The sequence below is a fragment of the Rubrivivax albus genome, from assembly GCF_004016515.1.
Lineage (GTDB): Bacteria > Pseudomonadota > Gammaproteobacteria > Burkholderiales > Burkholderiaceae_C > Rubrivivax > Rubrivivax albus.
In genome coordinates this window covers 339,107-393,950 of sequence record NZ_SACT01000001.1, presented here as the reverse complement: position 1 = coordinate 393,950, position 54,844 = coordinate 339,107, and the positions used below count along the sequence as shown (strand labels likewise).

General features: G+C 70.3%; 54 protein-coding genes and 1 tRNA gene (2 of these 55 cut by a window edge). 21 read left to right on the top strand and 34 right to left on the bottom strand.

Annotated features, from left to right (window positions below):
• From ugpB to ugpQ, 5 genes are all read left to right on the top strand, one after another.
• On the top strand, positions 1 to 983 hold the 3' portion of the coding sequence (gene ugpB / locus ENE75_RS01815) for a sn-glycerol-3-phosphate ABC transporter substrate-binding protein UgpB (protein WP_128195028.1). Its footprint begins 334 nt before the window's first position; the window shows 983 of its 1,317 coding nt (coding positions 335-1,317); the start codon falls outside the window, past its left edge; it ends in the stop codon at positions 981 to 983.
• 65 nt (positions 984 to 1,048) lie between these two features.
• Entirely contained in the window at positions 1,049 to 1,930 is an 882-nt protein-coding gene (gene ugpA, locus ENE75_RS01810) for a sn-glycerol-3-phosphate ABC transporter permease UgpA (RefSeq protein ID WP_128195026.1), read from the top strand.
• 12 nt (positions 1,931 to 1,942) lie between these two features.
• The gene (gene ugpE / locus ENE75_RS01805; protein WP_128195025.1) at positions 1,943 to 2,791 is read left to right on the top strand and encodes a sn-glycerol-3-phosphate ABC transporter permease UgpE; all 849 of its coding nucleotides are present in this window, start codon (positions 1,943 to 1,945) and stop codon (positions 2,789 to 2,791) included.
• An 8-nt stretch (positions 2,792 to 2,799) separates the two neighbouring features.
• Positions 2,800 to 3,861 carry a sn-glycerol-3-phosphate import ATP-binding protein UgpC gene (locus ENE75_RS01800; RefSeq protein ID WP_128195022.1) on the top strand — a complete coding sequence of 354 codons (1,062 nt, stop codon included), beginning with the start codon at positions 2,800 to 2,802 and terminating at the stop codon, positions 3,859 to 3,861.
• Positions 3,862 to 3,941: 80 nt separating this feature from the next.
• Entirely contained in the window at positions 3,942 to 4,790 is an 849-nt protein-coding gene (gene ugpQ / locus ENE75_RS01795; RefSeq protein ID WP_128196702.1) for a glycerophosphodiester phosphodiesterase, read from the top strand.
• Here ugpQ and ENE75_RS01790 read toward each other — a convergent pair.
• Both ENE75_RS01790 and argJ read right to left on the bottom strand, forming a co-directional pair.
• Positions 4,693 to 6,072, bottom strand: coding sequence for an MFS transporter (locus ENE75_RS01790; RefSeq protein WP_233258877.1), 1,380 nt, complete (start codon positions 6,070 to 6,072; stop codon positions 4,693 to 4,695). The two genes, ugpQ and ENE75_RS01790, sit on opposite strands and share 98 nt — an antisense overlap.
• Before the next feature lie 87 nt (positions 6,073 to 6,159).
• Positions 6,160 to 7,389 (bottom strand): bifunctional glutamate N-acetyltransferase/amino-acid acetyltransferase ArgJ, encoded by a 1,230-nt coding sequence (argJ, locus tag ENE75_RS01785; RefSeq protein ID WP_128195020.1) that lies wholly within the window; start codon positions 7,387 to 7,389, stop codon positions 6,160 to 6,162.
• 246 nt (positions 7,390 to 7,635) lie between these two features.
• Between argJ and ENE75_RS25675 the strand changes: the two genes are divergently transcribed.
• Complete coding sequence (locus ENE75_RS25675) at positions 7,636 to 10,239, top strand: S8 family peptidase (protein ID WP_310733585.1); 2,604 nt, start codon at positions 7,636 to 7,638, stop codon at positions 10,237 to 10,239.
• A 121-nt stretch (positions 10,240 to 10,360) separates the two neighbouring features.
• On the opposite strand, the gene ENE75_RS01775 is transcribed toward ENE75_RS25675, so the two are convergent.
• The 3 genes from ENE75_RS01775 to ENE75_RS01765 all read right to left on the bottom strand — a co-directional run bounded on the left by ENE75_RS01775 (position 10,361) and on the right by ENE75_RS01765 (position 15,493).
• Positions 10,361 to 11,437 (bottom strand): S1 family peptidase, encoded by a 1,077-nt coding sequence (locus ENE75_RS01775; protein WP_128195017.1) that lies wholly within the window; start codon positions 11,435 to 11,437, stop codon positions 10,361 to 10,363.
• Positions 11,438 to 11,664: 227 nt separating this feature from the next.
• Positions 11,665 to 14,400 carry a preprotein translocase subunit SecA gene (gene secA / locus ENE75_RS01770; RefSeq protein ID WP_128195015.1) on the bottom strand — a complete coding sequence of 912 codons (2,736 nt, stop codon included), beginning with the start codon at positions 14,398 to 14,400 and terminating at the stop codon, positions 11,665 to 11,667.
• 133 nt (positions 14,401 to 14,533) lie between these two features.
• Entirely contained in the window at positions 14,534 to 15,493 is a 960-nt protein-coding gene (locus tag ENE75_RS01765; RefSeq protein ID WP_128195013.1) for a M23 family metallopeptidase, read from the bottom strand.
• A 17-nt stretch (positions 15,494 to 15,510) separates the two neighbouring features.
• On the opposite strand from ENE75_RS01765, the gene ENE75_RS01760 reads away from it, so the two are divergent.
• The gene (locus ENE75_RS01760) at positions 15,511 to 15,843 is read left to right on the top strand and encodes a hypothetical protein (RefSeq protein WP_233258876.1); all 333 of its coding nucleotides are present in this window, start codon (positions 15,511 to 15,513) and stop codon (positions 15,841 to 15,843) included.
• A 22-nt stretch (positions 15,844 to 15,865) separates the two neighbouring features.
• Here ENE75_RS01760 and ENE75_RS01755 read toward each other — a convergent pair.
• From ENE75_RS01755 to petA, 6 genes are all read right to left on the bottom strand, one after another.
• Positions 15,866 to 15,941 (bottom strand) — tRNA-Thr (locus tag ENE75_RS01755).
• 49 nt (positions 15,942 to 15,990) lie between these two features.
• The gene (locus ENE75_RS01750; protein ID WP_128195012.1) at positions 15,991 to 16,530 is read right to left on the bottom strand and encodes a ClpXP protease specificity-enhancing factor; all 540 of its coding nucleotides are present in this window, start codon (positions 16,528 to 16,530) and stop codon (positions 15,991 to 15,993) included.
• An 11-nt stretch (positions 16,531 to 16,541) separates the two neighbouring features.
• Positions 16,542 to 17,153, bottom strand: coding sequence for a glutathione S-transferase N-terminal domain-containing protein (locus ENE75_RS01745; RefSeq protein ID WP_128195011.1), 612 nt, complete (start codon positions 17,151 to 17,153; stop codon positions 16,542 to 16,544).
• Positions 17,154 to 17,230: 77 nt separating this feature from the next.
• On the bottom strand, positions 17,231 to 18,004 hold the full coding sequence (locus tag ENE75_RS01740) for a cytochrome c1 (protein WP_128195010.1): 774 nt from the start codon (positions 18,002 to 18,004) through the stop codon (positions 17,231 to 17,233).
• 23 nt (positions 18,005 to 18,027) lie between these two features.
• Positions 18,028 to 19,431, bottom strand: a complete 1,404-nt coding sequence (locus ENE75_RS01735; protein ID WP_128195009.1) for a cytochrome b — start codon at positions 19,429 to 19,431, stop codon at positions 18,028 to 18,030.
• 38 nt (positions 19,432 to 19,469) lie between these two features.
• Positions 19,470 to 20,066 carry a ubiquinol-cytochrome c reductase iron-sulfur subunit gene (gene petA / locus ENE75_RS01730; RefSeq protein WP_128195008.1) on the bottom strand — a complete coding sequence of 199 codons (597 nt, stop codon included), beginning with the start codon at positions 20,064 to 20,066 and terminating at the stop codon, positions 19,470 to 19,472.
• A gap of 132 nt (positions 20,067 to 20,198) precedes the next feature.
• On the opposite strand from petA, the gene mscL reads away from it, so the two are divergent.
• Both mscL and ENE75_RS01720 read left to right on the top strand, forming a co-directional pair.
• The gene (mscL, locus tag ENE75_RS01725) at positions 20,199 to 20,624 is read left to right on the top strand and encodes a large conductance mechanosensitive channel protein MscL (RefSeq protein ID WP_128195006.1); all 426 of its coding nucleotides are present in this window, start codon (positions 20,199 to 20,201) and stop codon (positions 20,622 to 20,624) included.
• Positions 20,625 to 20,691: 67 nt separating this feature from the next.
• Positions 20,692 to 23,046 carry a DUF1631 family protein gene (locus tag ENE75_RS01720; protein ID WP_128195004.1) on the top strand — a complete coding sequence of 785 codons (2,355 nt, stop codon included), beginning with the start codon at positions 20,692 to 20,694 and terminating at the stop codon, positions 23,044 to 23,046.
• A gap of 14 nt (positions 23,047 to 23,060) precedes the next feature.
• Here ENE75_RS01720 and pdxA read toward each other — a convergent pair whose 3' ends face one another.
• Positions 23,061 to 24,098, bottom strand: a complete 1,038-nt coding sequence (pdxA, locus tag ENE75_RS01715; RefSeq protein WP_128195002.1) for a 4-hydroxythreonine-4-phosphate dehydrogenase PdxA — start codon at positions 24,096 to 24,098, stop codon at positions 23,061 to 23,063.
• A complete protein-coding gene (locus ENE75_RS01710; protein ID WP_128195000.1) occupies positions 24,095 to 24,841 on the bottom strand; it encodes a Nif3-like dinuclear metal center hexameric protein in 747 nt (248 codons plus the stop codon). Before ENE75_RS01710 ends, pdxA begins: the two co-directional genes overlap by 4 nt.
• A 19-nt stretch (positions 24,842 to 24,860) precedes the next feature.
• Here ENE75_RS01710 and ENE75_RS01705 point away from each other — a divergent pair, with 19 nt between their 5' ends.
• Positions 24,861 to 26,015: a S1C family serine protease gene (locus ENE75_RS01705; protein WP_199232188.1), complete on the top strand. Its 1,155-nt coding sequence runs from the start codon at positions 24,861 to 24,863 to the stop codon at positions 26,013 to 26,015.
• Positions 26,016 to 26,043: 28 nt separating this feature from the next.
• Here the strand turns inward: ENE75_RS01705 and tatC are convergent, their stop codons facing one another.
• From tatC to ENE75_RS01665, 8 genes are all read right to left on the bottom strand, one after another.
• Positions 26,044 to 26,823 carry a twin-arginine translocase subunit TatC gene (gene tatC / locus ENE75_RS01700; RefSeq protein WP_128194998.1) on the bottom strand — a complete coding sequence of 260 codons (780 nt, stop codon included), beginning with the start codon at positions 26,821 to 26,823 and terminating at the stop codon, positions 26,044 to 26,046.
• Positions 26,824 to 26,875: 52 nt separating this feature from the next.
• Entirely contained in the window at positions 26,876 to 27,370 is a 495-nt protein-coding gene (gene tatB / locus ENE75_RS01695; RefSeq protein ID WP_128194996.1) for a Sec-independent protein translocase protein TatB, read from the bottom strand.
• 19 nt (positions 27,371 to 27,389) lie between these two features.
• Complete coding sequence (gene tatA / locus ENE75_RS01690) at positions 27,390 to 27,632, bottom strand: Sec-independent protein translocase subunit TatA (protein WP_128194994.1); 243 nt, start codon at positions 27,630 to 27,632, stop codon at positions 27,390 to 27,392.
• A 64-nt stretch (positions 27,633 to 27,696) separates the two neighbouring features.
• On the bottom strand, positions 27,697 to 28,050 hold the full coding sequence (locus tag ENE75_RS01685) for a histidine triad nucleotide-binding protein (RefSeq protein WP_128194992.1): 354 nt from the start codon (positions 28,048 to 28,050) through the stop codon (positions 27,697 to 27,699).
• Positions 28,047 to 28,406 carry a phosphoribosyl-ATP diphosphatase gene (locus tag ENE75_RS01680; protein WP_128194990.1) on the bottom strand — a complete coding sequence of 120 codons (360 nt, stop codon included), beginning with the start codon at positions 28,404 to 28,406 and terminating at the stop codon, positions 28,047 to 28,049. The genes ENE75_RS01685 and ENE75_RS01680 overlap by 4 nt, the downstream gene beginning before the upstream one ends.
• Entirely contained in the window at positions 28,403 to 28,795 is a 393-nt protein-coding gene (gene hisI / locus ENE75_RS01675) for a phosphoribosyl-AMP cyclohydrolase (protein ID WP_128194988.1), read from the bottom strand. Before hisI ends, ENE75_RS01680 begins: the two co-directional genes overlap by 4 nt.
• Positions 28,796 to 28,816: 21 nt before the next feature.
• Positions 28,817 to 29,236, bottom strand: coding sequence for an NUDIX domain-containing protein (locus ENE75_RS01670; protein WP_128194986.1), 420 nt, complete (start codon positions 29,234 to 29,236; stop codon positions 28,817 to 28,819).
• Positions 29,229 to 30,092, bottom strand: a complete 864-nt coding sequence (locus tag ENE75_RS01665; RefSeq protein ID WP_128194984.1) for an ATP-binding protein — start codon at positions 30,090 to 30,092, stop codon at positions 29,229 to 29,231. Before ENE75_RS01665 ends, ENE75_RS01670 begins: the two co-directional genes overlap by 8 nt.
• A gap of 93 nt (positions 30,093 to 30,185) precedes the next feature.
• Here ENE75_RS01665 and ENE75_RS01660 point away from each other — a divergent pair, with 93 nt between their 5' ends.
• Positions 30,186 to 31,166, top strand: coding sequence for a PEP-CTERM sorting domain-containing protein (locus tag ENE75_RS01660; RefSeq protein ID WP_128194982.1), 981 nt, complete (start codon positions 30,186 to 30,188; stop codon positions 31,164 to 31,166).
• Positions 31,167 to 31,198: 32 nt separating this feature from the next.
• On the opposite strand, the gene ENE75_RS01655 is transcribed toward ENE75_RS01660, so the two are convergent.
• From ENE75_RS01655 to argB, 5 genes are all read right to left on the bottom strand, one after another.
• Positions 31,199 to 34,318: an ATP-binding protein gene (locus tag ENE75_RS01655; protein WP_128194980.1), complete on the bottom strand. Its 3,120-nt coding sequence runs from the start codon at positions 34,316 to 34,318 to the stop codon at positions 31,199 to 31,201.
• Positions 34,315 to 34,989, bottom strand: coding sequence for a ligase-associated DNA damage response endonuclease PdeM (pdeM, locus tag ENE75_RS01650; RefSeq protein WP_128194978.1), 675 nt, complete (start codon positions 34,987 to 34,989; stop codon positions 34,315 to 34,317). Before pdeM ends, ENE75_RS01655 begins: the two co-directional genes overlap by 4 nt.
• Before the next feature lie 37 nt (positions 34,990 to 35,026).
• A complete protein-coding gene (slmA, locus tag ENE75_RS01645) occupies positions 35,027 to 35,695 on the bottom strand; it encodes a nucleoid occlusion factor SlmA (RefSeq protein WP_128194976.1) in 669 nt (222 codons plus the stop codon).
• Between the two features lie 101 nt (positions 35,696 to 35,796).
• The gene (locus tag ENE75_RS01640; RefSeq protein ID WP_128194974.1) at positions 35,797 to 36,486 is read right to left on the bottom strand and encodes a pyrimidine 5'-nucleotidase; all 690 of its coding nucleotides are present in this window, start codon (positions 36,484 to 36,486) and stop codon (positions 35,797 to 35,799) included.
• Positions 36,486 to 37,391 (bottom strand): acetylglutamate kinase, encoded by a 906-nt coding sequence (gene argB, locus ENE75_RS01635; protein WP_128194971.1) that lies wholly within the window; start codon positions 37,389 to 37,391, stop codon positions 36,486 to 36,488. The genes ENE75_RS01640 and argB overlap by 1 nt, the downstream gene beginning before the upstream one ends.
• A gap of 120 nt (positions 37,392 to 37,511) precedes the next feature.
• Between argB and ENE75_RS01630 the strand changes: the two genes are divergently transcribed.
• Entirely contained in the window at positions 37,512 to 37,784 is a 273-nt protein-coding gene (locus tag ENE75_RS01630; protein WP_128194969.1) for a copper-binding protein, read from the top strand.
• Positions 37,785 to 37,833: 49 nt separating this feature from the next.
• Here the strand turns inward: ENE75_RS01630 and ENE75_RS01625 are convergent, their stop codons facing one another.
• On the bottom strand, positions 37,834 to 39,831 hold the full coding sequence (locus tag ENE75_RS01625) for an SDR family oxidoreductase (RefSeq protein ID WP_128194967.1): 1,998 nt from the start codon (positions 39,829 to 39,831) through the stop codon (positions 37,834 to 37,836).
• Between the two features lie 163 nt (positions 39,832 to 39,994).
• Between ENE75_RS01625 and ENE75_RS01620 the strand changes: the two genes are divergently transcribed.
• The 3 genes from ENE75_RS01620 to ENE75_RS01610 all read left to right on the top strand — a co-directional run bounded on the left by ENE75_RS01620 (position 39,995) and on the right by ENE75_RS01610 (position 42,368).
• Positions 39,995 to 40,549 carry a phasin family protein gene (locus ENE75_RS01620; RefSeq protein WP_128194965.1) on the top strand — a complete coding sequence of 185 codons (555 nt, stop codon included), beginning with the start codon at positions 39,995 to 39,997 and terminating at the stop codon, positions 40,547 to 40,549.
• Between the two features lie 7 nt (positions 40,550 to 40,556).
• Positions 40,557 to 41,795, top strand: a complete 1,239-nt coding sequence (locus ENE75_RS01615; RefSeq protein WP_128194963.1) for a patatin-like phospholipase family protein — start codon at positions 40,557 to 40,559, stop codon at positions 41,793 to 41,795.
• A 201-nt stretch (positions 41,796 to 41,996) separates the two neighbouring features.
• Positions 41,997 to 42,368, top strand: a complete 372-nt coding sequence (locus ENE75_RS01610; protein ID WP_128194961.1) for a hypothetical protein — start codon at positions 41,997 to 41,999, stop codon at positions 42,366 to 42,368.
• A gap of 1 nt (position 42,369) precedes the next feature.
• Here the strand turns inward: ENE75_RS01610 and ENE75_RS01605 are convergent, their stop codons facing one another.
• Together ENE75_RS01605 and ENE75_RS01600 are read right to left on the bottom strand one after the other, a co-directional pair.
• A complete protein-coding gene (locus ENE75_RS01605) occupies positions 42,370 to 43,869 on the bottom strand; it encodes a carboxypeptidase M32 (protein ID WP_128194959.1) in 1,500 nt (499 codons plus the stop codon).
• Positions 43,870 to 43,886: 17 nt separating this feature from the next.
• A complete protein-coding gene (locus tag ENE75_RS01600) occupies positions 43,887 to 44,372 on the bottom strand; it encodes a YqaA family protein (RefSeq protein ID WP_128194957.1) in 486 nt (161 codons plus the stop codon).
• 71 nt (positions 44,373 to 44,443) lie between these two features.
• On the opposite strand from ENE75_RS01600, the gene dusB reads away from it, so the two are divergent.
• From dusB to purH, 3 genes are read left to right on the top strand one after another with little or no spacing between them, the layout of a single operon-like run.
• Positions 44,444 to 45,478, top strand: a complete 1,035-nt coding sequence (gene dusB / locus ENE75_RS01595; RefSeq protein ID WP_128194954.1) for a tRNA dihydrouridine synthase DusB — start codon at positions 44,444 to 44,446, stop codon at positions 45,476 to 45,478.
• Complete coding sequence (locus ENE75_RS01590) at positions 45,475 to 45,702, top strand: helix-turn-helix domain-containing protein (protein ID WP_128194952.1); 228 nt, start codon at positions 45,475 to 45,477, stop codon at positions 45,700 to 45,702. The genes dusB and ENE75_RS01590 overlap by 4 nt, the downstream gene beginning before the upstream one ends.
• A 16-nt stretch (positions 45,703 to 45,718) precedes the next feature.
• Positions 45,719 to 47,293: a bifunctional phosphoribosylaminoimidazolecarboxamide formyltransferase/IMP cyclohydrolase gene (gene purH, locus ENE75_RS01585; protein WP_128194950.1), complete on the top strand. Its 1,575-nt coding sequence runs from the start codon at positions 45,719 to 45,721 to the stop codon at positions 47,291 to 47,293.
• A gap of 45 nt (positions 47,294 to 47,338) precedes the next feature.
• Here purH and ENE75_RS01580 read toward each other — a convergent pair whose 3' ends face one another.
• Together ENE75_RS01580 and ENE75_RS01575 are read right to left on the bottom strand one after the other, a co-directional pair.
• The gene (locus ENE75_RS01580) at positions 47,339 to 48,421 is read right to left on the bottom strand and encodes an NAD(P)/FAD-dependent oxidoreductase (RefSeq protein WP_128194948.1); all 1,083 of its coding nucleotides are present in this window, start codon (positions 48,419 to 48,421) and stop codon (positions 47,339 to 47,341) included.
• Between the two features lie 128 nt (positions 48,422 to 48,549).
• Positions 48,550 to 49,395 (bottom strand): DUF547 domain-containing protein, encoded by an 846-nt coding sequence (locus tag ENE75_RS01575; RefSeq protein WP_233258875.1) that lies wholly within the window; start codon positions 49,393 to 49,395, stop codon positions 48,550 to 48,552.
• Positions 49,396 to 49,488: 93 nt separating this feature from the next.
• On the opposite strand from ENE75_RS01575, the gene ENE75_RS01570 reads away from it, so the two are divergent.
• Positions 49,489 to 50,931: a multicopper oxidase family protein gene (locus ENE75_RS01570; RefSeq protein WP_158288827.1), complete on the top strand. Its 1,443-nt coding sequence runs from the start codon at positions 49,489 to 49,491 to the stop codon at positions 50,929 to 50,931.
• A gap of 12 nt (positions 50,932 to 50,943) precedes the next feature.
• On the opposite strand, the gene ENE75_RS01565 is transcribed toward ENE75_RS01570, so the two are convergent.
• The 3 genes from ENE75_RS01565 to ENE75_RS01555 are packed head-to-tail and all read right to left on the bottom strand — an operon-like array spanning position 50,944 to position 53,611.
• Positions 50,944 to 51,570 (bottom strand): GDSL-type esterase/lipase family protein, encoded by a 627-nt coding sequence (locus ENE75_RS01565; RefSeq protein ID WP_158288826.1) that lies wholly within the window; start codon positions 51,568 to 51,570, stop codon positions 50,944 to 50,946.
• Entirely contained in the window at positions 51,567 to 53,009 is a 1,443-nt protein-coding gene (locus tag ENE75_RS01560; RefSeq protein ID WP_128194939.1) for a dihydrolipoyl dehydrogenase, read from the bottom strand. Before ENE75_RS01560 ends, ENE75_RS01565 begins: the two co-directional genes overlap by 4 nt.
• Complete coding sequence (locus tag ENE75_RS01555; RefSeq protein ID WP_128194937.1) at positions 53,006 to 53,611, bottom strand: YHS domain-containing (seleno)protein; 606 nt, start codon at positions 53,609 to 53,611, stop codon at positions 53,006 to 53,008. Before ENE75_RS01555 ends, ENE75_RS01560 begins: the two co-directional genes overlap by 4 nt.
• Positions 53,612 to 53,662: 51 nt before the next feature.
• On the opposite strand from ENE75_RS01555, the gene ENE75_RS01550 reads away from it, so the two are divergent.
• Together ENE75_RS01550 and ENE75_RS01545 are read left to right on the top strand one after the other, a co-directional pair.
• On the top strand, positions 53,663 to 54,289 hold the full coding sequence (locus ENE75_RS01550; protein WP_128194935.1) for a lysophospholipid acyltransferase family protein: 627 nt from the start codon (positions 53,663 to 53,665) through the stop codon (positions 54,287 to 54,289).
• Between the two features lie 3 nt (positions 54,290 to 54,292).
• Positions 54,293 to 54,844: the 5' portion of a phosphatidate cytidylyltransferase gene (locus tag ENE75_RS01545; RefSeq protein ID WP_128194933.1), read on the top strand. 408 nt of this gene lie beyond the right edge of the window; 552 of the gene's 960 nt are visible here — the first part of the coding sequence; its start codon is at positions 54,293 to 54,295; its stop codon lies off the right edge, out of view.

The following is a 54,844-nucleotide window of genomic DNA, read 5'->3' as shown; positions in this document are numbered from 1 at the left end:
AATCCGGCGTCAAGTGGGACCCGAAGGCCTACGTGGGCGCGGTGGCCGGCTACTACACCGACCGCAAGGGCAACATGCTGTCGATGCCCTTCAACTCGTCCACCCCGGTCTTCTACATCAACAAGGACGCGTTCCAGAAGGCCGGCCTGCAGCCGGTGGCGCCGAAGACCTGGAAGGAGTTCGCCATCACCGCGGGCAAGCTGAAGGCCAGCGGCCAGCAGTGCGTCTACACGACCGGCTGGCCGAGCTGGGTGCACGTGGAGAACTTCAGCGCCTGGCACAACCTGCCCATCGGCACGGCCGAGAACGGCATCGCCAGCGTGAACACCGAGTTCAAGATCAACTCGCCGCGTCATGTGGCGCACATCGAGATGCTGGCCGGCTTTGCGAAGAACGGCTGGTTCACCTACGCCGGCCGACGCAACGAGGCCGAGGCCAAGTTCTTCAGCGGTGAATGCGCGATGCTGACCTCCAGCTCCGCCGCGCAGGCCAACATCCGCAAGAACGCCAAGTTCGCCTTCTCGGTGAACATGCTGCCCTACAACGACGACATCCCCGGCGCGCCGCAGAACAGCATCATCGGCGGCGCCAGCCTGTGGGTGCTGGGCGGCAAGAAGGCCGACGAATACAAGGGCGTGGCGCACTTCTTCAACTACCTGTCGGCGCCGGAACTGCAAGCCAAGTGGCACCAGATGACCGGCTACGTGCCGCTGACCAACGCGGCGGCCGACCTGACCAAGCAGAGCGGCTACTACGAGAAGAACCCGGGCACCGACATCGCCGTGCTGCAGCTCAACAACAAGACGCCGACGGCCAACTCCAAGGGCCTGCGCTTCGGCAACTTCGTGCAGGGCCGCACCGTGATCGAGGAGGAGATCGAGGCCGTGCTCGCCGGCAAGAAGGACGCGCAGACCGCGATGAACGACGCCGTCAAGCGCGGCAACGACATCCTCAAGCGTTTCGCGGCGACCACCAAGGAGTGATCGGCTAGCATCCGCGGCCTCGCCGGCCAGGGCGCCCCCCTGGCCGGCTTGTTTTGAGCCCCTGCATGGACAAGCGCGTCACCTTCCGTTCGCCCTGGCTGCCTTACCTGCTGGTGGCGCCGCAGATCGCGATCACGCTGATCTTCTTCTTCTGGCCGGCGGGCCAGGCGCTGTGGTTCGCCTTCCTGCGCCAGGACGCCTTCGGGGTCAGCAGCGAGTTCGCCGGCTTGGAGAACTTCGCCTACCTGTTCGCCGACGAGGCCTACCTGGCATCGTTCAAGGTCACGGCGCTGTTCAGCGTGCTGGTGGCCTCCGGCGGCATCGTGGTGGCGCTGGCGCTGGCGGTGATGGCCGACCGCGTGATCCGCGGTGCGATGACCTACCGCACGCTGCTCATCTGGCCCTATGCCGTGGCGCCGGCGATTGCCGGCGTGCTGTGGGGCTTCCTGTTCGCGCCGTCGATCGGCATCGTGACCTACGTGCTGCGCGGTTTCGGCATCGACTGGAACTGGGTGCTCCAGGGCGACCAGGCCATGCTGCTGGTCGTCATCGCGTCGATCTGGAAGCAGATCTCCTACAACTTCCTGTTCTTCCTGGCCGGGCTGCAGTCCATCCCGCGCAGCCTGATAGAGGCCGCCGCCATCGACGGCGCGCGACCGTTCCGCCGCTTCTGGACCATCGTCTTCCCGCTGCTGTCGCCGACCACCTTCTTCCTGCTGGTGGTCAACATCGTCTACGCCTTCTTCGACACCTTCGGCGTCATCGACGCCACCACGCAGGGCGGGCCGGCCGGTGCCACCGAGATCCTGGTCTACAAGGTCTACAACGACGGCGTGAAGGCGGCCGACCTGGGCGGCTCGTCGGCGCAGTCGGCGATCCTGATGGTGATCGTGATCGCGCTGACGGTGGTGCAGTTCAAGTTCATCGAGCGAAAAGTCAACTACTGACGGAGATCCCTCGTGGTTGAACGCCGCCCCTTCCTCACCGCGATCACGCACATCGGCCTGTGGCTGGGCATCGCCGTGGTCGCCTTCCCGCTGTACGTCACCTTCGTGGCCAGCACGCTGACGATGGAGCAGGTGCTGGAGGTGCCGATGCGCCTGCTGCCCGGCGACCAGTTCTGGGCCAACTACACGCAGGTGCTGGGCGCCGGCTCCACGCGCGGCTCCACCGCGCCGGTGGCGCCGATGATGTTCAACAGCCTGGTGATGGCACTGGTCATCGCCATCGGCAAGATCGCCATCAGCATCGTCAGCGCGTTTGCGATCGTCTACTTCCGCTTTCCGCTGCGGCACTTCTTCTTCTGGATGATCTTCGTCACGCTGATGCTGCCGGTGGAGGTGCGCATCATCCCGACCTTCAAGGTCGTGGCCGACCTGGGCATGCTCGACAGCTACGCCGGCCTGACGCTGCCGCTGATCGCGTCGGCCACCGCCACCTTCCTGTTCCGCCAGTTCTTCATGACCGTGCCCGACGAACTCGCGGAAGCCGCGCGCATCGACGGCGCCGGGCCGATGCGCTTCTTCCTCGACGTGCTGCTGCCGCTGTCGCGCACGTCGATCGCCGCGCTGTTCGTCATCCAGTTCATCTACGGCTGGAACCAGTACCTCTGGCCGCTGCTGATCACCAACGACGAGAGCATGTACACCGCCGTCATCGGGATCAAGCGCATGATCGTCGGCGGCGACGCCCTGACGGAATGGCACCTGGTGATGGCCACCGCCATCCTGGCCATGCTGCCGCCGGCGGTGGTGGTGCTGCTGATGCAGAAGTGGTTCGTCAAGGGCCTGGTCGACACCGAGAAGTAAGCACAACCATGTCCGCCATCTCGCTGAGAAACGTCGTCAAGCGCTACGGGCGCGGCCCCGCGGCCAACCAGGTCATCCACGGTGTCAACGCCGAGATCGACAGCGGCGAGTTCGTCGTCATCGTCGGGCCGTCGGGCTGCGGCAAGAGCACGCTGCTGCGAATGGTCGCCGGCCTGGAGGAGATCTCCGGCGGCGAGATCGCCATCGCCGACCGCGTGGTCAACGACGTGGAACCCGCCGACCGCGACATCGCCATGGTGTTCCAGAACTACGCGCTCTACCCGCACATGAGCGTGTTCGAGAACATGGCCTACGGGCTGAAGATCCGCAAGATCCCGGCCGACGAGATCCAGGCGCGCGTGGACAAGGCGGCCAAGATCCTGGAACTCGGCCCCTACCTGAAGCGCAAGCCACGGGAACTGTCGGGCGGGCAGCGACAGCGCGTGGCCATGGGCCGGGCCATCGTGCGCCAGCCTGCGGTGTTCCTGTTCGACGAGCCGCTGTCAAACCTGGACGCCAAGCTGCGCGCGCAGACGCGCATCGAGATCCAGAAGCTGCACCAGGAACTGGGCATCACCTCGCTCTTCGTCACCCACGACCAGGTGGAGGCGATGACCTTGGCGCAGCGCATGCTGGTGATGAACGGCGGGCGCATCGAGCAGATCGGCACGCCGGAGGAGGTGTACCAGCGGCCGGCCACGACCTTCGTGGCGGGCTTCATCGGCAGCCCGCCAATGAACCTGATCACGGGGCGTGTGGAGGGCAGCACCTTCGTGGCCGGCAACGCCCGGCTGCCGCTGCCCGGTGCGGCGCCGCGCGAGGGCGAGGTCATCCTGGGCCTGCGCCCGGAACACGCTGCGCTGGGTGACACCGGCGGCTGGCCGCTGCGTGTGGAAGTGGTGGAGATGCTGGGCGCCGAACGGCTGGTCTACGGCAAGCTCGGCGATGCCGCGTTCACGCTGCGTCTGGACGGCACGCTGACACCGCCGAAGCCGGGCGACACCGTTCACCTGCAGGCGGACTCGGCGCGGCTGCACTGGTTCGACGCCACGTCGAAGACGCGACTGTGAGCGTGGCGGTTGACGTACCGGCCGAGGCCGTGGCGGCGCTGCTGGCGCAGGCGCGCGCGCTGGTGAAACAGACGCCACCGGTGGTGCCCGACCCCTGGCCCTACCCGCGCTGGATCGCCCACCGCGGTGCCGGCAAGCTGGCGCCGGAGAACACGCTGGCGGCCTTCCGACTCGGCGCGTCGTACGGCTACCGCGCCTTCGAGTGCGACGTGAAGCTCAGCGCCGACGGCGTGCCGTTCCTGCTGCACGACGCCGATCTCCGGCGCACCACCAACGGCCGGGGCAAGGCCGACCTGCGGTCCTGGGCCGAGCTCTCGCAGCTGGATGCCGGCAGCTGGCATTCACGACAGTTCGCCGGCGAGCCGCCGATGACGCTGGCGGCCCTGGCGGCCTTCGTGCACGCCAACGCGGGCGTGCTGAACCTGGAGATCAAGCCGACGCCGGGGTGCGAACACGACACCGGCCGCGTGGTGGCGGCCGCCGCGGCTGCGCTCTGGCAAGGCCAGGCCGTGCCGCCGCTGCTAAGTTCGTTCCAGCCCTTGTCCCTGCTCGGCGCGCTGGAAACGGCGCCTCATCTGCCGCGGGCGCTGCTGCTGGACACGTTGTGGCCCGGCAGCCTGGACGTGGCCTGCGCTCTGGGCTGCGTGGCCGTGGTCACCAACCACCTGATCATGGATGCCGCGCTGCTGCGCGCCGCCCGCCAGCGCGGCCTGCGGACGCTGTGCTACACGGTCAACGAACCGGCCGACGCCCAGCGCCTGCTGGCGCTGGGCATCGACGGCCTGATCACCGACGCGGTGGACCGTTTTGCGCCGGCGGCCGAGGCGCCGGTCAGCCCGCCGCCTGCGGCTGCGACGCCAGCGGCGGCCGCACCGCGGCCTCCGCGCCGATCGACGCTTCGGCGTCGTCCGGGCTCGGCAGCACCCTGAGTTCGCGGATCAGCGCCAGGCGCCACGCGATCACCGCCGCGGTCAGCGCCGTCAGGCCGGCAAAGGCCAGCGACGCGCGCAGGCTCACGTGTTCGCCCAGCCAGCCGCCGAGCAGCGCGCCCGGCCCGGCCGGCAGCACTGTCATCCAGCGCATCGTGCTCGTCATGCGGCCCAGCAGCGGCTGCGGTGTCACCGCCTGGCGCAGCGCCAGGAAGTTGATGAACACCAGCACCGCGCCGAAGCCGAACAGCATCAGCATCGTCGCGAAAGCGGCCACGCCCAGCGCGGACAGCGGCGCCACGGCCAGCAGCAGCCAGCCGGCCGAGCAGATGGCTATCCCCACCGTGAGGCTGGGGCCCGGGCCGAGCCGTGCGCTGATGCGGTGCCCCAGCATGCTGGCCAGCACCGTGCCCACACCCAGGCCCACATAGCTCAGACCCACCGCCTGCTCCGACAGGCCGAGCCGGCGCGTGGCGAACAGGATCTGCACGACCATGGCCGCGTGGTGGCTCATCTGCCACAGGCCCAGCAGACCGGCCAGCACGAGCAGCAGGCGCTGGCTGGCGACGAAGCGCAGGCCCGCCTTCAGGTCACGCCAGAAGTGCGGCTTGGCCAGGCCATCGAAACGCTCGTGCACGCGCACGCCGCGCAGGATCACGGCGCTGAAGAGCAGCAGCAGCGCGTCGGCCAGCAGTGCGACCGGCGCGCCGGCGATCTTGATCAGCAGGCCAGCCACGCCGGGGCCAGCCACCTCGGCACCTGAACTGGCCAGCGCGTTCTTGGCGTGCGCCTCCACCAGCCGGTCGCGCGAGACCACCTGCGTGAGCACGATCTGCGCCGCGCTGCCGGCCACCGTGTAGACGCAGCCGATCAGCAGCCCGACCACATAGAGCCAGGTCATGCTCAGCCAGCCCATCCAGGCCGCCAGCGGCACGCTGGCCACGGCCACGGCGATGGTCAGTTCGCCGACCACGTAGACCGGCAGCTTGCGCACGCGGTCCAGCCACACGCCCGATGGCAGCGACAGCAGTGCAAACGGCAGGATCTCCATTGCCGTGAGCAGCCCCATCTGCGTGGGGGTGGCGTGCAGCAGCACCGCGGCCGTCAGCGGCAGCGCGAGCATGGTGATCTGGCCCCCGAAGGAGCTGATCAGGATCGAGGTCCACAGACGCCGGTAGGTGGCGTCGCGCAGCAGGTCATCGGGGCGCAGCGCCAGACGCTCACGCAGCGCGGCCAGCGCACGCATGGATCGGGAACGCACGCCCTGGCTGGAACGCTCCATGGCGGCCACCCTTGCGTTTATCTTGAGATAAACAAATGTTATCAGGAGCGCTTGATCCGCGGCAAGCGCTGCCGCGCAGACAGGCCGTCAGGACCGGTAGTCGGCGTTGATGCTGACGTAGTCGTGCGACAGGTCGCAGGTCCACACGGTGGTGGACGCGTCGCCGCGGTGCAGGTCCACGCGCACGGTGATCTCCGCCTGCTTCATCACCCGCTGGCCGTCTTCCTCGCGGTAGCCGGGGTGACGGCCACCGCCACGGGCCACGTGCACCTCGTCGAGGAAGAGGTCGATCGTGGTCTGGTCGAGGTCGGTGATGCCGGCGTAGCCCACGGCCGCCAGGATGCGGCCCAGGTTGGGGTCGCTGGCAAAGAAGGCGGTCTTGACCAGCGGCGAGTGCGCGATCGCGTAGGCCACCTGGCGGCATTCGGCTTCGCTGCGACCGCCGTCCACCTGCACGGTGATGAACTTGGTGGCACCTTCGCCGTCGCGCACGATGGCCTGCGCCAGTTGCGTGGCCACCTCGAACACCGCCTGCGCCAGCACGCGGCCGGCCGGTGTTTCCAGGCCGGTGATGGGCGCATGGCCGGCGCGGCCGGTGGCCATCAGCACGAAGGCGTCGTTGGTGGACGTGTCGCCGTCGATGGTGATGCGGTTGAAGCTGCGGTCGGCCGCGGCGCGCACCAGGGCCTGCGCCACGCCCGGGGCGAGCACCGCGTCGGTGCCGACGAACCCCAGCATGGTGGCCATGTTGGGGCGGATCATGCCGGCGCCCTTGGCGATGCCAGTCACGGTGACGGCACGACCGTCAATGTCCACCTGCCGCGAACAGGCCTTGGGCAGCGTGTCCGTGGTCATGATGCCTTCGGCGGCCTGGGCCCAGCGATCGTCGGCCAGGTCGGCCCAGGCCGCGGGCAACCCCGCGACGATGCGCGCCACGGGCAGCGGCTCCATGATCACGCCGGTGGAGAACGGCAGCACCTGCGCCGGCGCGCAGCCGGCCAGGCGGGCCACGGCGTCGCAGGTCTCGCGCGCGGCGGCCAGGCCGGGCGCGCCGGTGCCGGCGTTGGCGTTGCCCGTGTTGATCACCAGGGCACGCACACCCGCGCCGCCGGCCAGATGCTCGCGGCAGACCTGCACCGGCGCTGCACAGAATCGGTTGGTGGTGAAGACGCCGGCCACGGTCGCACCGTCCTCGAGCGCAAAGACGACGAGGTCGCGCCGGTTGGCCTTGCGCACGCCGGCCATCGCCGTCCCGATGCGCAGGCCCGGCACGGGCAGCAGCGTGGAGGCGTCGGGGGCGAGTAGGTTCACAGGCATGGTTGTCGGACCCAAGGCTGGAAAGAGGATGGACGGATTGTCGCAGCACCCCCTTGGATGCGGGGATCGGCACGCGATGTGCATGAGCCCCGGACGGCGCTTCAGGGTTAGTCCTCGAACAAACGGGAACCCTGCTCGGCACCATCCACCGGCTTGCTGGCGGGGTGATCCTACTGCCGCAGGTCCCATGCATGCCGCCGGCTACACCGGCGGCCAATCAACGTTGCAATGTCCCTGGAGGTCTGCATGATTCGAACTCGTACGGCGGTCGCGCTAGCGGCCCTGGCCGTGATGACGTGGGGTGCCCACGCCGCCTCGCCCGCCGCGATGAAGGTGCCTGCCGCGGCGGCCGAAGGTGGCCGGCTGTGGTTCGTCGAGCTCGCCGGTGCGCCGGTCGCCGACGGCCGTACCCGCGCCGCCGTGCTGTCCGAGAAGGCGGCCTTCCGTGCCGCAGCCCGTGCCGCCGGCGTGAAGTTCAAGGAGCGCCGCGCGTTCGACACGCTGTTCAACGGGTTCTCGGTGGAGGTGGACACCGTCAACCGCGCCAAGCTGCTGCGCCTGAAGGGCGTGAAGGCCATGTACCCGGTGCAGCTCATCGAGCGGCCCGCGGTGGCCCAGGCCAATGACAGCGCGCCCGACCTGGCCTTCGCCCTCTCGCTCACCGGCGCCGACATCGCCCAGAACCAGCTCGGCCTCAGCGGCGCCGGGGTCAAGGTCGGCATCATCGACACCGGCATCGACATCGACCACCCCGCCTTCGGCGGCAGCGGCACCCCGGGCACGACGCCGTTCCCGAGTGCGCGCGTCGTGGCGGGCTATGACCTCGTCGGCGACAACTACAACGCCGGCGGCACGCCGGAGCAGCAGATTCCGGTGCCCGACGAGAACCCGGACGATTGCGGTGGCCACGGCACGCACGTGGCCGGCATCGTGGGTGCCGACGGCGGTGGCCTCAAGGGCGTGGCGCCCGGCGTCACGTTCGGCGCCTATCGCGTCTTCGGTTGCGCAGGTTCGTCGTCGTCCGACGTCATCGTCGAGGCGCTGGAGCGCGCCTATGCCGACGGCATGCAGGTCATCAACCAGAGTCTGGGTGCGGCGCGTCAGTGGCCGCAGTACCCGACGGCCCAGGCCTCGAGCCGACTGACCGCCAAGGGCGTGGTCATGGTCGCCTCCACCGGCAACAACGGCCCGCTGGGGTCCTCGCCCGACGGCCTGTGGGCCGCCGGCGCGCCGGGCACGGGCAGCAAGGTCATCGCCACCGCGTCGTTCGACAACGCGCAGCGTTCGTTCCAGGTCAACGGCACGCCCTACGGCTTCAACCCGGCCACCGGCTCTCCGCTGCCGCCCACCGAGGGCAGCCTGCCGATGGCCAGGACCGGCACGACGACGACGACGAACGACGGCTGCAACGCGATCACCGACGACCTGACCGGCAAGGCGGTGCTGATCCGTCGCGGGTCGTGCAGCTTCTACATCAAGGCCAGCAATGCGCAGGCCGCCGGTGCAGCTGCCGTGGTGCTCTACAACAATGCGGCGGGTGCGTTGAACGCCACCGTCGCCGGCACGCCGCCGATCGCGATTCCGGTGGTGGGCATCACGGCAGCCCAGGGCGCCGTGATCGACGCCGCGATCGCCGGCGGCGAGACGATGCTGAACTGGTCGCCCGAGGCCGTGGCCTACCCCTTCGGCACCGGCGGCCTGATCTCCGGCTTCAGTTCCTTCGGCATGGCCGCGGACCTGAGCATCAAGCCGCAGATCGGCGCCCCGGGCGGCGGCATCCTGTCGTCGTACCCGCTGGAGGCGGGCGGCGCGGCGGTGCTGTCTGGCACGTCGATGTCCGCACCGCACGTCGCCGGTGGCGTGGCCCTGCTGCTGCAGGCCAAGCCGAACCTGCGCCCGGCCGCGGTGCAAAGCCGCATCCAGAACACGGCCGATCCGAAGAACTGGTCGGGCAACCCCGACCTGGGCTTCCTGGATCACGCCTTCCGCCAGGGTGCCGGCATGCTGGACGTGGTGGGTGCGGTGACGGCCACGGCCACCGTGTCGCCGAGCCAGATCAGCACCGGCGAGAGCGCCAGCGGCTCGCACCTGCAGAAGCTGACGGTGCGCAACCTGTCGCTGTCACCGGCCACGTACACGATCGGTCATGTGGCCGGCCTCGCGGCGGGCCCGAACCAGATCGGGGCCGGCGCCTCGTACGCGCCCACGGGGTACTTCGACGCGCCGGGCACGGTCACGTTCAGCCAGGACACGCTGACGATCCCGCCGCTGGGCAGCGCCACCGTCGACGTGATCATCACGGCCGACGAGACCCTGCCCGACCGTGCGCTCTACGGCGGCTACGTCACCTTCACGCCGCAGGGTACCGGCACGCCGATGAGCGTGCCCTATGCCGGCTTCAAGGGTGACTACCAGACCACGCAGGTGCTCACGCCCACGGCCAACGGGTTCCCGTGGCTGGCCACGTTGGCCGGTGGCTCGTACACCAACCAGCCGGAGGGCGCGACCTACACGATGGCCGACGGGAACATCCCGTACTTCCTGATGCACCTGGACCACCTGTCGCGGCGCATCACGCTGGAGGCCTTCGATGCGGTCAGCGGCAAGGCCATGGGCAAGGTCAGCCAGGACGAGTACGTCACCCGCAACTCGACCCCGGGCGGCTTCTTCGCCTTCACCTGGGACGGCGTGACCTTCCGCGGCAAGCCCGGCAACCCGGTGGGCGTCAAGGAAGTGCCCAACGGGCAGTACGTGGTCAAGGTGTCGGTGCTCAAGGCGCTGGGTGACGAGAGCAACCCGGCGCACTGGGAGACCTGGACGTCGCCGACGATCACGGTCGCGCGTCCCTGAGTGCAAACGGCTCCGGGCGGCGACGCCCGGGCCGGCGCCAACGAAGAGGGCCCCTGCCTTGCGGCAGGGGCCCTTTTTTTCGTCCTGCGGCGCCGGCAGCCCGGCGCCGTGGGTGTCGCGATCAGGTGCGGCGACGACGGGCGGCGCCAGCCACGGCCAGCAGGCCCATGGCCATCAGGCCGTAGGTGCCCGGTTCCGGCACCGCGACCACCGAATTGATCCAGGCCGCCTGGGCGTAGACCGCGGTGGAGCCCGACAGGTCACCGTAGCTGCTGGACACGGCGCTGTTGACGTCGCAGCTTGGCGTGATGCGCCCCTGGCAGAACTGCCAACCCCAGGAGTGCACACCGGCGACGAGCCACTCGCTGCCGTTCCAGACGAAGTCCGGGCCGCCGGAATCGCCGCCGGCGATCAGGGCCTCGTCGGCACCGAGACCGGTCGAACTGGAGAAGGACGCGCCCGCGCTGTTCGCTAGCCGTTGCAGCGTGTTGTTCCGCACCGTGCCGTTGTCGAAGTCGAACACGTACTCGTCACCGTCATAGGTCCAGCCGTTGCCCGGAGTGTGCGCCTCGTCGAAGGCCACGATGCCCACGTCGGCTTCGTTCCAGCCGTAGTGCGCCCAACCCCACTCGTTCCAGTTCGGGTTGCCCGAGGCATCGCCGGTGCCCGTAGTGCCATAACCCATGATCAACATCTGCGAGCCCACGTTGTTCGTGGTGCTGATGTTGAAGCCCTGGATGTCCGTGACAGGCGCATCGAGTTCGATGATGGCCATGTCGGCGCCGGTGCCCAGGGTGCCGGTCCACGATGCATGCACATGCGCGGTCGCGGCGCCACGCGTGGCCTTGGCCACATCGTTGTAGACGCCGAATTCGACGGTCATGACGTTGAAGTCGTCGGCACAGTGCGCGGCCGTCAGCACGTAGCGCCCCCCCGACAGCAGCGCGCCGGAGCAGACGTAGAACCCGTTACCGAGGTCACCGTCGTTGTCGAACGACAGACGCGCCAGGCCGTCGAAGCTGACGCCGTTGAACTGCATGCCGTCGGTCAGCCGCCACTCGCTGGGCGGCGACGTGTGCGACGTCAGCGGCGTCACGCCGGCCGCCGGCACGAACAGCGGCATCGTCGTCCGCTGCGATGCGGCCAGCGCGCCCCCCGCCGCAGCCATTGCCACGGCCGCGGCAATGGCGCCACGCATGAATTTCCCTCGTTGTGTCACTGTGGTGCTCTCCAGAATGGTGAATGGCGACAGGTTCGCCAGCAATTCACATGCCGAGTCGGCACCGGTTGGCGGCGGCCATGGGCATGCACGCCGATTCTGGTCACGGACGAGAGGTTCGTTTCGGCCCACCCCCTGGACAGGGGGCGGGGGAAGCACGGGCGTAAGCGCCGCAGCGGCAACGCGCCGCGTTCAGTGCGGTCGATTCAGGCCAGGCGGCCGTGGCACTGCTTGTACTTCTTGCCGCTGCCGCAGGGGCAGGGGTCGTTGCGCCCCACACGCGGCACCTCCGACGACGCATCAGCCTCGGTGGAGACGCTGCCGTCCTCGTTCGGGTGCGTGTAGCTCACGTTCTCCACCCGCGAGGCCTGCTGCTCGATGGCCTCGGCCGCCGCGCTGACCTGCTCCTGCGTCTGGATGCGCACGGTCAGCAGCACGCGCGTGACCTCCATCTTCACCACGTCGAGCAGTTGACTGAAGAGCTCGAAGGCCTCGCGCTTGTATTCCTGCTTGGGGTTCTTCTGCGCGTAGCCGCGCAGGTGGATGCCCTGACGCAGGTAGTCCAGTGCGGCCAGATGCTCGCGCCAGTGGCTGTCGATGCTCTGCAGCAGCACCATGCGCATGAAGGGCGTGAACTGGGCCTCGCCGACGATGTCGAGCTTGGCCTGGAACATGGCCTCGCCTGCGGCCACCACCTTCTCGACGATGTCCTCGTCGGTGATGGCGTCGCTGGCCTCGACCTCGGTGCGCAGCGGCACCTCGAGCTGCCATTCGTCCTTCAGCACCGTCTCCAGCGCGGCCAGGTCCCACTGCTCTTCCAGCGTCTCGGGCGGCACATGGGTGCGCACCACGTCGGTCAACGCGCTGCGTCGCAGGCCGGCCACGGTCTCCAGCATCGACGCCGATTCCAGGATCTCGTTGCGCTGCTGGTAGATGACCTTGCGCTGGTCGTTGGAGACGTCGTCGTACTCCAGCAGCTGCTTGCGGATGTCGAAGTTGCGTGCCTCGACCTTGCGCTGCGCGCTTTCGATGCTGCGGTTGACGATGCCGGCCTCGATGGCCTCGCCCTCGGGCATCTTCAGGCGGTCCATGATGGCGCGCACGCGGTCGCCCGCGAAGATGCGCATCAGGGAGTCGTCCAGGCTCAGGTAGAAGCGGCTGGAACCGGGGTCACCCTGGCGGCCGGAACGGCCGCGCAGCTGATTGTCGATGCGCCGGCTCTCGTGGCGCTCGGTGGCCACGATGCGCAGGCCACCGGCGGCCTTGACCTGATCGTGCAGGCCGGCCCACTCGTCCTGCAACTGCTTAGCCTTCGCGGCCTTCTGCTCGTCGCTGAGCGACGCGTCGGCCTGCAGGATCTGGATCTGCTTCTCGACGTTGCCGCCGAGCACGATGTCGGTGCCACGGCCGGCCATGTTGGTGGCGATGGTGATCGCCTTCGGCCGCCCGGCCTCGGCGACGATCTCGGCCTCCTTGGCGTGCTGCTTGGCGTTGAGCACCTGGTGCGGGAGCTTGGCCTTGGTGAGCAACGCGCTGAGGCGTTCGGAGTTCTCGATGCTCGTCGTGCCCACCAGCACCGGCTGCCCGCGCTCGTGGCAGTCGCGGATGTCGGCGGCGACGGCGTCGTACTTCTCCTTCTCCGTCTTGTAGATGAGGTCGTTCTCGTCCTTGCGCACGGTGGGCCGGTTCGGCGGGATCACCACCGTTTCCAGACCGTAGATCTCCTGGAACTCGAAGGCCTCGGTGTCGGCCGTGCCGGTCATGCCGGCGAGCTTGCCGTACATGCGGAAGTAGTTCTGGAAGGTGATCGAGGCCAACGTCTGGTTCTCGCTCTGGATCTGAACGCCTTCCTTGGCCTCGACGGCCTGGTGCAGGCCGTCGCTCCAGCGCCGGCCCGTCATCAGGCGGCCGGTGAACTCATCGACGATGACGACCTCGCCGTTCTGCACCACGTAGTGCTGGTCGCGGTGGTACAGGTGGTTGGCCCGCAGCGCCGCGTAGACATGGTGCATCAGCGCGATGTTGGCCGGGTCGTACAGGCTGGCACCGGCGGGCAGCAGCCCGGCCTCGGCCATCAGGGCCTCGGCCTTCTCGTGGCCGTCTTCCGTGAGATAGACCTGGTGCGTTTTCTCGTCGACCGTGAAGTCGCCGGGTTCGATGACGCCCTCGCCGGTGCGCGGGTCGGCCTCGCCGATCTGCTTCTTGAGCTGCGGCACGACGGCGTTGATGCGCACGTAGAGCTCGGTATGGTCCTCGGCCTGGCCAGAGATGATCAGCGGGGTGCGCGCCTCGTCGATCAGGATCGAGTCCACCTCGTCGACGATGGCGTAGTGCAGGCCGCGCGCGACTCGGTCGCCGGTCTCGTAGACCATGTTGTCGCGCAGGTAATCGAAGCCGAACTCGTTGTTCGTGCCGTAGGTGACGTCGGCACGGAAGGCGTCCTGCTTCTCGGCCCGGCCCATGCCCGGCACGTTGACGCCTACGCTCAGGCCCAAGAAGCCATAGAGCCGGCCCATCCACTCGGCGTCGCGGCGGGCCAGGTAGTCGTTCACCGTGACCACGTGCACGCCCTTGGCCGGCAGCGCATTCAGGTACACCGGCAACGTGGCGGTAAGCGTCTTGCCCTCGCCGGTGCGCATCTCGGCGATCTTGCCCTGGTGCAGCGCGATGCCGCCGACCATCTGCACGTCGAAGTGGCGCATCTTGAGGACGCGCTTGCTGGCCTCGCGCACGACAGCGAAGGCCTCTGGCAGCAGGTCGTCCACCGTGCTCCCGGCGGCCAGGCGCTGGCGGAACTCATCGGTCTTGGCGCGCAGCGCCGCGTCGTCCAGCGCCTCGAACTGCGGCTCCAGTGCATTGATCTGCACGACGGTGCGCCGGTAGGTCTTCAGCAGGCGGTCGTTGCGGCTGCCGAAGATCTGGGTCAGGAATTTGGGGATCATGAATGCGTCACCGCGGAGGGCCGCAGCGCGGGCCGGCACCCCGCGCAGGCGGGACACGGCAGAACGCAAGGCCGGAGCATCGGATGTGGAGGCGCCCGCCGGGTCTTCAAGCCGGCACCCCGAGATCAACGGATCAGTTTATCACCCGGGGTCCAGCCTGCCCGGCCAGGAAGCGCGCCGGATTCTGGGGCACGCCCTGCACCAGCACCTCGAAGTGCAGGTGCGGCCCGGTGGACCGACCGGTGCTGCCGACATCGCCGATGTGCTGCTGGCGGCGCACGATGTCCCCTGGCTGCACGCGCGTACGCGACAGGTGGGCATAGCGGGTGAGCAGGTCATTGCCGTGGTCCAGCGTCAGCAGGTTGCCGTATTCGGGGTGCCGCTCCACGCCGACGACCACGCCGCCCGCGGCCGCGTGAACCGGTGTGCCGTTGGGCGCCGGGAAATCGAGCCCGGTGTGCAGCGCCCGGCGGCCGTTGAAGGGGTCGTAGCGGAAGCCGAAGCGGGAGCCGATGGGGCCCTCCACCGGCGTGCTGCTGGGCACCAGCAGGGCCTGCAGGCGGTGCTCCATCAGGCGCGACTCGGCCAGCGTGAAGATGTCGGCATTCAGGAGCGCCGAGGCGTCGAGCTCGTCGAGCAGTGCGGCCAGCGCCTCGGACGAAGGCCTGGGCAAGGTCGTCGCAGGGCCGCCCTTGCCCGCGTCTTCGGGCGCATCGGGCGTAGGTGCCGACGCTGACGGAGCGGGCTGCAGGTCCTCCGGCTTCACGCCGGCGAGCTGGGAGACGCGGTCGCCCATCATCTGCAAGGTCACCAGACGCGCCTGGAGCTCGCCGACCCGCTGCGCCATCGCGTCCAGGTTCTCCTGCATGTAGCGTTCGCGTTCGGCCAGGTCGTCGCGCACCACCCAGCGCACGAGCTGGCTGACCACCGGCCAGCCCTCGCGCGCCGCCTGCAGGAAGAAGTAGTGGTACACCGCGCCCGAGATCAGCAGCAGCGTCATCACGACGCCCAGGGCGCCCAGCACCAGCTGCCAGCGCCTCAGGTGCACGACCTTCGTTCGCGCGAGCGTGCCGTGTGTGACCAGGATCTGCATCGCTACACTGTGCTGCGATGAAGCCGCTGCCCCGCCGCGCCCCGCTGCCCCGGTTGTCGGTGCCCATGGCCGATGCGCTGGCCGGGCACGAAGGGCTGGGCAGCCTGTTGCAGCGCATCCAGGCCTCCAATGCGCGCCTGGCCGCTGCAGGTGCGGCGCTGCCGGCCGGGCTGGCCGCCCATGTGTCGGCCGGGCCGTTGGACGAGAACGGCTGGACGCTGCTGGCCCGCAGTGGCTCGGCCGCGGCCAAGCTCAGGCAGTGCCTGCCCGGGATCCAGCAGCGGCTGGCCCAGCAGGGCTGGCCCGAGGTGGCAATCCGGGTAAAGGTTCACGTGTCGCGCGAGGTCTGATCGGGGCCTGGCCCGACGGGCATGGTGCCGGCTGTCCGGATCGAACGGACGACCTTCCGCTTACAAGGCGGGTGCTCTACCAGCTGAGCTAAGCCGGCGCGAACGCGGATTCTAGGGGGCATGCCGCCCCGGGCCGGTGTGCGGACGTTACTTGACGCGCTTCAGCGAGGGTCGCCCGCCACCGGCCGGAGGCGGCACTGGCGGCTCGTCGTCACCGTTCCGGCCGGGCTCGACGGCGGGCACCGGCGGCTCGGCCGGTGCCGCGTCGTCGCTGGTGGCCAGCCGGAGACCCCGCCCGGCGCTGACGCTTGCGGTACCAGCCGCCTCGGTGTCGCCCGGCGCCGTGGCACCGGCATCGCTGGGCGCCGGGAAGGCCATGCCCTGCCCGTTCTCACGGGCGTAGATGGCCACGACATGGTCCACAGGCACGATGATCTCGCGCGCCGAGCCGCCAAAGCGGGCGCGGAACTCGATGAACTCGTTGCCCAGCTTCAGCCCCGAGGTGGCCTCGAAGCCGATGTTGAGCACGATCTCGTTGTTCTTGACGTACTCCAGCGGCACCTGCACTCGCGGGTCCACGTGCACCGCGATGTACGGCGTGAAGCCGTTGTCGGTGCACCAGTCGTGCAACGCCCGCAGCAGGTACGGGCGGGTGGAGGTGCCTTGGCTGTCGGAGGCCTGCGTCATGCCCGCCGAGCCTACTTGCGCATCACCTTCTCTGACGGCGTCAGCGCCTCGATGTAGGCCGGGCGCGAGAAGATGCGCTCGGCGTACTTCAGCAGCGGGACGGCGTTCTTGCTGAGGTCGATGCCGTAATAGTCCAGGCGCCACAGCAGCGGCGCGATGGCGACGTCGAGCATGCTGAAGTCGTCGCCCAGCATGTACTTGTTCTTCAGGAAGATCGGCGCCAGCTGCAGCAATCGCTCGCGGATCTGCGTGCGCGCCTTCTCGAGCTGCTTGTCGGTGGCCTTGACGCCGCGCCCCTCGAGCAGGTTGACGTGCGCGAACAGCTCCTTCTCGAAGTTGAACAGGAACAGCCTTACCCGCGCGCGCGCCACCGGGTCGCCCGGCATCAGCTGAGGGTGCGGGAAGCGCTCGTCGATGTACTCGTTGATGATGTGCGACTCGTACAGGATGAGGTCCCGCTCGACGAGGATCGGCACCTCGTTGTACGGGTTCATCAGCGCGATGTCCTCGGGCTTGGCGAACAGGTCGACGTCGCGGATCTCGAAGTCCATGCCCTTTTCGAACAGCACGAAGCGGCAGCGGTGCGAATAGGGGCAGGTGGTCCCGGAGTAAAGCACCATCATGGTGTCGGTCTCCCTCTAGAAACGAATGAACGCAGTGGGTGCTGGGCGCACCCACTGCGCTGTCGGGTCCGGGCGTCTTACTTGACGTCCTTCCAGTACGCGGCGTTCAGGCGCCAGGCAATCACCGTGAAACCGGCGAGGAACAGCAGCACCCACACACCCAGGCGCTTGCGGTCGTTCTGCATCGGCTCGCCCATCCACTGCAGGTAGGCCACCAAGTCCGCCACGGCATTGTCGTACTCGCGCTCGGACATCTTGCCGGGCTTGACCACCTCCCAGCGGCCGGTCCAGACCTCGGTCTCGTGGCCGTGAGACATCACCTTTTCGAAGACGGGCTGGCGCTCACCCTGCAGCTGCCACAGCACGTGCGGCATGCCCACCGACGGGAAGGCCAGGTTGTTCCAGCCCGTGGCCTTGCTCGGGTCGCGGTAGTAGGTGCGCAGGTAGGTGTAGAGGTAGTCCGCACCCGTGCCCTGGCCCGCGGCGGAACGCGAGCGCGCGATCACGGTGAGGTCCGGCGGCTGGGCGCCGAACCATTCCTTGGCCTGCTTCGGGTCGAGGTTCACCTTCATCAGGTCGCCGACCTTGGCGCCGGTGAAGATGAGGTTCTCCTCGATCTGCGCTTCGGTCAGGCCGATGTCGCGCAGGCGGTTGTAGCGCATGAACTCTGCGCCGTGGCAGTTCAGGCAGTAGTTGGCGAACAGCTTGGCGCCGTTCTGCAGCGCGGCGAGATCGGTCACGCGCTCGGTCGGGAACTTGTCCCAGGCGATGCCGCCGCCGGCGGCGACCGCAGCACCGCTCAGCCCGAGGCTGCAGGCCAGCGCGAGGATCAGCTTCTTGAGGCTCTTCATGGTTGTCGTGCTCCGGCGTCGGGTCAGTGCGGCTGGAAGGTCACACGGTCGGGGACCGGCTTGAACTCGCCGACCTGGCTCCACCAGGGCATCAGCACGAAGAAGCCGAAGTAGAAGACCGTGCCCACCTGCGCGATCAGCGTGTAGACCTCCGACACCGGCTGGATGCCCAGATAGCCCAGCACCAGCATGTCGACCACGAAAAGGGCGTACATGTACTTGTGCCAGGTCGGGCGGTAGCGGATGGACTTGGCCGGGCTGTAGTCCAGCCAGGGCAGGAAGAACATGATGACCACGGCACCGCCCATCACCACCACGCCCCAGAACTTGGCGTCGAAGGTCTTCAGCAGCGCGATCACCACCAGGCCGCCGACGATCATGGCCACCTTGCCCATGCCGCTGGCGCGCACCTTCAGCAGGGCGCCGACGGTGCCCAGCGCCACCAACACGGCGAACACGTTGACCATCGGGTCCGTGGTCGCGCGCAGCATCGAGTAGTAGGGCGTGAAGTACCAGACCGGGGCGATGTGCGCCGGCGTCTTCAGCGGGTCGGCCGGGATGAAGTTGTTGAACTCCAGGAAGTAGCCACCCATCTCCGGCGCGAAGAAGATGATCGCGCTAAAGAAGAACAGGAACACGCCCACACCCATGATGTCATGCACCGTGTAGTAGGGGTGGAACGGGATGCCGTCCAGCGGCTTGCCGCTGGCGTCCTTCTTGGCCTTGATCTCCACGCCGTCGGGGTTGTTCGAACCCACGTCGTGCAGCGCCAGCAGGTGCGCCACGACCAGGCCCAGCAACACCAGTGGCAACGCGATCACGTGGAAGGCGAAGAAGCGGTTCAGCGTGGCGTCGCTGACGACATAGTCGCCGCGGATCAGCAGCGCCAGGTCCGGGCCGACGAAGGGAACGGCAGCGAACAGGTTCACGATCACCTGCGCACCCCAGTACGACATCTGGCCCCACGGCAGCAGGTAGCCGAAGAAGGCCTCGCCCATCAGCACCAGGAAGATCAGGCAGCCGAAGATCCACACCAGTTCGCGCGGCTTGCGATAGCTGCCGTAGATCATCCCGCGGAACATGTGCAGGTAGACCACGATGAAGAACGCGCTGGCGCCGGTGGAGTGCATGTAGCGCACCAGCCAGCCCCAGGGCACGTCGCGCATGATGTACTCGACCGAGGCGAAGGCCAGGTTCGCGTCGGGCTTGTAGTGCATCACCAGGAAGATGCCGGTGACGATCTGGATCACCAGCACCAGCAGCGCCAGCGAACCGAAGAAGTACCAGAAGTTGAAGTTCTTCGGGGCGTAGTACTCCGAGAGATGCTTCTTGTACTCGGCAAACGCGGTCGGGAAGCGGTTCTCGAACCAGACCGTGGTCTTCTCGACCATCGAGGCGCCCTGCGGCGCTTCCTTGAATTCAGCCATGTCGTCCTCTTGTACCTAGCTTGTGCCTGGCGGGCCGGTCAGGCCTGCTTGTCCTCGCCGATCAGCAGCGTGGTGTCGGACAGGTACATGTGGGGCGGCACCTCCAGGTTGTCCGGCGCCGGCTTGTTCTTGAACACGCGGCCGGCGAGGTCGAACGTCGAGCCGTGGCAGGGGCACAGGAAGCCGCCGGTCCAGTCGTCGGGCAGCGACGGCTGCGCGCCGGCCTGCAGCTTGTCGGTCGGCGAGCAGCCCAGGTGCGAGCAGATCCCGACGGCCACCAGGTACTCCTTCTTGATCGAGCGCCACTGGTTCTTGGCGTACTCGGGCGTCGGGTACTGGGTGCGGTCGGAGTTCGGATCGGCCACCTGCGGCTCGGTCTTGGCGAGGCTGTCGAGCATCTCGCTGGTGCGACGCAGGATCCACACCGGCTTGCCGCGCCATTCGACGGTGATCTTCTCGCCGGGCTGCAGCGCGCTGATGTCCACACGCACCGGCGCGCCGGCGGCGCGGGCGCGCTCGGACGGCGTGAAAGTGCTGACGAAGGGCACCGCGGTGGCCACGCCACCGACGGCGCCAGCGCCGCAGGTGATCGCGATCCAGGTCCGTCGGCTGCGGTCGAGGGCAGCGTCGCTCATGGAGTTCCTCGTGTCCAGGAAGACAAACAGATTCGGGTCAACCCGGGATTCTAGCCCAGCGCATCGGGGCGACCTTCCGGGGCACAATCGCGCCGTCTCGAACCATCACATGTCACCGGTAGGAGGAAAGCCATGGGATTCATGACCGAATTCAAGGAGTTCGCCAGCAAGGGCAATGTCGTCGACCTCGCCGTGGGCGTGATCATCGGCGGCGCCTTCGGCAAGATCGTCGGTTCGCTGGTCGATGACGTGATCATGCCGATCGTCAGCAAAATCTTCGGCGGTCTGGATTTCAGCAACTACTTCCTGCCGCTGGCCGGGCAGACGGAGACCGTGCTGGCCGAGGCCAAGAAGAGCGGCGCCGTACTTGCTTACGGAAGTTTCATCACCGTGGTGCTGAACTTCCTCATCCTGGCGTTCATCATCTTCATCATGGTCAAGCAGATCAACCGGCTCAAGCGCGAAGCGCCGCCGGAACCGCCGGCGCCGCCCGCGCCGACCCCGGAAGACGTGGTGCTGCTGCGCGAGATCCGCGATGCGCTGAACAGGCGGGGTTGAGCACCGCTTCCTGCGCCTTTGAGGGGCGGGCGGGCGCCGCATACTGATCACCGCGCCCGTCCGTCCCATGAACCCACCACCCGTCCACCGCCTGCACGCCCTGCTCGAAGCCGCTGCCCAGCGGCTGAAGATGGCTGCGCGCGTGTCGGTGGAGCGCACGGTCGAAAGCCTGGGGCTGGCGGCACTGGCCGCCAACAGCGTGTTCCAGCGTGACGCCATGCTGGGCGCGCAGTTCGAACTCAACCGCAAGTCCGCGATGTTCGCGCTGGCGTTCGGCGAGTGCCTGGACGACCGCCTGCGCCAGGACAGTGCCCCACGCGAGCGCGGCATCGCCGAGACCGCCTGGGATGCCCTGGGCCTGGTCGAGGACACCGAGGTCGAGCGCAAGATCTCGGCCGACCGCTTCGGTCTCGAGGTGCAGCACGCTTGCGAATGGGAACTGCGCGAACTCGAGGGCTACATGGGCTCGCTGCTCGGCCCCACGGTGGAACGCAACCCGCTGCGGCCCGAGACCGTCGGCTTGGCCCTGCTCAAGGGCATCGAGGCCGTCAGCGACCGCGCCGACGTGCGCAGCCTGCTGCAGAGCGAACTCGGCCGCGTGCTGGCGCTCGAGATGCGCGGCAGCTACGCCGCGATCGTCGGCGACCTGCGCAAGGCCGGCGTGCAGCCTGCCGGACTGAGCGTGCGATCGACGGCCGACCACGGCCGCCACGTTTCCGGCTACGACTCGCTGCGCGAGGCGCCGGACAGCCTGCGCGAGATGATGCCGCCGGGGGCCGGCCCGCTGCCACGCAGCGGCTGGGCACCACCCGGCAGCGCAGGCTACCCGTCCAGCCGTCATGGCAGCAGCTACGGCCAGAGCCGCTACGGCGCCGCCTCCACGCGTTCCGGGCGGCTCGGTGGGGCCAGCATGGGCCACGTCGAGCCGCAGATGATGTCGCTGATCCGGCAACTCGCCCACCTGGAGCCGGCGATGGCCGGCAGTGGCTGGGCCGAGGACAGCGGCGGCGGCATGCCCGCCAACCTGATCCGCGCGCACCGCGACGAGTTGCGGCGCGCGGCCGGTAGCGGGCTGGACCACATGGTCATCGACGTCATCGGCACGTTGTTCGACCAGATCCTCTCCGACCCCAAGGTGCCGCCGCAGATGGCACGCCAGATCGCCCGCCTGCAGTTGCCGGTTCTGCGCGCCGCGCTGGGTGATCCGAGCTTCTTCTCGTCGCGCAAGCACCCGGTGCGGCGGTTCGTCAACCGCATCGCGTCGCTGGGTGCGGCCTTCGACGACTTCGAGGACGCGGCCGCACAGCGCTTCCTGGCGCGCGTGAAGGCCCTGGTCAACGACATCGTCGAGGGTGACTTCGACCAGATCGACGTCTACGACCGCAAGCTCGGCGAGCTCGAGGGTTTCGTAGCCGAACAGGCGCAGGAAGAAGTGCGGGCGCAGGGCGACGATCCGGCCGCGCTGCTGGGCGACAAGGAAACCGCCCTGCGCCTGGGCCGGCGTTATGCCGAGCAGCTGGCCGGCGAACTGAAGAGCCTGGTCGGCCACGATTTCGTGCGCGAGTTCCTAACCGAGGTCTGGAGCCGCGTGCTCGTGCAGTCGGCGATGAAGCACGGCGCCGACGGCGAACGCTTCCAGCGCCTGCGCGCGGTGGCACGTGACCTGTACATGAGCGTGCAGCCCAAGGGCACGCCGCAGCAGCGCAAGGAGTTCCTGGCGGCGCTGCCGCGGCTGATGCAGGGCCTCAACGAGGGCATGGACCTGGTGGCCTGGCCGGCGCCGGCACGCAAGGCCTTCTTCGGCAAGCTGCTGCCGGCCCATGCCGAATCACTGAAGGCACCGCAGACGCTGTCCACGCTGGACTGGAACCTGCTGGCGCGCCAAGTCGAGGGCGCCTTCCAGACCCCGCTGCCGAAGAAGGACGACCTGCCGCCCGTGCCTGCCGGGCTGCCGGTGCTCGACGAAGTCATCGACGAACCGCGCTTCACGGCCGAAGAGGCCAAGCGCATCGGCCTCGTCGACGAGAGCCGCATCGACTGGCACGGCGCGGTCGACATCGATCTCAGCGACGACGCACAGGTCAGCGAGCAGGATGTCCGCATCGCCGGCCTGCCGGCACCGGAACCGCTGGAGCCCACGCGCGGCAAGTCGCTGGTCGAGCACGTGGAACTGGGCTACCCGTACCAGATGCACGTGGACGGCAGCTGGCAGAAGGTCAAGCTCACCCACGTCAGCCCCGGCCGTACCTTTTTCGTCTTCACGCACGGCAAGCGTCACAAGCAGACCATCTCGCTGACGCACCGCATGCTCGCCAGGCTCTGCGAGAACCACCGCTTCAAGGCCTTCGAGAACGCCTACCTGCTGGAGCGCGCCACCGCGCGCGCGCGGAGGCAGCTGTCCGCGGTAGGCGCGGCGGCCTGACCACCTGCCACGGATCAGCCGGCCGCGCCAGCTGGTGAGCCACCATCGGCCAGCGCGCGCGCCATGTGCAGCGCGGCCATCAGGCTGGAGGGATCGGCCCGACCCTGACCCGCGATGTCGAAGGCCGTGCCGTGATCGGGACTGGTCCGCACGAAGGGCAGGCCCAAGGTGACGTTGACGCCCTCCTCCACGCCCAGGTACTTCACCGGGATCAGGCCATGGTCGTGGGTCATCGCCACCACGAGGTCGAAGGCACCGCGGCGCGCACGCATGAACACCGTGTCCGGCGGGTGCGGGCCGCTGGCGTCGATGCCGTCCGCCCGCGCTGCCTGCACCGCCGGGCCGATGAAGCGGATCTCCTCGTCGCCGAACAGGCCACCCTCACCCGCATGCGGGTTGAGCCCGGCGACAGCGATGCGGGGCGCAGCCAAGCCCCAGCGGCGCGCAGCGGCGTCCGCGATGCGGATCGTCGACAGCACGACGTCAAAATCCAGCGCGGCGATGGCGTCGCGCAGCGACACGTGGATGGTGGCCAGCACCACGCGCAGCTCAGGGTTGGCCAGCATCATGCGCACCGGTGGCGGCGACTGCACTGCCGGCGTGGCCAGCGCCTGCAGCATCTCGGTGTGGCCGGGAAAGCGCACCCCGGCGGCGGCCAGCGCCTCCTTGTGCAGCGGGGCGGTGACGATGGCGCGGCCGTCACCCGCCTGCACGCGGGCCACCGCAGCTTCGATGCAGCGCGCGGCCGCGGCCCCGGCGGCAGCGCTCACCTGCCCCCAGGGCAGAGCAGACAGCGCGGGTGACGCGGCCGGCATCAGGTCCGGCGGCATCCACACGCGCAGGGCGCCCGGGGGTGCCGCATCCCGCGGCGAGTCGAGCACGGCCATCGGCCCGCCACCGCCGCGCAGGGCGGCGGCGCGCCGCAGCACGGCCGGGTCGCCGACGACCACGGCATCGTGCAGTTCACCCGCGGCCGCCGCGGCGACGATGATCTCCGGCCCGATGCCCACCGGGTCGCCCATCGTCACCAGGAGCGGGGGCAGGGTCGTCATGCCGGGTTGTCGATCTCGATGAAGTGGTGCGCCAACCCCAGCTGTGCCGCCATGTGCGCGCCGACGGCCGGTGCGCCGTAGCGCTCGGTGGCATGATGGCCGCAGGCCAGGAAGGCCACGCCGGTCTCGCGCGCCAGGTGCGCCTGAGGCTCGGAGATCTCCCCGGTCAGGAAGGCATCCGCGCCGGCGGCGATGGCGGCCTCGAAGTAGCCCTGGGCACCGCCGGTGCACCAGGCCACGCGCCGCAGGGGCCGGCCATCGCCGGGCACCACCAGTGGCACGCGCTGCAGCGCACTGGCCACGCGCGCTGCCAGCGCGTCCAGTGTGGCATCGGTGGCCGGCGCGGCGAAGCCCAGGTCCTGATCGCCGAAGCGGGAGTCGGCCACCAGCGCGAGGCGCATGCCGAGCTGGGCGTTGTTGCCCAGCTGGGCATGGGCATCCAGCGGCAGGTGGTAGGCGAAGAGGTTGATGTCGTGCGCCATCAGGCGCGCCACGCGCTGCCGCAACCAGCCGGTCAGGCGGCCGTCCTGCCCGCGCCAGAACAGCCCGTGGTGGACCAGGATGGCATCGGCGCCGGCCTCGATGGCGGCGTCGATCAGCGCCAGGCTGGCGGTGACGCCGCTGACGAGCCGGCGCACCTCGGTACGGCCCTCGACCTGCAGACCGTTCGGCCCATAATCCTTGAACGCGGCGGGCTGCAGCAGCCCGTCCAGCGTGTTCTCCAGCGTGGCGCGATCCACCATCGGCGCCGTCCTTTCCCTGATGCGCAAGACCTGGCTTCTATTCTCGCAGGCGGTCACGGTGACGGTGGCCGCGCTGTTCGTGCTGGCCACGCTCAAGCCGCAGTGGCTCGGGGCCGGCAGCAAGGTGCTGCCCCGCCCGACGCTGACCGTCCTGGCCGCCGACCCAGCCCCCGCCGCATCGGCAGCGGGCAGTGGCTACAGTGCCGCAGCGCGCGCCGCGGCGCCGGCGGTGGTGAGCATCCTGGCCAGCCAGGTGCCGGCCCGCGCACCGAACGACGCGTCGAGCGAAGACCCGCACTGGCGCTTCTTCCTCGGCCCCAACCGCCCGCGCACAGGGCTCGGCTCCGGCGTCATCGTGGCACCCGAGGGCTACCTGCTGACCAACCACCACGTGGTGGCCGGGGCCAGCGCGATCGAGGTGCAGTTGGCCGACGGCCGGCGTCTGGCCGCGGAACTGGTGGGCAGCGACCCGGAGACCGACCTCGCCGTACTGAAGCTCGCCGCCGATGACCTGCCGGCGGTGACCCTGGGCGACGCCACCGCCTTGCAGGTGGGCGACGTGGTGCTGGCCATCGGCAACCCCTTCGGCGTCGGCCAGACGGTGACGGCCGGCATCGTCAGCGCACTGGGCCGCACCCGGCTGGGCCTGTCGACCTACGAGAACTTCATCCAGACCGATGCCGCCATCAACCCGGGCAACTCGGGCGGTGCGCTGGTGGACGCCCAGGGCCGCCTGGTGGGCATCAACACCGCCATCTTCGCGCGCCAGGACGGTGGCGGCAGCCTGGGCATCGGCTTCGCGATCCCGGTGGACACCGCACGCAGCGTGCTCGAGGCCCTGCTGCGCGACGGGGTCGTGCAGCGTGGCTGGCTGGGCGTGGAGCCGCAGAACCTGAACCCGGAGATCGTCGAGGCGTTCAACCTGCCGGTGACGCAGGGCGCGCTCGTGGCCGGCGTGCTGCGCAACGGGCCGGCAGCCAGGGCCGGCCTGAAGCCCGGTGACGTGATCACGCAGGTGGCCGGGCGCGAGGTGGCCGACGCTACGCGCCTGCTGGACGCCGTGGCCGCACTGAAGCCCGGCGAAACGGCGGCGCTCACCGTGCAGCGCGGCGCGCAGACTCTGACGATCGAGGTGGTGCCGGGCCAGCGCCCGCCGGCGGCACGTCAGCGCTGAACACGCGACCGGCGCACCGGCGCCTGCATCAGGCCTCGGTGGCCCCCTCAGGCGCCTTGGTGTGCTTGACGAACAGGCGCGCCGCGATGATGCCGGCCTCGTACAGCAGGCACATCGGGATGGCCAGAGACAGCTGCGAGATCACGTCCGGCGGGGTGACGATGGCCGCCACGATGAACGCGCCGACGATGAAGTAGCCGCGCGCCTTCTTCAGCTGCTCGATCGTGACCACGCCGATGCGCACGAGCACGATCACCGCGATCGGCACCTCGAAGGCGATGCCGAACACGAAGAACAGCGTCAGCACGAAGCCGAAGTACTCCTCGACGTCAGGCGCCGCGGTGATGCTCTCCGGCGCCACCGCCTGGATGAAGCCGGCCAGCCCCGGGATGACGATGAAGTACACGAAGGCCACGCCGATGAGGAACAGGATGGTGCTGGAGATCACCAGCGGCAGCACCATCTTCTTCTCGTGCGAGTACAGGCCAGGCGCGACGAAGGCCCAGACCTGGTAGAGCACGTAGGGCAGCGCGATCAGGAACGCCCCCATCAGCGTGATCTTCAGCGGCACCAGGAATGGCGTGATCACGCTGGTGGCGATCAGCGTGGCACCCTGCGGCAGGTGCTCGGCCAGCGGCGCGGCCAGCAGGTCGTAGAGCGCGCCGGCGCCTGGCCAGAGCATCAGCGCACCGAAGGCGATGCCCACGGCGATCAGCGCACGGATCATCCGGTCGCGCAGTTCGATCAGGTGGGAGACGAACGGGGCTTCGGTGCCCGCCAGTTCATCGTCCTTGTCGGAGGTGCTCATCGGTTCAGTGGCCCCTGGCCGTCCCGGCGCCGGAAGGCGTCAAGGCAAGGCGTCATCGAAGGCCCGGCGGGCGGAAGCGGGCCACGCGTGCCGCGCCAGACTGCGCCTTGGTGCGCACACCGTGGCGCTGCTTGTACCACTGCGGCGTGGCACCTCGCTTGAGCCGCCAGTTCTTGCGCGGCGGCGTGTAGGACGGCGGCGGGCGGATGGACTCGTAGCTCGACGACGTGGAAGACACACCGTCCGAACTCAGTCCGGCCGTGGCCTCGCGCCAGTCGCTCTCGAAGCTCTGGCTGGCCTCGCGCACGTTCTGCTCGACGCTGCTCTGCACGTCGCGCGCGGCGTCCTCGAACTGCGTCTTCATCTTCTTGAGCTCGTCGAGCTCGATCGAGCGGTTGACCTCGGCCTTGACGTCGGCCACGTAACGCTGCGCCTTGCCAAACAGGTGACCCACCGTGCGAGCCACCTTGGGCAGCTTCTCCGGGCCGATGACGATCAACGCCACGGCACCGATGAGGGCCAGCTTGTCGAAGCCGAAGTCGATCATGCGCGCGGCAGGGCCGGGGTCAGGACTTGGTCTTGGCCTCGACGTCCACGGTCTCGGCCTCGCGCTTGGCGGCCGTCACCTGCGCCGCCGGGCCGCCGGCGGCCTGCTCGTCGGCGGCGTCGTTCGCACCCTTGACGCCGTCCTTGAAGCCCTTGACCGCGCCACCAAGGTCGGAGCCGATGTTCTTCAGCTTCTTCGTGCCGAAGATCAACACCACGACCAGCAGCACGATCAGCCAGTGCCAGATGCTGAAGGAACCCATGACTTTCTCCTGAAGGAATCCGGAATTCTAGGGGACCGGCTCTCGCCGGCCAGTTCGCAGGGGATCAGCCCTTCTTCCAGGGCCTGGGCCCACCCATCACGTGCATGTGGAGGTGGTAGACCTCCTGCCCGCCATTGGGCCCGGTGTTGACGATGGTGCGGAAGCCGTCGTCCACGCCCAGTTCACGCATGAGCCGCGGCGCCAGGCCCAGCATGCGGCCCAGCAGCGCATCGTCCTCCGGCTGCGCGTCGTACAGCGTGGCGATGTGCGCCTTGGGAATGATGAGCACGTGCACCGGTGCCCAGGGGTTGATGTCGTGGAAGGCCAGGAGTTCCTCGTCCTCGTAGGCCTTCTTCGACGGGATCTGCCCGGCGATGATCTTGCAGAAGATGCAGTTCGGGTCGTGACGTGCGCTCATGCTTCTCCTCGTTCACGGGCCTGCGCCTTGCGCGCGGCGAACTCCTCCAGGCCCGACAGGCCCTCGCGCCGCCGCAGTTCGGCCAGCACGTCGGCCGGCCGCAGGCCATGGGCGGCCAGCACGACCATCGTGTGGAACCACAGGTCGGCCACCTCGCCGACCAGCTTGTCGGCGCCGCCGCCATGCGGCACGTCCTTGGCCGCCATCACGACCTCGGTGGCTTCCTCGCCCACCTTCTTGAGCATGGCGTCAGCGCCCTTGTGGAACAGGCGGGCGACGTAGCTCTTGTCGGGGTCACCGCCACGGCGGGACTCGATCACGTCCGCGAGGCGGGCCAGGGTGTCGTCGGCGTTCACTTGTAGATGCTCTGTGGGTCCTTCAGGACCGGGTCGACGGCCTGCCAGGCCCCATTGTTCCAGACGCGGAAGAAGCAACTGTGACGCCCGGTGTGGCAGGCGATGCCGGGGTCATGGCCGAGCTGCGTGACCTTCAGCAGCACCACGTCGGCGTCGCAGTCCAGGCGGATCTCGTGCACCTTCTGCACGTGGCCCGATTCCTCGCCCTTGTGCCACAGGCGGCCGCGCGAGCGGCTGAAATACACGGCCTCGCCGCGGCGTGCCGTCTCGGCCAGCGCCTCGCGGTTCATCCAGGCCACCATCAGCACGTCGTTGCTGCCCTGTTCCTGGGCGATGGCCGGCACCAGGCCCTGGGCGTCCCAGCGGATGCTGTCGAGCAATGTGTCCATGGCCGGCAGTCTAGTGGCCCGTCAGTGCGTGGCGCCCGTGAAGCCACGCTCGGCGGCCAGCCAGCCCAGCACCGGCACCGTGCCCGGCAGCACCGGGCCCACCTGCACCGGCAGCGTCTGCCAGGCCATCTGCTGGCGCTCGCGCATCTCGAACGCGCCCTGCCAGTGCAGCACCTTGCAGAAGTGCAGCCGGACGCGGGCATGCGGGTAGTCGACGATCTCCACCTTCCACGGCACGGCCGGGCCGATGGTGATGCCGAGTTCCTCGTGCAGTTCGCGCCGCAGCGCCTGCTCCACGGATTCGCCGGCCTCCAGCTTGCCGCCGGGGAACTCCCAGTGGCCGGCGTAGACCTTGCCCTCGGGGCGGGACGTGAGCAGGAAGCGGTCGTCGGCGTCGATCAATACGCCCACGGCCACGTCGACCGGTTGCCGTTCAGACATCCTGGCGCCCCGCGAAGTCGCGCGCGAACTGGTAGGCCACGCGGCCCGAGCGCGAGCCGCGCTCCAGCGCCCACACCAGCGATTCCTGTCGCGCACCGGCGATCGCGTCCTCGCCGAGCCCGAAGTGGCGCAGCCACTGCGCCACGATGGCCAGGTACTCGGCCTGCGTGAAGGGGTAGAAGCTGATCCAGAGTCCGAAGCGTTCGGACAGCGAGATCTTCTCTTCCACCACCTCGCCCGGGTGCACCTCGCCGTCCTCGGTGTGCGTGTAGCTGAGGTTCTCCTTCATGTACTCCGGCAGCAGGTGGCGGCGGTTGCTGGTGGCGTAGATCAGCACGTTGTCGCCGCTGGCCGCCACGCTGCCGTCGAGCATGGACTTCAGCGCCTTGTAGCCGGGTTCGCCCTCGTCGAAGCTGAGGTCGTCGCAGAAGACGATGAAGCGCTCCGGCCGCGCGGCGACGCGGTCCACCAGGTCGGGCAGGTCCACCAGGTCGGCCTTGTCGACTTCGATCAGTCGCAGGCCCTGCGGTGCGTACTCGTTCAGGCAGGCCTTGATCAGGCTGCTCTTGCCGGTGCCGCGGGCGCCGGTCAGCAGCACGTTGTTGGCCGGCCGGCCGGCGACGAACTGCGCCGTGTTGCGCAAGAGACGGTCCTTCTGCGGCTCCACCTCCTGCAGGTCGGCCAGGCGGATGGTGGCCACGTGGCGCACCGGCTCCAGCACGCCACTGCCGCCGCGCTTGCGGTAGCGGAAGGCCACGGAGGCAGCCCAGTCGGGCTCGGCCAGGGGATGGGGGAGGATGGCTTCTAGGCGCGAGATCAGCGCCTCGGCGCGGGCGATCAGGGTGTCGACGGACATGCCGTCAGTCTAGGGCACGGGCCATTCAACGCCGATTCAACGCCGGTCAGGAATGCTGTAACCCGCACCGTTCGAATCCCGGAGTCCACGACGATGAACACCCCCTCGCTGCGTGCCCTGCCCCGCTGGCTGACCCACCTGCCCCTGGCCTTGCCGCTGATCGGCGCGGCCACCGCCCAGGCGGGCCCCAGCCAGTCCACGACGCCCGTGCCCGGAGGCTTCGTCTCCGCCTGCGCCAGCCCCATCAGCTCCGGCACGTCCTGGACGCCCGGGCTGGACCTGACGGCCCACTTCAACACCTGGCCGGGCCGCGCCGCCTGCGACAGTGCCACGTTCGCCGGTCTGGCCGGCGGTTCCACTTCCGCCAGCCAGGCCAGCGGTGCCACGGCCAACCAGGCAGCGGCCGACGCCGGCCTCGGGTTCATCCACCTGTCGGCCACCAACCAAGGCCGCTACGTCGATCAGTTCCCCATCGGCGTGGCGGGGGGTGGCTGGCGCGACACGGTCACGTTGCAGCTGGACGGCTTCGACGGCCAGCCGGCGATCTGGACTTTTGCCGTCGCCGTCGACGGCAGCCTTCATGCGGCCAATGGCGGCTCGGCCAAGGCCATGCTGAACGCCTACAAGAACAATCAGGAGCTGAACAGGAACGTGGCCGGCCACGACCGCGGTGATTCCGACCTCTTCACCACCGACCGCCAGCGCGTGGCCTGGGGCGTGTCGCGCGACGGCGACCGGCTCATCGACGACCGCATCGTCTTCGCGGTGCCGGTCACGATCGGCCAGGCCTTCGACTTCGGGGTCTACGCCACACTCGCGGCCAGCACGGCGGCGTTCAGCGGCAGCACCCAGCTGACCACTGCGTCGGGCGACTTCATGCACAGCTTCCGCTACGCCGGCAGCTGGGGCCTGAGCATCGGCGGCGAGGCCGTCACCGGCTATGGCATCGATGCCGCCAGCGGTGTCAACTGGCTGCTGGCCAGCCCGGTGCCCGAGCCGTCGACCGCCCTGCTGCTGGCGCTGGGCAGTGCCGGCCTGTGGTTCGGCAGCCGCCGCCGCTTCATGGGGGGCTGAGGCTGGACTGAAGACAGTCCCTGCGGACTGGCTCAGCCTGCCGAAGCGGTCGAAGTCAGCACCCCCGCCATCGCGTCCCGCAGCGCCTGCCGGTCGACCGCCGGCGCGCGCGTGCCGGCCAGCAGCGCATGTGTGGCCGTCTGCATCGCCGGCGGTGGTGCGACACCCGTCGCGTGCGCGCAGCGCCACCACTCGGCCAGCCAGCGCGCCAGCGAGTCGCCGCTGCCACCGGCATCCAGGGCCACGGCCTGCACGGCGTCGAGCGCCTCCGTGGGCCGGCCGAGTGCGCGCAGGGCGCCGGCCTGGACGGCCGTGCGCAGCAGGCGCGCCTCGTCCAGGTCGGCTGGCGGGGCAGCGCCCAGCAGCGTCAGCGCATCGGCCGGTCGCCCCGCGCGCAGCAGCCACCAGGCCCGCTTGTTGTCCACCATCGTGCGGATGGGCCCCGTCTGCGGCAGGCCCGGGTCGGTCTGCGCCCGCTCCAGCAGGGCGCCGGCCTCGGCCAGGTCACCGCACAGCAGCGGCAGGTCCACCACCAGCTGCAAGGTGCTGAGCCGCGCATAGGCGTCGGCCGTGGCCTCGGCCAGGGCCAGCAGCCTCGGTTGCTGATCACCGCAGGCCGCCAGGTCGCCGGCCAGCCAGCCGGCAAACCAGCGCACCTGGGCCACGAAGAGCTCGCCGCGCACGGCGTCCGCCGCGGGCGGCAGGCGGTCGAGCTCGTCGAGCATCGACAGGCAGGCGGCAATCTCGCCGGCGTCGCTGTGCAGCTTGGCCAGGTTCAGCAGCGCCATGCGCCGGGTGTTGGGGTGGCCACCGCGCCGCGCTGCATCCGCGGCCCGGACCAGCGTCTCTCGGGCAGCGTCGCGTTCGCCACGCCAGATCTGCACCACGCCCAGCATCGACAACAGCGCCGAGGCCACGGCAGGGGCATCGACCGCGCGCAGCAGCGCCAGGCCGCGCTCGCACGCCTGCTGGCCGGTGGCGAAATCGCCCGACTGCGCGGCGGCGCGCGCCACACCGTGCAGGGCGTCCGCGATGGCCGGCAGCGCGCCGGGTTCGTCGGGCCATTGCGCCGCCGCCTGGCTGCACAGGGCCACGGCACGGTCGAGCTGGCCACGGCGCTGCGCGATCTCCGCGGCCGTGACCGCCAGCACCGGGTGCAGGCCTTCACCAGCGTCGGGCTGCACCTGCGCCAGCAGGGCCTCGGCATCGTCCAGCCGCCCCGAACGCGCCCACAGCTGGGCCTGCAGGGCCCGCACGCGGCGGCGCAGCGGTGGCACGGCATCGGCTGCCAGGGCTGCTTCGCGCAGTGCGGCGTCAGCACCGGCCACATCGTCCAGGCGCGCCAGCACGTCGGCACACTGCAGCCACCACGGCACGGCGGCCGCGGTGGCCGGTGCCGCGGCAAGCGCTGCGCGCCAATGCACCAGCGCCTGCGGCAGGGCATGCACACGCTGCGCCTGTTCGGCGGCGCGCACGTGCCATTCGCGCGCCGCCGTGGCGTCGCCCGCGGCGTCCCAGTGGGCGGCCACCTGGGCCGGCGCGGCGCCGTCGGCCGCGGCGCGGAGGGCCCAGGCCGCATGCCAGCGCTCGCGCCTGGGCACCGGTGTCGATTCCCCCAGCGATTCGCGGACCAGGTCGTGTGTGAAGCGCAGACCGGCTCCGCCATCCACCAGCAGCCCGGCCGCCGTGGCGTGCGCCAGCACCGCCTCCACGGCGTCGACCGCCACGCCGGTGACCACCGCCAACGCCCGTGCCCGCAGCGGCGGCACGGCCAGGCTGGCCGCCTGCAGCACCTCGGCTGCGACCGCGCCGAGGGCATGCACGCGGGCGCGCACGGCGTCGTGCACGCTGGGGGGCAGGCGCACGGTCGCGGGCGTGACGGCCTCCGTGCCCGCGGCAGACAGCTGCCCCGTGGCCTGCAGCCAGCGCAGTGTCTCGAGCACGAACAGCGGGTGGCCGCCCGTGCTCGCGTGCAGCTTCATCGCCAGATCGGGTGCCAGCGCGCCCAGGCCGCCGGCCACCAGCTGCCCCACTTCGTCCAGGCTCCAGTCGTCGAGCACGAGGCGCACGGCCTGTCCGCTGTCGCAGACCGACCGCAAGTGCGCGAGCACGGCCGGCTGCAGCGCACCAACGCGGTGGGCCACCAGGCGCAGGGGCAGCGGGTCGGCCGGCGTCTGCATGGCATCGGCCGCATCGAGCTGGATCCACCACCGTGCGCTCTCCGGGTCCACCCATTGCCAGTCGTCGAACACCAGCACGTTGAAGTTGTCGGCCGCCAGGCGCCGCAGCGCCACGGCGCCTGCGGCGGCCAGCCGCGCCGGCCAGTCGTCGCCAGGCGGGATGGGCGCGGACCCGTCCGGCGCCCAGTCCGGCATCACCACGGCCAGGGTCTCCAGCACCCAGGGGGGCAGGACCACGTCGGGCGCCGCCTCGCGCAGCGCACGCAGGCCACGGATGGCCGCGGCGAAGGGCGCATCGGCGTCCTCCGGCCGCGCCGCCACATGAAGCACGGCGCCGTGGCGGGCCGCCGCCTCGAGGGCGAGCCGGGTCTTGCCGATGCCCGGCGGACCGGCGAGTACGACGCTGCGCCCAGCGGCCCAGGCGTCGTCGATGGCGCGCAGCCAGGCCACGCGGGCCACGAACGGCGGCGCGCCCGGTGCCGGGATGTCGGCCGCCGCGGGTTCCTGCAGGGGCGCCGCGCGCCATGGCCCGCGCGGCGCGGACGACGTCGCTGCAGGCGTCGCCCCGACATGCTGGGCCAGCCAGTCGTCGAAGTCCTCGCCCGCGACGCCGATCAGCGGTTCCACCCATCTACCGCGGCCGGGCGGGCGGTCCACCGCCACGGCTCCCGCGGCCAGGCCCAGGCGCTGCCCGTCGAGATCCTGCAGCGGCAGGCCGGCCTGCCGCCACCGGTAGACCTCGCGGCGGAGGTTGCGGCGCGCCGCGTCGGGGGCCACATCGGGCCACAGCAGGCGCGCCAGGTGGGAGCGCGACGTGGCGCCGTCGATCACCAGCACCACCAGCAGCGCCAGCGCCTTGCGCGTGGCCACCGGGTGCACCTGCCCATCGTCGTGCACCCGCACCACGTCCTCGAAGGTGACCCGCCAGCGTCCGGCCGTCGGAGACGTCGTGGTGCCGAGGCCGGGGCTCACGGCCGGTTCCTGCGCACGGGCGGCAGCGGAGTGACGGCCGTGTCGTGCACCACGTAGACGCGGTCGTCCGGCGTGCACGGCAACGTGTGCGTGCCGGTGAAGGCCCCGAAGGCCGGCAGCACGCCCACGCCCGGGCCGAAGTGGAAGCACGGCAGGCGCAAGCGGTCATGCGCCCGGCCCCCCACCGACACGGCCGGGTGCAGATGGCCTGCAAGCACATAGGCACCCTGCACCGGCTCGGGGTGGTGTGCCAGCGCCAAGGCGCCTCCGCGCCCGAGACGCCACGGCTCGTCGACACAGGCGATGCGCCATTCGGCGGGCGGATCGCCGGCGTGGCGGTCGTGGTTGCCGCGCACCAGGTGCAGGTCGAGCCCGGCGTGGCGTTCGCGCCAGCGGGCCACGGCCGCCCAGGTGGCCGGCGCCTTCGAGCGCGCGGAGTGGATCAGGTCGCCCAGGAAGACGATGCCGCGCGCGCCGGTGGCGGCGATCGCCGCGTCCAGACGCGCCAGCGTGGCGCTGGTCGTGCCCTGCGGCACCGGCACGCCCAGGCGGCGAAAGCTCTGCGCCTTGCCGAGGTGCAGGTCGGCCACCAGCAACAGGCTGTCGTCCGGCAGAAAGGCCGCGCGCTGGGGCAACAGGCGGAGCGGCAGGCCCGCGATTTCGATGTCCATGTGCTGGCCGCGCCTGCGCGCCAAACCACCGCGCCGCTCAGGTCAGGCGGGCGAGTGCCGGCTCCAGGTTCTCGGTGGGCAGCCGCTTGAAGCCGGAGCGGGCGTAGCGGTGCAAGCGGCCGACGGCCAGCGCGGTGAGCGCCGAGGCCAGCACGTTGGCCTCCACCGTCGGCGTGGCCGAGCCGTTGGCCTCGGCGGCCTGGCGCAGACACTGGCGCAACTGCGACTCCACCCGGTCGAAGAACTGGTTCATGCGCACCGATAGGCGCTCGTGCTCGAAGACCAGCGCGTCGCCCACCATCACACGCGTCATGCCCGGGTTCTTCTCGCCGAACTGCAGCAGCACGGCCACGATCTTCCGCGCCTGCGCACCACCGTCGCTCTCGCGCTCGGCGATCTGGTTGACGAGCGAAAACACGCTGCTCTCGATGAACTCGATCAGGCCCTCGAACATCTGCGCCTTGCTGGCGAAGTGGCGGTACAGGGCAGCCTCGCTGACCGCCAGCTTCCCTGCCAGCGCGGCGGTGGTGATGCGGTCGGCCCCTGGCTGTTCGAGCATGCCGGCCAGCGTCTGCAGGATCTGGATGCGGCGCTCGCCGGGCTTGGGGCGCTTGCGCGACGGCGCTTCCGGAGCAGTGGTCGGCGCAGCAGGTGCCGGTGTATCGGGACCCACTTCGATGGCGGGTTCGCTCAGGGGGTCGGACATGGTGGACGTGCCGGCACTCACTTACAGATCGAAAAAACATTCTGGCACAGGGATCCGCCGTACCGGCGCAGGTAAACACCGAGGCGGCCCCGCCGCCGGTGTCAGCCTCGCGTCAACTGCAGCAGGCGGACGATGCGCCGGTCCACGTAGGCCGGCCGACGCGCCACCCGGGTGGCGGCCGCCACGCCCCAGCCAGCCCGCCGCGTCCAGCGCTGCATCCACACGGTGCGCATGCCCAGCGACCGCGCCGCCTTCTGGTGCTCCAGCGTGTCCTCCACCAGCACCGCGCGCGCGGGCGGCACCCGCAGGCGCGCGAGCAGGCGGCGAAACATGCGCCGGTCGGGCTTGGGCCGCCAGTGGCCGAACATGCGCATGTCCTCGATGCACAGCACGCCGTGGAACAGGTGGCCGATGCCGAGCGCGCCGATGACGCGCTCGGCGTAGTCGCGCGGTGCGTTGGTCAGCACGTAGCGGCGCCCCGGCAGCCGCGCCAGCGCGGCGAAGTCGTGGGCGTGCCCGTAGACACGCTGCTCCAGTCCCGGCAGTCGGTGCGTCTGCGCCAGGAAGTGCGCGCCGGCCACGCCATGGTGTCGCACCAGGCCCAGCAGCGTGGCGCCATAGCGTTGCCAGTAGTCGCGCCGCAGCGCGTCGGCGCCGGATTCGTCGATGCCCAGGTGTTCGACGATGTAGTCCGTCATGCCGCGGTTGACGTCGCGGAAGGCCGACGCCGACGCGTCGTGCAGCGTGTTGTCCAGGTCGAACAGCCAGACCCGGCCGCCGGCGGGCGGCATCAATGCGACTTGATCATCGTGCCGTAGGCGCGGTCGCTGAGCACCTCCAGCAGCATGGCGTGCGGCACGCGCCCGTCGACGATGTGCACCGCGTGCACCCCGCTCTTGGCCGCGTCGATGGCCCCGGCGATCTTGGGCAGCATGCCGCCGCTGATGGTGCCGTCGGCGATCAGGTCGTCGATGTCGCGTGCCGTCAGTTCGGTCAGCAACTCGCCCTGCTTGTCGAGCACGCCACGGATGTTGGTCAGCAGCAGCAGTTTCTCGGCCTTGAGCACGGTGGCCAGCTTGCTGGCCACCATGTCGGCATTGATGTTGTAGCTCTCGTTGTGCTCGCCGAAGCCGATCGGGCTGATCACCGGGATGAACCGGTCGTCCTGCAGCGCCTGCACCACGCCGGGGTCGATGCCGACGATCTCGCCGACCTGGCCCACGTCGTGTTCCTTGCTCGGGTCGTCCTTGTCGGCCATCTTCAGCTTGCGCGCGCGGATCAGGCCGCCGTCGCGCCCGGTCAGGCCCACGGCCTTGCCGCCGGCGGCGTTGATCAGGCCGACGATGTCCTGCTGCACCTGGCCGGCCAGCACCCACTCGACGACTTCCATGGTCTCCTCGTCGGTCACGCGCATGCCCTGCACGAAGGTGCCCTTCTTGCCCACGCGGGCCAGCGCCTCGTCGATCTGCGGGCCACCGCCGTGCACCACGATGGGGTTCATGCCGACCAGCTTGAGCAGCACCACGTCCTCGGCGAAGTCCTGCTGCAGCGCCGGGTCGGTCATGGCGTTGCCGCCGTACTTGATGACGAGGGTCTTGCCGTGGAACTGGCGGATGTAGGGCAGCGCCTGGGCCAGGATCTCGGCCTGCTCGCGCGGGGTGATGTGGTCCAGCGACTGCTCGTGCGGGGTCGTCATGGGCGGGCCTCGGCGGTGGGAATGCATCCCATTGTAGAAAGGCGGCTGTTGCGGCGCAGCACGCCGTTGTCCACCTGCACCCGGTGCGCTGCGTTGAAGGTTCTGAAGGAGACCGACACCATGAAACGCCTGACCCTCGCCGCCGTCTTGACCCTGGCCGCCGGCTTCGTTTCAGCGCAGAGCGTTGATGCCGAGGTGCGCAAGGTCGACGCTGCCCAGGGCAAGCTGACCCTGAAGCACGGCGAGATCAAGAACCTCGACATGCCCCCGATGACCATGGTCTTCCGCGTGGCCGACAAGGCCATGCTCGATGGTCTGAAGGCCGGCGACAAGATCAAGGTCGATGTCGACAAGATCGATGGCCAGTACACCGTGACCAAGCTGGCCAGGTGAGCCCACCCGGCCCGCCGGTTGCGCGCGGGCCGGGCAGCGGGTGCGTGCGTCAGAAGTGGATGCCGCGCATCATCTGCTGCATCGCGATGGCCTCGGGCGACAGCCTGGGCTTGTCGCCCTTCTCGCCCTTGGCAGCGTCGCTGTCGGGGAACATGCGGAAGCTGGTGTTCATGACGATCTGCGCGATGCGCGGCGCTGCCGCGTGCAGCAGTTCGCCGGTGATGCCCAGGCGCGTGGCGATGCGCACCGGCTTGGCAATGCAGGCCTGCGCGATCATGTCCGCCGCCTCCTCCGGGCTCAGCGTCGGCACGTTCTGGTAGATCTTGGTGGGCGCGATCATCGGCGTGCGCACCAGCGGCATGTTGATGGTGGTGAAGGTGATGCCCTGGTCGGCGAACTCGCTGCTGGCGCAGCGCGTCCACGCGTCCAGTGCCGCCTTGCTGGCCACGTAGGCGCTGAAGCGCGGCGCATTGGTCAACACGCCGATCGAGCTGATGTTGACCACGTGGCCCTTGCGCTTCTTCACCATGCCCGGCAGCAGGCCCATGGTGACACGCAGGCAGCCGAAGTAGTTCAGGTCCATCGTGCGCTGGAAGTCGTGGAAGCGGTCGTAGCTGGACTCGATCGCACGCCGGATGCTGCGCCCGGCGTTGTTGATCAGGAAGTCCACGCCGCCGTGCTCGGTCTCCAGCGTCTGCACGAAGGCGGCGCAGTCAGCCTCGTTGGCGATGTCCACGCTGTAGCTGAAGACCTTGGCATCCTTGCCGGCGTGGGCCTGGATCTCCTTGACCGCCTCGGCCAGCTTGTCTTCGCCGCGGGCGCAGATGATGGTGACCGCACCCGCTTCGGCGAACTTCATCGCCGCAGCCAGGCCGATCCCCGATGAACCGCCGGTGACCAGCACCACCTTGCCGCCGACCGTGCCCTTGAGGCTGCGGTCGATGAAGAGGTCGGGGTCGAGGTGGCGTTCCCAGTAGTCCCACAGCCGCCACGCGTAGTCGTGCAGGTTGGGGCACTCGATGCCGCTGCCCTTGAGTGCCGCGGTGGTCTCCCGGCAGTCGAAGCGCGTGGGGTAGTTGACGAAGGTGAGGATGTCCTCGGGCAGCGCCAGGTCCTTCATCACCGCGGCACGGATGCGGCGCACCGGCGCCAGCGCCATCAGGCCCTTCTTGACGCTCTTCGGGATGAACCCCAGAAGCGCGGCGTTGACGAAGACGTTCATCTTCGGCGCGTGCGCGGCCTTGCTGAAGATGTCGAGCACGTCGCCCACGCGGTAGCCCATCGGGTCGACCAGGTGGAAGCACTTGCCGGCGTTGTCGGCCTTGGCGTGGCTGATGTGGTCCAGCGCCTTGACCACGAAGTCCACCGGCACGATGTTCACGCGCCCGCCCTCCAGACCCACCGACGGGAACCACGGCGGCAGGATCTGCCGCATGCGCTGGATCAGCTTGAAGAAGTAGTACGGGCCGTCGATCTTGTCCATCTCGCCAGTGGCCGAGTCGCCGACCACCATGGCGGGCCGGTACACCGTCCACGGCACCTTGCACTCCTTGCGCACGATCTTCTCGCTCTCGTGCTTGGTGGCGAAGTACGGGTGGTCCAGGCCCTCGGCCTCCTCGAACATGTCCTCGCGGAAGACGCCCTCGTACAGGCCGGCGGCGGCGATGCTGCTGACGTGGTGAACGTGCTTCGCGTCGATCGCCTTCGCGAACTCCACCATGTTGCGCGTGCCCTCCACGTTCACGCGGATCTGGCTCTCCTCGTCGGCCGACAGGTCGTACACCGCCGCCAGGTGGTAGACGGCGTCGATACTGCCCTTGAGCGACTTGATGTCCTCGGCCGACACGCCCAGCTTCTTGGCCGTCAGGTCGCCGGTCACGGCGATCGCGCGGGCCTTCGTCGTGCCCCAGTCGGCCAGCAGGCCCGCGACCTTGCCTTCGCTGCCCGGCCGCACCAGGAAGTACACGGTGGCGCCACGACGGGCGAGCAGGGCCTTGACCAGGCGCTTGCCGATGAAGCCGGTGGCACCGGTGACGAAGTAACGCATGCGAGATCCTCCGGGAAAACCAACGCGCATTCTTGACCAGTCCCCCGGCATTGCCCGATGGCGCTTTCCCGGATCGGACTAGAGGGTTCTCACTAGGCTTCTAGGCTGCGTTCTCCACGGCGCGGGCCTACAGTGCAGGCACGGATTCACCCGAGGGACTCACATGGTCAAGAAGCTCAAGCGCATTTCCGAGAACAAGGCGGCCTCGCCCGCCGGCCTGCTGGACGGCCAGCTGGCGGCGTCGGTCAAGGACTCGGCCCAGCAGATCTGGCTGGCCGGCATGGGCGCCTTCTCGAAGGCGCAGGAAGAAGGCGGCAAGGTGTTCGAGGCGCTGGTCAAGGAAGGCATGAGCCTGCAGAAGAAGACGCAGGGCATGGCCGAGGACAAGATCAGCGAGGTCACCGGCAAGATGAGCGCGATGGCCGGCACCGTCACCGCCAAGGCGGGGCAGAACTGGGACAAGCTCGAGTCGATCTTCGAGCAGCGCACTGCCAAGGCCTTGTCCAAGCTGGGCGTGCCCACGGCCAAGGATGTCGATGCGCTGGTCAAGCGTGTGGACGCCCTGGCGGCCCAGGTGGCCAAGCTGAACAAGGGCGGCGCAGCCGCAGCGCCCAAGGCCGCCGCGAAGAAGGCCCCGGCCAAGACTGCCGCCAAGAAGGCGGCGGTGAAGGCGCCGGCCGCCAAGCGTGCGCCGCGCAAGGCAACCACGGCTGCCTGACGAAACGATGAACGGCCGCGCCGCCAGCCGCCGCGCCCGCCCGCGGGTCGGGCTGGCGCTGGCCGGCGGTGGACCTTTGGGCGCGATCTGGGAGATCGGCGCCCTCAACGCGTTGGCCGAGGCCTTGCCCGGCGTGGACTTCGTGGCGCTGGACGGCTATGTCGGCGTCTCGGCCGGCGGCTTCCTGGCCGCCGGGCTGGCCAACGGCATGACGCCACGCCAGATGTGCGCCGCCTTCATCGAGGACGACGCGCCGGCAGGCGACCGCATCGACCCCGCCGCCTTCATGCGCCCGGCCTGGGCGGAGTTCGCCCGCCGCGGCGCCGCGCTGCCTGGGCTGGCGGTGCAGACCGCCTGGCAGGCGCTCTTTGGCGGCCGGTCCTGGCTGGCCGCGGCCGAGCGACTGGGCCGCGCCCTGCCCACCGGCCTGTTCAGCCATGCACCCATCGAGGCGCAACTGCGCCACGTGCTGAGCCAGCCCGGCCGCACGAACGACTTCCGCGAACTGGCGCGCACGCACGGGCGGCGCCTGGTCCTGGTGGCCACCGACCTCGACAGCGGCACGGCAGCACCGTTCGGCATGCCGGGCTGGGACCACGTGCCCATCTCGGTGGCCGTGGCCGCCAGCGCCGCGCTGCCGGGGCTGTTCCCGCCGGTGCCGGTGGGCGGGCGCTGGTACGCCGACGGCGCCCTGAAGAAGACGCTGCACGCCAGCGTGCTGCTGGACCTGGGTCTGGACCTCGTGATCTGCCTGAACCCGCTGGTGCCCTTCGATGCCAGCCACCCGCACGGGCATCGTGTCCTGGGTAGCCCGGAACCGGCCATCCCGCGGCTGGTGGAAGGCGGCCTGCCGGTGGTGATGTCGCAGACCTTTCGCTCGTTGATCCACTCGCGCCTGGAACTGGGCCTCAAGGGCTACGCGCGCAGCCACCCGGACACCGACATCCTGCTGTTCGAGCCGGACCACCGCGACCCGACGATGTTCCTGGCCAACACCTTCGGCTACCGGCAACGGCGGGCGCTGGCCGAACACGCTTACGTGCGCATGCGGGACGACCTGCGCACCCGGCGCACGGGGCTGAACCGCCAATTGGCCCGCCACGGGCTGGCGCTGGACGGGGCGGTGCTGGCCGACCGCGGTCGGCGACTGTTGGCCCCGCGTGTCCCGGGCCGGCGCAGCGCGCGCGCGCTGCACCGGCTTCACGGTGTGCTGGACAGGCTGGAAGACGCGCTGGCGCCACCCTGACAAGCCAGCCATGCCAGGCTGGACGGCACGGCACGTGAACGTCGGGCTCAAGTCCGGGGCGCGCCGGCCGATCTCCGTGGGGTCGATGCCCCGCCGGGGTGTCCGAGCCGTCTTCCCACCATGTCGACGAACCCCGACCACAGCAAGCACTCCGTTCGCTCCGATCCTGCGCGAAAGGCGGGGCGTGCCATGGCCCTGTCCTTGAAGCTGCTGCTGGACAAGGTACCTGGGTCGCGCGAAGTGCTGCCCTACCTGGCCGCGCTGGAGCGTGCGCTGGCCGCCGATGGCACGGAGGTGCTCAACCACATCCCGCTGTCATCGCTGCGCAAGATGGGCGCGCAGCTTGCAGCACTGCCGATGGACATGGAGGACAAGCCGCTGCGTGCACTACAGGTCAGGCTGCAATCCGCCATCCTCAGGCTCGACGAGACACCACCGCCCAAGCCCGAGCGCATCCCCTACCTCCCGAGCGCCCTTGATGAAACCCGGGTGGAAGTCACCGAAGTGAGTGCGAGCGAATGGGCGGCGGTCAGCCTGCTCTCACTGGACGGGCCGGGCAAAGGCCCGACCTGACTCAGCCGAGGTAGCGCCGCGCCAGGTGCGCCTTGAAGTGCGCCGGGTTCAGCGGTTCGCCGCTGGCGCGCACGGCCAGTTCGTCGGTGGTCCAGCGGCTGGCCTGGGTCCAGATGTTGACCTTCAGCCAGTCCAGCGCCGGAGCCAGGTCGCCGGCGTTCAGCCGCGCATCGAGGTCGGGCACGGCACGGCGGATGGCGCCGAACCACTGCGCCGCGAACATCGCGCCCAGCGAATAGCACGGGAAATAGCCGATCAGGCCAGCCGGCCAGTGCACGTCCTGCATCGGCCCGTCCGCGAAGTTGCCGCGCGTGTCCAGGCCGAGCAGCTCCATCATCTTGGCGTCCCACAGCGCGGGGATGTCCTCCGGCTCGATCTCGCCTTCGACCAGCGGCCGCTCGATCTCGTAGCGCAGGATGATGTGCGCCGGGTAGGTGACCTCGTCGGCATCGACGCGGATCAGCCCCGGCTTCACGCGCGTGAGCAGGCGGCGCAGGTTGGCCGGCGCAAACGCCGGCTGCTCGCCGAAGGCCTCGCGCAGCAGTGGCGACACCAGCGCCGCAAAGCCCGGGTGGCCGCCGATCTGCATCTCGAAGCTCAGGCTCTGGCTCTCGTGCAGCGCCATCGAGCGTGCCTCGGCCAGCGGCTGGCCCAGCCAGTCGCGCGGCAGGTTCTGCTCGTAGCGGCCGTGGCCGGTCTCGTGCACCGTGCCCATCAGGCTGCCGAGGAAGTTGTCGGTGCTGTAGCGCGTGGTCATGCGTACGTCCTCGGGCACGCCGCCACAGAAGGGGTGGGTGCTCACGTCCAGCCGACCGGCATCGAAGTCGAAGCCCAGCAGGCGCATGACCTGCTCGCTGAGCCAGCGCTGGCGTTCGACGTCGAACGGACCGACCGGATCGATCAGCGGCTCGGCACGGTGCTGCTCGGCCTGGCGGGCCACCACCTGCTGGATCAGGCCGGGCAGCCACTGCCGCACCTCGCCGAACACACGGTCGACGGTGGCGGTGGTCATGCCCGGCTCGTAGGCGTCCATCATCGCCTCGTAGCGGCCCAGGCCCGAGGCGTCGGCCAGGCGCGCCGCCTGCTCGCGGGCGATGGCCAGCACCGGGCGGAAGTTGGCCAGGAATCCGGCCCAGTCGCCGGTGGGACGCTGCGTGCGCCAGGCGTGTTCGCAGCGCGACGTGGCGATCTCGCGCCGCTGCACCAGGTCGTCGGGCAGCGCGGTGGCGCGCTGCCAGTCGCGCCGGATCTCGCGCAGGTTGGCGCGCTGCACGTCGTCCAGGTTCTCCTGTTCGGCGCGTTCGATCTCCGTGCCCAGCGCCGGGTCGGTGCGCATGCGGTGCATCAGGGCCGCCAGCTCGGCGATGGCGGCGGCGCGGGCCTCGTTGCCCTTGGCCGGCATGTTGGCCGCCTGGTCCCAGCCGGCGATGGCGCCCAGGTGGCCCAGGCGGTGAAGCCGCTGGTAGGTGGCGGTGAGGTGGTCGTAGGCGGGTGTCTTCATGGCAGGATTGTGCTAGGTCAAACGTGCCACTGCCCGGGGAACAGCCACAGCAGGGCCGCTGTCATGGTCACGTAGCGCGCGAACTTGCCGATGGCCATGTAGACCACGCAGGGCCAGAACGGCAGCCGCAGCCAGCCGGCCACCGCGCACAGCGGGTCGCCCACCACCGGCAGCCAGGCCAGCAGGCAGGCCTTGGCGCCAAAGCGCTCCAGCCACTGCAGGGCGCGCAGCTCCGCCGGCTTGCGGTGGCGCACCTTCTCGTAGGCGCGCTCGGCCCCGTAGCCCATCCACCAGCTGATGGCGCCGCCCAGCGTGTTGCCGGCGGTGGCCACCACCATCGTGGTCCAGAACAGGTCGGGCTCGAGCTTCAGGAAGCCCAGCACCACCCACTCGCTGCCGGCCGGCAGCAGCGTGGCCGAGACCACGGCGACGACGAACACCGTCGACAACCCGAACTCGGGCAGGGCCAGCAGCTGCAGCAGGGATCGGAGCGCCTCGTCCATCGCGGCCGCGATTATTCCGCCCACCTATAATTTCCGGCTCCCCGCCCGCCGCTTTCCCCCACCGCCCGCCCATGAAGATCGGCCACGTCGTGCTGCCGAACAACCTGTTCGTCGCCCCGATGGCCGGGGTGACGGACCGGCCGTTCCGCATGCTGTGCCGCCAGCTGGGCGCCGGCTACGCGGTCAGCGAGATGGTCACCAGCCAGAAGCACCTGTGGGCCTCGCTGAAGACCTCGCGCCGCGCCGACCACACCGGTGAGCCGGCGCCCATCGCGGTGCAGATCGCCGGCGTGGACCCGGCCGAGATGGCCGACGCCGCCCGCCACAACATCGACCGTGGCGCGCAGATCATCGACATCAACATGGGCTGCCCGGCCAAGAAGGTGTGCAACACCTGGGCCGGCTCGGCGCTGATGCAGAACGAGCCGCTGGCGCTGCGCATCGTCGAGGCCGTCGTGGCGGCCTGCGCGCCGCGCAATGTCCCGGTGACGCTGAAGATGCGCACCGGCTGGTGCGCGGCGCAGAAGAACGCACCGGTCCTGGCGCGTGCCGCACAGGAGGCCGGCATCGCGATGCTGACCGTGCACGGCCGCACGCGCGAGCAGGGCTACGGCGGGCAGGCGGAGTACGACACCATCGCCGCGATCAAGGCCGAGCTGCGCATCCCGGTGGTGGCCAACGGCGACATCGACTCGCCGGAGAAGGCCGCCGCGGTGCTCAAGTCCACGGGCGCCGACGCGCTGATGATCGGCCGCGCGGCGCAGGGCCGGCCGTGGATCTTCCGCGAGATCGCGCACTACCTGGCCACGGGCGCGCACCTGCCGCCGCCGCCCACGGCCGACGTGCGCGGCTGGCTGCTGGCCCACCTGCAGGACCATTACGGCCTGTACGGCGAGTTCACCGGCGTGCGCACGGCGCGCAAGCACATCGGCTGGGCCGTGAAGGCGCTGCCCGGCGGCGAGGCCTTCCGCGCCGCAATGAACACGCTGGAGACGGCCGACGCCCAGTTGCGCGCCGTGACCAGCTTCTTCGACGAACTCGCCGCGCTGCACCCGCGCTGGCCGGCCGCCAACGCGCCGCGCATGACCGAACAGGACGCCGCATGAAGCTCGAGGACGCGGTCCGCACGTCACTGGAGGCCTACTTCCGCGACCTCCGCGGCGCCGAGCCGCACGGTGTGCAGCAGATGGTGCTGCAGTCGGTGGAGAAGCCCATGCTGGAGGTCGTGCTGCGCCATGCCGAAGGCAACCAGCGCCTGGCCGCTGAGTGGCTGGGCATCAACCGCAACACCCTGCGCCGCAAGCTGGTCGAGCACGGCCTGATCGATTGAACCCCGGAACCTTCCCATGACCCTCTCCGCCCTGATCTCCGTCTCCGACAAGACCGGCGTGCTCGACTTCGCCCGCGCGCTGCACGAGCAGGGCGTGCGCCTGCTGTCCACCGGCGGCACTGCCAAGCTGCTGGCCGACGCCGGCCTGCCGGTGACCGAGGTGGCCGAGCTCACCGGCTTCCCGGAGATGCTGGACGGCCGCGTGAAGACGCTGCACCCGCGCGTGCACGGCGGCCTGCTGGCCCGGCGCGACCTGCCGGCGCACATGGCTGCGCTGGCCGAGCACGGCATCGGCACCATCGACCTCCTGGTCGTCAACCTCTACCCCTTCGCGCAGGCCACGGCGCGTGCCGACTGCACGCTGGAGGACGCGATCGAGAACATCGACATCGGCGGCCCGGCGATGCTGCGTGCGGCGGCCAAGAACTGGGCCGACGTGACCGTGCTGATCGACCCGGCCGACTACCCGCGCGTGCTGGCCGAGCTCAAGACCGGCGGCGTGGAGCGTGCCACGCGCTTCATGCTGGCCAAGAAGGTGTTCGCGCACACCGCCGCCTACGACGGCATGATCACCAACTACCTCACCGCGCTGCAGCCCGAGGCCGAGTTCGCGCCCGCCGCCGTGCCCGCGCGTGAACCCTTCCCCGCGGTGTGGAACCTGCAGCTGGCCAAGACGCAGGACATGCGCTACGGCGAGAACCCGCACCAGGCCGCCGCCTTCTACCGCGATGCCAAGCCGGCCGCCGGCACGCTGGCGCAGTGGACGCAGGTGCAGGGCAAGGCGCTGAGCTACAACAACATCGCCGACGCCGATGCTGCCTGGGAGTGCGTCAAGAGTTTCGACGTGCCGGCCTGCGTGATCGTCAAGCACGCCAACCCCTGCGGCGTGGCCCTGGGCGCCGACCCGCACGAGGCCTACCGCAAGGCCTTCCAGACCGATCCCACCTCGGCCTTCGGCGGCATCATCGCCTTCAACCGCCCGCTCGACGGCGCCGCGGCCGAAGCCGTCAGCAAGCAGTTCGTCGAGGTGCTGATCGCCCCGGCCATCACGCCCGAGGCGCGTGCCGTGTTCGCGAGCAAGGTCAACGTGCGCCTGCTGGAGGTGCCGCTCTCGGCCGAGATGAACACCTGGGACATGAAGCGCGTGGGCGGCGGCGTGCTGCTGCAGAGCCAGGACGCGAAGAACGTGGCCGAATCGGAACTGCGCGTGGTGACGAAGCTGTCGCCCACCGCCGAACAGATGGCGGACCTGATGTTCGCCTGGAAGGTGGCGAAGTTCGTCAAGAGCAACGCCATCGTCTTCTGCGCCGGCGGCATGACCATCGGCGTCGGCGCCGGCCAGATGAGCCGGATCGACAGCGCGCGCATCGCCGGCATCAAGGCGGGCAACGCCGGGCTGTCGCTGGTCGGTACCGCGGTGGCCAGCGACGCCTTCTTCCCGTTCCGCGACGGGCTGGACGTGGTGGTGGACGCAGGCGCCACCTGCGTCATCCAGCCCGGCGGCTCGGTGCGAGACGAGGAAGTGATCGGTGCCGCCGACGAGCGCGGCATCGCGATGGTGTTCACCGGGACACGGCACTTCCGCCACTGACGGCGGCGGCGCAGGCGCGCTTGCGCGCGCCATGCCGACAGGCCATCAGGCCGCCAGCAGGCCCATCGACTCCAGTTCGGCGGCCATGCGGTCGCCGAGTTCGTCTCCCGAACGCCAGGCGCCGTCCACGTCGCCACCGGCGAGGTAGTCGCCGCACACCCCCAGACCACGCCCCGCATCCCACCAGCACAGGCGTGCGTCGACGGGCGGCCGCCCGCTGGCGGCGTAGCGCCAGCGGTGCACGGCGCGGTGGTGCCAGCGCACGGTGGCCCGCTCGTCGCGGGACCAGGACTCGGCCAACGCGGCAGACAGCGCCTCGGCCACGTCGGCCGGGTCGTCGTCCAGGTGGCCTTGGCTCCACGCGGCATGCGCATGCGCCACCCACACCGCATGGCCCGGCAGGCGGGTGCGACCGGGCCGGCGGTCGTTGCGGGTGATCCAGGTCAGTGCACCAGTGGGCGGTTCGGCCGCGTCCCAGGGCCAGTCCACCTCGTCGGTGACGGCCATCAGCGTCCACACCGGGCACATCGGCCAGGCCGCCAGCGCCTCGCTCCAGACCTCGTGGTGGCCGGTCAGCAGGGCGGCGGCCTGCGTGGGCGGCATGGCCAGCACCACCTGGTCGAAGACGCCGGCCTCGCGGCCGTCGACGATGACGCGCCAGCGACCGTCCCGCCCACGCTGCAGGCGCTGCACGGCCTGCGCCAGCTGCACCGGCGTGTCGCCCAGCACATGGCGGACGAAGCCCGGCATGCCGGGTAGCGCGATGTGCCCGGGGCCGTGCGTGGGCCCGGGCCAGGGTGCATGCACACGCGGCGCCCAGGGCGCCAGCACGCCGGCCTGTTCGGCGCGGGCCACCACTGCCCGCAGGCGCGGCGATCGGGCCACGATCTGCGGCGCCCCATGGTCGAAGCCGACCTCCACCGCCTCGGCCTGCCCGGGCAGGTTCACCCCGGCGCGGCGGGTGGCCAGACGCCCGCCCACACCACGCGACTTGTCGAAGACCGTGACCTGGACACCGGCCGCCTGCAGGCCGCGCGCGCAGGCCGCGCCGGCGAGGCCGGCACCGATGATGGCCACCGTGGCACCGGGCACACCCCCGGCCGAAACATCGTTCGAAACAGCGTTCATGCGTGCCTCCAGGCTGGAAACCGACCGATTCGGCCGGTGCTGGCACCGCAGATTACTACCGATCAGTTTCCATGTAAACCGATTCGTTCAACAAAGAACGGCTCGGAACCGTCCAAGACAAAACCGGCTCACGACCGGCGCGCGTCGTTGAGCGCCCAGTCGTAGTCCAGGAAGCCGATGTCGGCCTGCCCCGCGCGGATGCGCCCGCGCACCGCCGGGTCGTCGGCCAGGACGTCGGCGAAGCGGCCCAGGTAGCCGGCCAGCGAGGTGATGCCGCGATGGCCGAGGGTGAAGTCCTCGCCGTACCAGTCGAAGATCTTCGACACCTCGAGGCGCCCGCGCTCGGCGTTCCAGCGGTTGCGCGTGCGGTCGGCCAGGAAGCGCTGAGCCTGCTGCTCGAGCTGCGCGTCCAGGCGCTCGGCGGTGAACGCCTCCTCGCGCAGCATCGGGCAGCCCACGCTGGCGCAGTTGACGGCGAAGTGGATGCGCGGGTCGTCGTAGCGGCCGCGCTCGCGCAGCATCCCGTGTTCGATGTCGTCGAGCGAAACCGTGCCCCCCAGCAGCGGGATCCACTTCGGCTTCCATGGGCTGCTGAACAGCGACCCGAGGTCCTTGATCGACTTCAGGTCCGGGTGCTTCGTGAGGATCAGCTCGACCGTGAAGGCGTTGTAGGCGTTGATCAGGAAGGCCATCCGGGCCGGCTTGCCCCAGGCGTCGAACGCTGCTTTCGACACCGCCGACAGGGTGGCCAGGTAGGCCTTCAGCGCCGGGCGGTCGGCGGCGAAGCCTGCGTAGCGGACCTGCGACGCCTGGCCACCGCGCAGCAGCACCACGTGGCGCTGCAGCAAGGCGGTCCAGGGCGCGTGGTCCACGCCATCGGTGGCCGCACGGGCCGGCCAGGCTGGCAACAGCGACAGGGCGGCGGCATGCAGGCACAGGCGTCGGGTCGGGTTCATGGGGATGGGTCGGGACATGAGGGCGATCCTGACACGGCCGTCGCCGGCTTGACACCCCCCGGCAACGCCCCGCCGATGGACAGGGCCGGGCCGCTCGCGCGACCATCGCGCATGCACCGACGACATGCCCTTGCGGCGATCTGCAGCGGCGCCGCCTTGCCACTGCTGCCCGGCTGCGCCGCCTCCGGCAGTGCGCCTACCGCCACGGCCCCGGCCGCCGCGCCGGCAGGCCGGGTGCTGCGTGCCGGCGTGCACACGACTGCGGCGGCCGGGCAGGCGCAGCTGCCGGTCTGGGCCTATGACGGGCAGACACCCGGCCCGGTGCTGCGCCTGCGCCGCGGCGAGGTGCTCGACCTGGCGCTGCACAACGCCCTGCCCGACCCGACCACGATCCACTGGCACGGTGTGCGCGTGCCCAACGCCATGGACGGCGTGCCGCACCTCACGCAGCCGCCGGTGGCGCCGGGCGAGACCTTCCGCTACCGCTTCGCGCTGCCCGACGCCGGCACCTACTGGTACCACCCGCACTGGGGCACGCCGGAACAGGTGGAACGCGGGCTGGCCGGCGCGCTGGTGGTGGAGGACGACGCCCCGCCGCCGGTGGACCGCGACGAGGTCTGGCTGCTCGACGACTGGCGGCTGGACGGCCACGGCCGGATCGCCGAGGACTTCTACGGCTTCCACGACGTGTCGCACGCCGGACGCCTGGGCCAGCGGCTGACGGTCAACGGCCAGGTCGAGCCCACGCTGGCGCTGCAGGCCGGCCAGCGGCTGCGGCTGCGCCTGGTCAACGCCGCCAATGCGCGCATCTTCGCGCTCGAACTCGCCGGCCTGCCGGCCTGGCTGATCGCCCGCGACGGCATGCCGGCCGAGGAGGCCGTGGCCTGGGACGGCCCGCTGCTGCTGGGCCCGGGCATGCGCGCCGACCTGATCGTCGACGCCGCGCAGGCCGGCCGCTTCACGCTGCGCGACCGATTTGGCCGCGGCGAGCGCGTGCTGGCGCACGTGACGGTCGACGGCACCCCACCCGGCGGCGCTGCACGCCCGGCACCGCGCCCGGCCACGCACGACCCGCTGCCGGCCCCGGCGCTGGCCGACGCCCTGGCGCAGCCGCTGGTCTTCGGCGGCGGCATGATGGGCATGGGCGGCTGGCCCGACGACCCGCTGACCGAACGCGCCGCGCGCAAGCAGCGCCGCCTGGGCGGCAGCCGCGAGGCCGACCCGGTGTGGAGCGTCAACGGCCACGCGCACATGGGCCGGCACGACGCCCACCCGCCGCTGTTCCGCGTGCCACGCGGGCGCACGGTGCGCCTGCAGATGGCCAACCGCACCGCCTGGTGGCACCCGATCCACGTGCACGGCCACCACGTCAAGCTGCTGTCGCGCAACGGCCAGGCGCTGTCGGTGCAGCCCTGGCGCGACACCGTGCTGCTGTCGCCACGCGACACCGCCGAGGTGGCCTTCGTCGCCGACAACCCCGGGCGCTGGCTGGTCCACTGCCACGTGCTGGAGCACCATGCCGGCGGCATGGGCGCGATGTTCGAGGTGACCTGAGCGGCGTCGCGGTCAGCGGCAGCGCTGCAGCACGGCGGCGGCCGCATCGGCCAGGCGCGTGTAGCCGGCCCGGTTGGGGTGGATGGCGTCGGCCTTCAGCGCGTCGTCGCTCAGCACCTCGGCCACGACGTCGGGGATCACGTGCAGGTCGCCCGCCAAGTCGTCGAACAGCGGGTGGTCGTCCAGCAGGCCCACGACGGCCGCCACGCTGGGTTGCGGCACCGCGAAGATCACCGGCACCGCGCCGGCGGCGCGCACGCGCTCGGCCACCGCCTTCAGGTTGGCCCGCGTGCGCTCGGCCGGCACGCGGCGCAGCACGTCGTTGCCGCCGCTGGTGATCAGCACCAGGGCCGGCCGGTGCTCGGCCAGCGCGTCGTCGATGCGCGCCAGCAGGCCGTCGCTGCGTTCGCCGTTGATGCCTCGCTGCACGACGGTGACGGCCTCGCCCAGGCGCTGCTGCAGCTGTTCGGCGTAACCCTCGCCGTCGCCACCCTGGCCGCGGGTGAGCGAGTCGCCGATCGCCAGCACGGTGGCGCCGGACGGCAGGTGGCAGCCGGCCAGCGGTGACTCGCCACGCGAGCAAGCCGCCAGCGCTGCGGCGGCCAGCAGCGCGGCCACGCCGGCCGCGAGGCGCCTCACGCCCCTGGCCCGCAGTCCAGGCAGCGCTCCACCGGCGGCGGCCCCATGCGCAGTTCGCGCTGCAGCTCGCGCAGCGCAGTGCGCAGGCCTTCCTCGATCACCGGGTGGTAAAAGGGGCTGTCGAGCATCTGCTGCACGGTGTCGCCGCGCTGCGCGCTCCAGGCCAGCAGGTGGCCGATGTGCTCGGCCGCCGGGCCGATCATCTCCGCACCCAGGAAACGGCCGGTGTCACGCTCGCCGTAGACGTGCAGCGCCCCCTGGTTGACGCCCATCACGCGGCTGCGGCCCTGGTCCACGAATGACACGGTGCCGGTGGCGAAGGCGGTGCCCGCCGCCGTGAGCTCGGCATGGCTGGCGCCGGCCAGCATGACCTGCGGGCTGCTGAACACCACCGCCAGCGGCGCGCGGCGCGGGCGCACGCGCACGTCGGGCCAGCGTCCGGCGTTGTCGCCGGCGATGCGGCCGTCGTCGGCGGCCTCGTGCAGCAGCGGGCGGTCCTCGGCGGCGTCGCCGGCGATGAAGACCGGGCTGTCGCCGATCTGGCCGGTGCGGCGGTCGTAGACCGGCACGCCGCCGGCGTCCAGCGGCAGCCCGGCGTTCTCCAGGCCCAGGCCGTCGACGTTGGGCCGGCGGCCGGTGGCGGCCAGCAGCCACTCGAAGCGTTCTTCGTCGACGTAGCCTGAAGCATCGGTGCAGCGCACGACGACGGCATCGCCCTCGTGCCGCGGCGCCAGGTGGTGTGCGTCCAGCGCCAGCGGCAGCTCGCCGGCGAACACGTCACGCGCCAGCGCCTGCAGCACCGGGTCGGTCAGCGGGCCGACGCGGCTGCGCCCGTACAGGCGCACGCGCACGCCCAGCCGGTGCAGCGCCTGCGCCAGTTCCAGCCCGATGACGCCGGTGCCCACCACCGCCACCGACGCAGGCAGCGTGGCCCAGTCGAAGACGTCGTCGTTGACGATGAGCCGCTCGCCCAGCGCGTCGCGCCAGGCGGTGGGGAACGCAGGCCGCGACCCGGTGGCGATGACGATGCGCCGGGCGTGCACGCGGGTGTGGCCGCCCACGTCCAGCGTGTGGCGGTCCACGAAGCGCGCCCGGCCGAGCAGGCGATGGCCCTCGGGCCAGCGGTCCACCGCGTCGGTGACGAAGCCGACGAAGCGGTCGCGTTCGCTGCGCACGCGTGCCATCACCGCGGCGCCGTCCACCCGCGGCGGGCCGGCAGACACCCCGAAGCGCGACGCGTGCGCGATGCCGTGCGCCGCCTCGGCCGCCGCGATCAGCAGCTTGCTGGGCATGCAGCCCACGCGCGCGCAGGTGGTGCCGTAGGGCCCGTCCTGGATGCTCAGCACCGACGGCGTGTGCGCCAGCGCGGCTCGGTAGGCGCCCATGCCGGCGGTGCCGGCCCCGATGACGGCGACGTCGACCTCGCGCAGCGTGCTCACTGGGGTTTCGCCTTGGCCGCGGCCACCATGGCCGCCAGCTCCTCGCCGGTCTTGTAGTGCGGCACCCGGAACACCAGGCGCTTGATCCGCTGCACCAGGCTGTTGCTGCCGGCGATCTCGTCGCGCCAGTAGCCGTCGGCCCAGGCGATGTAGGCCGGCACGTCCAGCTCGAAGGCCGCCTTCGAGCCCTGGCCACCGAAGATGTAGAGCTTGCCGTCGATGATGCGCCAGCTGTCGGCGTCGCCGCCCCAGGGGATGGCATAGGCGATGCCGTTGGCGCAGAAACCCCCGTACTGCGGCAGGTACTTGGCCGGGTCGGCGTCGAACAGCGCCTTGTGTTCGGCGCTGGCGAAGTGCAGCGTCACGCCCTCGTGGGTGCTGCTGAACCGGGCGTCGCCCTGCCGGTGGCGGCCTTCGGTGAAGTAGGCCACCACGTCGGCGCCCTGCAGCAGCACGCGGTCGTGGCCGGCCATGTCGACCGCGTTGACCGGACTGTACGCGCCGGAGGGGTTCTGCGTGACCAGGGCGGTGCAGCCGCCCAGCAGGGCCAGGGACAAGGCCGCTGCAGCGGCCAGGCGAGGAAGACGGGGACGTGTCGGCATGACGGGTTCGGTCGGATCGGACGCGCCGAGCTTACGGCTAGCATGGCAACCATGTCGCGCGCCGAGTTGATGGGGGCGCTGCTGTCCTTCATCGCCCGCCTGATCACCGGGGCGCAGGGGCACTGGCTGGGCGTGCCGCCCAAGGCCGAGCAGCGCATCTACTTCGCCAACCACCAGAGCCACCTGGACTGGGTGCTGATCTGGGCCGCGCTGCCGCGCGAGCTGCGCGCCACCACGCGGCCGATCGCGGCCAAGGACTACTGGACCTCGGGCCGCTTCAAGCACTGGATCACGCGCGAGGTGTTCAACGCGGTGTACGTGAACCGCGCCCGCACGGCCGACGAGGACCCGCTGGAGCCGCTGGTGGACGCGCTGCGCAACGGCGATTCGCTGGTGATCTTCCCCGAGGGCACGCGCAGCAACAAGGGCGACCCGCAGCCCTTCAAGAGCGGCCTGTACCACCTGGCCGAGCAGTTTCCGACGGTGCCGCTGGTGCCGTGCTGGATCGACAACGTGCAGCGCGTGATGCCCAAGGGCGAGGTCGTGCCGGTGCCCATCCTGTGCACCGCCACCTTCGGCGCGCCGCTGCACCTGGCCGCGGGCGAGGACAAGCGCGACTTCCTGCGCCGCGCGCGGGAGGCGGTGGTGGCGCTGCGGCCCGCGGGCTCCGGGGCCTGAGCGATGGGGCGCCTGCGTGAGCTCGGCGTCGACCAGCAGGTGGCCCTGCTGTTCGTGGTGCTCTTCGGGCTGCTGGTGCTGGCCACCGCCGCCGCGCTGCTGTGGAGCGTGCGCCACGACGACCACCCCAGCGCTCCGCGCCTCAAACGCGACCTGCGCGCGCTGTGGGTGGGCACCTGCGTGTTCTGGGCGGCCTGGATTTCGGGCCCGCTGGGCGCCACGCTGCTGTTCGGCGTGCTGAGCTTCCTGGCGCTGCGCGAGCTGATCACGCTGGTGCACACGCGACGCGGCGACCACCGCAGCCTGATCCTGGCCTTCTTCGTGATCCTGCCGCTGCAGTACGTGCTGGTGGGCACGCGGCACTTCGACCTCTTCACGGTGCTGATCCCGGTCTACGCCTTCCTGGCCATCCCGGTGGCCTCGGCGCTGGCCGGCGACCCGCAGCGTTTCCTGGAGCGCAACGCCAAGATCCAGTGGGGCATCATGGTCTGCGTCTATGGCCTCAGCCACGCGCCGGCCCTGCTGCTGCTGGACTTCCCGCGCCAGGCCGGGCGC

Coding starts and splice junctions, on each gene's coding strand:
- ENE75_RS01620 (WP_128194965.1), top strand. CDS start 39,995: ATGGTCAAGAAGCTCAAGCGCATTTCCGAGAACAAGGCGGCCTCGCCC.
- pdxA (WP_128195002.1), bottom strand. CDS start 24,098: ATGACGACCCTGCCCCCGCTCCTGGTGACGATGGGCGACCCGGTGGGC.
- dusB (WP_128194954.1), top strand. CDS start 44,444: ATGAAGATCGGCCACGTCGTGCTGCCGAACAACCTGTTCGTCGCCCCG.
- mscL (WP_128195006.1), top strand. CDS start 20,199: ATGGGATTCATGACCGAATTCAAGGAGTTCGCCAGCAAGGGCAATGTC.
- argJ (WP_128195020.1), bottom strand. CDS start 7,389: ATGCCTGTGAACCTACTCGCCCCCGACGCCTCCACGCTGCTGCCCGTG.
- secA (WP_128195015.1), bottom strand. CDS start 14,400: ATGATCCCCAAATTCCTGACCCAGATCTTCGGCAGCCGCAACGACCGC.
- tatC (WP_128194998.1), bottom strand. CDS start 26,823: ATGAGCACCTCCGACAAGGACGATGAACTGGCGGGCACCGAAGCCCCG.
- ENE75_RS01800 (WP_128195022.1), top strand. CDS start 2,800: ATGTCCGCCATCTCGCTGAGAAACGTCGTCAAGCGCTACGGGCGCGGC.
- ENE75_RS01605 (WP_128194959.1), bottom strand. CDS start 43,869: ATGAAGACACCCGCCTACGACCACCTCACCGCCACCTACCAGCGGCTT.
- ENE75_RS01670 (WP_128194986.1), bottom strand. CDS start 29,236: ATGTCTGAACGGCAACCGGTCGACGTGGCCGTGGGCGTATTGATCGAC.
- petA (WP_128195008.1), bottom strand. CDS start 20,066: ATGAGCGACGCTGCCCTCGACCGCAGCCGACGGACCTGGATCGCGATC.
- ENE75_RS01735 (WP_128195009.1), bottom strand. CDS start 19,431: ATGGCTGAATTCAAGGAAGCGCCGCAGGGCGCCTCGATGGTCGAGAAG.
- ENE75_RS01790 (WP_233258877.1), bottom strand. CDS start 6,072: ATGGAGCGTTCCAGCCAGGGCGTGCGTTCCCGATCCATGCGTGCGCTG.
- ENE75_RS01745 (WP_128195011.1), bottom strand. CDS start 17,153: ATGATGGTGCTTTACTCCGGGACCACCTGCCCCTATTCGCACCGCTGC.
- ENE75_RS01740 (WP_128195010.1), bottom strand. CDS start 18,004: ATGAAGAGCCTCAAGAAGCTGATCCTCGCGCTGGCCTGCAGCCTCGGG.
- ENE75_RS01720 (WP_128195004.1), top strand. CDS start 20,692: ATGAACCCACCACCCGTCCACCGCCTGCACGCCCTGCTCGAAGCCGCT.
- ENE75_RS01660 (WP_128194982.1), top strand. CDS start 30,186: ATGAACACCCCCTCGCTGCGTGCCCTGCCCCGCTGGCTGACCCACCTG.
- ENE75_RS01775 (WP_128195017.1), bottom strand. CDS start 11,437: ATGCGTGGCGCCATTGCCGCGGCCGTGGCAATGGCTGCGGCGGGGGGC.
- argB (WP_128194971.1), bottom strand. CDS start 37,391: ATGACGACCCCGCACGAGCAGTCGCTGGACCACATCACCCCGCGCGAG.
- ENE75_RS01765 (WP_128195013.1), bottom strand. CDS start 15,493: ATGCAGATCCTGGTCACACACGGCACGCTCGCGCGAACGAAGGTCGTG.
- purH (WP_128194950.1), top strand. CDS start 45,719: ATGACCCTCTCCGCCCTGATCTCCGTCTCCGACAAGACCGGCGTGCTC.
- ENE75_RS01710 (WP_128195000.1), bottom strand. CDS start 24,841: ATGGTGGATCGCGCCACGCTGGAGAACACGCTGGACGGGCTGCTGCAG.
- ENE75_RS01590 (WP_128194952.1), top strand. CDS start 45,475: ATGAAGCTCGAGGACGCGGTCCGCACGTCACTGGAGGCCTACTTCCGC.
- ENE75_RS25675 (WP_310733585.1), top strand. CDS start 7,636: ATGATTCGAACTCGTACGGCGGTCGCGCTAGCGGCCCTGGCCGTGATG.
- tatA (WP_128194994.1), bottom strand. CDS start 27,632: ATGGGTTCCTTCAGCATCTGGCACTGGCTGATCGTGCTGCTGGTCGTG.
- tatB (WP_128194996.1), bottom strand. CDS start 27,370: ATGATCGACTTCGGCTTCGACAAGCTGGCCCTCATCGGTGCCGTGGCG.
- ENE75_RS01640 (WP_128194974.1), bottom strand. CDS start 36,486: ATGCCGCCCGCCGGCGGCCGGGTCTGGCTGTTCGACCTGGACAACACG.
- ENE75_RS01760 (WP_233258876.1), top strand. CDS start 15,511: ATGAAGCCGCTGCCCCGCCGCGCCCCGCTGCCCCGGTTGTCGGTGCCC.
- slmA (WP_128194976.1), bottom strand. CDS start 35,695: ATGTCCGACCCCCTGAGCGAACCCGCCATCGAAGTGGGTCCCGATACA.
- ENE75_RS01570 (WP_158288827.1), top strand. CDS start 49,489: ATGCACCGACGACATGCCCTTGCGGCGATCTGCAGCGGCGCCGCCTTG.
- ENE75_RS01630 (WP_128194969.1), top strand. CDS start 37,512: ATGAAACGCCTGACCCTCGCCGCCGTCTTGACCCTGGCCGCCGGCTTC.
- ENE75_RS01580 (WP_128194948.1), bottom strand. CDS start 48,421: ATGAACGCTGTTTCGAACGATGTTTCGGCCGGGGGTGTGCCCGGTGCC.
- ENE75_RS01685 (WP_128194992.1), bottom strand. CDS start 28,050: ATGAGCGCACGTCACGACCCGAACTGCATCTTCTGCAAGATCATCGCC.
- ENE75_RS01705 (WP_199232188.1), top strand. CDS start 24,861: ATGCGCAAGACCTGGCTTCTATTCTCGCAGGCGGTCACGGTGACGGTG.
- pdeM (WP_128194978.1), bottom strand. CDS start 34,989: ATGGACATCGAAATCGCGGGCCTGCCGCTCCGCCTGTTGCCCCAGCGC.
- ugpA (WP_128195026.1), top strand. CDS start 1,049: ATGGACAAGCGCGTCACCTTCCGTTCGCCCTGGCTGCCTTACCTGCTG.
- ENE75_RS01555 (WP_128194937.1), bottom strand. CDS start 53,611: ATGCCGACACGTCCCCGTCTTCCTCGCCTGGCCGCTGCAGCGGCCTTG.
- ENE75_RS01615 (WP_128194963.1), top strand. CDS start 40,557: ATGAACGGCCGCGCCGCCAGCCGCCGCGCCCGCCCGCGGGTCGGGCTG.
- ENE75_RS01625 (WP_128194967.1), bottom strand. CDS start 39,831: ATGCGTTACTTCGTCACCGGTGCCACCGGCTTCATCGGCAAGCGCCTG.
- hisI (WP_128194988.1), bottom strand. CDS start 28,795: ATGGACACATTGCTCGACAGCATCCGCTGGGACGCCCAGGGCCTGGTG.
- ENE75_RS01750 (WP_128195012.1), bottom strand. CDS start 16,530: ATGACGCAGGCCTCCGACAGCCAAGGCACCTCCACCCGCCCGTACCTG.
- ENE75_RS01575 (WP_233258875.1), bottom strand. CDS start 49,395: ATGTCCCGACCCATCCCCATGAACCCGACCCGACGCCTGTGCCTGCAT.
- ENE75_RS01600 (WP_128194957.1), bottom strand. CDS start 44,372: ATGGACGAGGCGCTCCGATCCCTGCTGCAGCTGCTGGCCCTGCCCGAG.
- ENE75_RS01665 (WP_128194984.1), bottom strand. CDS start 30,092: ATGTCCGTCGACACCCTGATCGCCCGCGCCGAGGCGCTGATCTCGCGC.
- ENE75_RS01550 (WP_128194935.1), top strand. CDS start 53,663: ATGTCGCGCGCCGAGTTGATGGGGGCGCTGCTGTCCTTCATCGCCCGC.